The 57671-nt window shown below is 57.4% G+C and carries 51 protein-coding genes and 2 tRNA genes (2 of these 53 only partly in view); 38 read left to right on the top strand and 15 right to left on the bottom strand.

All coding sequences use genetic code 11. The features are described 5' to 3' along the window. Positions 1–759: the 3' portion of a phosphoglycerate dehydrogenase gene (gene serA / locus QMG40_RS03725; protein WP_283528026.1), read on the top strand. 837 nt of this gene lie to the left of the window's left edge; the window shows 759 of its 1596 coding nt (coding positions 838–1596); its start codon lies beyond the left edge, outside the window; its stop codon occupies positions 757–759. 137 nt (positions 760–896) lie between these two features. Next, entirely contained in the window at positions 897–2471 is a 1575-nt protein-coding gene (metG, locus tag QMG40_RS03720) for a methionine--tRNA ligase (protein WP_283528024.1), read from the top strand. A 94-nt stretch (positions 2472–2565) separates the two neighbouring features. On the opposite strand, the gene QMG40_RS03715 is transcribed toward metG, so the two are convergent. The 4 genes from QMG40_RS03715 to QMG40_RS03700 form a co-directional block, all read right to left on the bottom strand. Next, entirely contained in the window at positions 2566–3570 is a 1005-nt protein-coding gene (locus QMG40_RS03715) for a type IV toxin-antitoxin system AbiEi family antitoxin domain-containing protein (protein WP_283528022.1), read from the bottom strand. A gap of 175 nt (positions 3571–3745) precedes the next feature. Beyond that, positions 3746–6259, bottom strand: a complete 2514-nt coding sequence (locus QMG40_RS03710; protein WP_283528020.1) for an ABC transporter permease — start codon at positions 6257–6259, stop codon at positions 3746–3748. A 3-nt stretch (positions 6260–6262) separates the two neighbouring features. Continuing rightward, positions 6263–7015: an ABC transporter ATP-binding protein gene (locus tag QMG40_RS03705; protein WP_283528018.1), complete on the bottom strand. Its 753-nt coding sequence runs from the start codon at positions 7013–7015 to the stop codon at positions 6263–6265. Positions 7016–7161: 146 nt separating this feature from the next. Further along, positions 7162–7854, bottom strand: a complete 693-nt coding sequence (locus QMG40_RS03700; RefSeq protein ID WP_283528016.1) for a FadR/GntR family transcriptional regulator — start codon at positions 7852–7854, stop codon at positions 7162–7164. A 230-nt stretch (positions 7855–8084) separates the two neighbouring features. Here QMG40_RS03700 and QMG40_RS03695 point away from each other — a divergent pair, with 230 nt between their 5' ends. The 4 genes from QMG40_RS03695 (at position 8085) to QMG40_RS03680 (ending at position 12472) form a co-directional block, all read left to right on the top strand. Further along, the gene (locus QMG40_RS03695; RefSeq protein WP_283528014.1) at positions 8085–9299 is read left to right on the top strand and encodes an aminotransferase class V-fold PLP-dependent enzyme; all 1215 of its coding nucleotides are present in this window, start codon (positions 8085–8087) and stop codon (positions 9297–9299) included. Positions 9300–9365: 66 nt separating this feature from the next. After that, on the top strand, positions 9366–10661 hold the full coding sequence (locus QMG40_RS03690; RefSeq protein ID WP_283528012.1) for an ABC transporter substrate-binding protein: 1296 nt from the start codon (positions 9366–9368) through the stop codon (positions 10659–10661). A gap of 6 nt (positions 10662–10667) precedes the next feature. Beyond that, positions 10668–11639 (top strand): carbohydrate ABC transporter permease, encoded by a 972-nt coding sequence (locus QMG40_RS03685; RefSeq protein ID WP_283528010.1) that lies wholly within the window; start codon positions 10668–10670, stop codon positions 11637–11639. Further along, a complete protein-coding gene (locus QMG40_RS03680; protein ID WP_283528008.1) occupies positions 11636–12472 on the top strand; it encodes a carbohydrate ABC transporter permease in 837 nt (278 codons plus the stop codon). The genes QMG40_RS03685 and QMG40_RS03680 overlap by 4 nt, the downstream gene beginning before the upstream one ends. A 134-nt stretch (positions 12473–12606) precedes the next feature. On the opposite strand, the gene QMG40_RS03675 is transcribed toward QMG40_RS03680, so the two are convergent. The 3 genes from QMG40_RS03675 to QMG40_RS03665 form a co-directional block, all read right to left on the bottom strand. Further along, positions 12607–13314: a response regulator gene (locus QMG40_RS03675; RefSeq protein ID WP_283528006.1), complete on the bottom strand. Its 708-nt coding sequence runs from the start codon at positions 13312–13314 to the stop codon at positions 12607–12609. Between the two features lie 4 nt (positions 13315–13318). After that, positions 13319–14518 carry a sensor histidine kinase gene (locus tag QMG40_RS03670; protein ID WP_283528626.1) on the bottom strand — a complete coding sequence of 400 codons (1200 nt, stop codon included), beginning with the start codon at positions 14516–14518 and terminating at the stop codon, positions 13319–13321. Between the two features lie 83 nt (positions 14519–14601). Continuing rightward, entirely contained in the window at positions 14602–16134 is a 1533-nt protein-coding gene (locus QMG40_RS03665) for an SDR family oxidoreductase (RefSeq protein ID WP_283528004.1), read from the bottom strand. A gap of 72 nt (positions 16135–16206) precedes the next feature. Here QMG40_RS03665 and QMG40_RS03660 point away from each other — a divergent pair, with 72 nt between their 5' ends. The 10 genes from QMG40_RS03660 (at position 16207) to QMG40_RS03615 (ending at position 25881) form a co-directional block, all read left to right on the top strand. Then, the gene (locus tag QMG40_RS03660) at positions 16207–16737 is read left to right on the top strand and encodes a MarR family winged helix-turn-helix transcriptional regulator (RefSeq protein ID WP_283528002.1); all 531 of its coding nucleotides are present in this window, start codon (positions 16207–16209) and stop codon (positions 16735–16737) included. Positions 16738–16781: 44 nt separating this feature from the next. Then, positions 16782–17894, top strand: coding sequence for a polyprenyl synthetase family protein (locus QMG40_RS03655; RefSeq protein WP_283528000.1), 1113 nt, complete (start codon positions 16782–16784; stop codon positions 17892–17894). 2 nt (positions 17895–17896) lie between these two features. Then, positions 17897–18802 (top strand): phytoene/squalene synthase family protein, encoded by a 906-nt coding sequence (locus tag QMG40_RS03650; RefSeq protein WP_343317709.1) that lies wholly within the window; start codon positions 17897–17899, stop codon positions 18800–18802. Then, on the top strand, positions 18799–20430 hold the full coding sequence (gene crtI, locus QMG40_RS03645; RefSeq protein ID WP_283527998.1) for a phytoene desaturase family protein: 1632 nt from the start codon (positions 18799–18801) through the stop codon (positions 20428–20430). The genes QMG40_RS03650 and crtI overlap by 4 nt, the downstream gene beginning before the upstream one ends. Beyond that, entirely contained in the window at positions 20427–20798 is a 372-nt protein-coding gene (locus QMG40_RS03640) for a lycopene cyclase domain-containing protein (RefSeq protein WP_283527995.1), read from the top strand. Before crtI ends, QMG40_RS03640 begins: the two co-directional genes overlap by 4 nt. Continuing rightward, positions 20795–21103 carry a lycopene cyclase domain-containing protein gene (locus QMG40_RS03635; protein ID WP_283527993.1) on the top strand — a complete coding sequence of 103 codons (309 nt, stop codon included), beginning with the start codon at positions 20795–20797 and terminating at the stop codon, positions 21101–21103. The genes QMG40_RS03640 and QMG40_RS03635 overlap by 4 nt, the downstream gene beginning before the upstream one ends. Further along, positions 21100–21951, top strand: a complete 852-nt coding sequence (locus QMG40_RS03630) for a prenyltransferase (protein WP_283527991.1) — start codon at positions 21100–21102, stop codon at positions 21949–21951. Before QMG40_RS03635 ends, QMG40_RS03630 begins: the two co-directional genes overlap by 4 nt. 83 nt (positions 21952–22034) lie before the next feature. Continuing rightward, the gene (locus tag QMG40_RS03625; RefSeq protein ID WP_283527989.1) at positions 22035–23432 is read left to right on the top strand and encodes a cryptochrome/photolyase family protein; all 1398 of its coding nucleotides are present in this window, start codon (positions 22035–22037) and stop codon (positions 23430–23432) included. A gap of 56 nt (positions 23433–23488) precedes the next feature. Continuing rightward, a complete protein-coding gene (locus QMG40_RS03620; protein ID WP_283527987.1) occupies positions 23489–24571 on the top strand; it encodes a 3-isopropylmalate dehydrogenase in 1083 nt (360 codons plus the stop codon). Between the two features lie 197 nt (positions 24572–24768). Next, a complete protein-coding gene (locus QMG40_RS03615) occupies positions 24769–25881 on the top strand; it encodes a branched-chain amino acid aminotransferase (protein WP_283527985.1) in 1113 nt (370 codons plus the stop codon). A gap of 138 nt (positions 25882–26019) precedes the next feature. Here QMG40_RS03615 and QMG40_RS03610 read toward each other — a convergent pair whose 3' ends face one another. Beyond that, positions 26020–27129 carry a mechanosensitive ion channel family protein gene (locus tag QMG40_RS03610; protein WP_283527983.1) on the bottom strand — a complete coding sequence of 370 codons (1110 nt, stop codon included), beginning with the start codon at positions 27127–27129 and terminating at the stop codon, positions 26020–26022. A gap of 184 nt (positions 27130–27313) precedes the next feature. Here QMG40_RS03610 and QMG40_RS03605 point away from each other — a divergent pair, with 184 nt between their 5' ends. The 5 genes from QMG40_RS03605 (at position 27314) to QMG40_RS03585 (ending at position 31416) form a co-directional block, all read left to right on the top strand. Then, on the top strand, positions 27314–28147 hold the full coding sequence (locus tag QMG40_RS03605; RefSeq protein WP_283527981.1) for a formate/nitrite transporter family protein: 834 nt from the start codon (positions 27314–27316) through the stop codon (positions 28145–28147). Between the two features lie 38 nt (positions 28148–28185). Next, positions 28186–28962, top strand: coding sequence for a fumarylacetoacetate hydrolase family protein (locus QMG40_RS03600; protein WP_283527979.1), 777 nt, complete (start codon positions 28186–28188; stop codon positions 28960–28962). 90 nt (positions 28963–29052) lie between these two features. Continuing rightward, complete coding sequence (locus QMG40_RS03595; RefSeq protein ID WP_283527977.1) at positions 29053–29277, top strand: hypothetical protein; 225 nt, start codon at positions 29053–29055, stop codon at positions 29275–29277. A 67-nt stretch (positions 29278–29344) separates the two neighbouring features. Then, positions 29345–30682, top strand: a complete 1338-nt coding sequence (locus tag QMG40_RS03590) for a sensor histidine kinase (RefSeq protein WP_283527975.1) — start codon at positions 29345–29347, stop codon at positions 30680–30682. Further along, the gene (locus tag QMG40_RS03585) at positions 30679–31416 is read left to right on the top strand and encodes a response regulator (RefSeq protein ID WP_283527973.1); all 738 of its coding nucleotides are present in this window, start codon (positions 30679–30681) and stop codon (positions 31414–31416) included. Before QMG40_RS03590 ends, QMG40_RS03585 begins: the two co-directional genes overlap by 4 nt. A gap of 116 nt (positions 31417–31532) precedes the next feature. On the opposite strand, the gene QMG40_RS03580 is transcribed toward QMG40_RS03585, so the two are convergent. Next, complete coding sequence (locus QMG40_RS03580; RefSeq protein WP_283527971.1) at positions 31533–33518, bottom strand: hypothetical protein; 1986 nt, start codon at positions 33516–33518, stop codon at positions 31533–31535. 300 nt (positions 33519–33818) lie between these two features. Between QMG40_RS03580 and gltX the strand changes: the two genes are divergently transcribed. The 6 genes from gltX (at position 33819) to QMG40_RS03550 (ending at position 40427) form a co-directional block, all read left to right on the top strand. Then, on the top strand, positions 33819–35327 hold the full coding sequence (gene gltX / locus QMG40_RS03575) for a glutamate--tRNA ligase (protein ID WP_283527969.1): 1509 nt from the start codon (positions 33819–33821) through the stop codon (positions 35325–35327). 5 nt (positions 35328–35332) lie between these two features. After that, positions 35333–36121, top strand: coding sequence for an HAD family hydrolase (locus QMG40_RS03570; protein ID WP_349361597.1), 789 nt, complete (start codon positions 35333–35335; stop codon positions 36119–36121). Positions 36122–36249: 128 nt separating this feature from the next. Further along, positions 36250–36321, top strand: a tRNA-Gln gene (locus QMG40_RS03565). Between the two features lie 89 nt (positions 36322–36410). Then, positions 36411–36483 (top strand) — tRNA-Glu (locus QMG40_RS03560). Positions 36484–36948: 465 nt separating this feature from the next. Further along, complete coding sequence (locus QMG40_RS03555; RefSeq protein ID WP_459252944.1) at positions 36949–38817, top strand: dynamin family protein; 1869 nt, start codon at positions 36949–36951, stop codon at positions 38815–38817. Continuing rightward, entirely contained in the window at positions 38814–40427 is a 1614-nt protein-coding gene (locus tag QMG40_RS03550) for a GTPase (protein WP_283527964.1), read from the top strand. The genes QMG40_RS03555 and QMG40_RS03550 overlap by 4 nt, the downstream gene beginning before the upstream one ends. 119 nt (positions 40428–40546) lie before the next feature. Here QMG40_RS03550 and QMG40_RS03545 read toward each other — a convergent pair whose 3' ends face one another. Next, positions 40547–41083, bottom strand: a complete 537-nt coding sequence (locus tag QMG40_RS03545; RefSeq protein ID WP_283527962.1) for a DUF1697 domain-containing protein — start codon at positions 41081–41083, stop codon at positions 40547–40549. Positions 41084–41116: 33 nt separating this feature from the next. After that, complete coding sequence (locus tag QMG40_RS03540; protein WP_283527960.1) at positions 41117–41836, bottom strand: IclR family transcriptional regulator; 720 nt, start codon at positions 41834–41836, stop codon at positions 41117–41119. 250 nt (positions 41837–42086) lie between these two features. On the opposite strand from QMG40_RS03540, the gene leuC reads away from it, so the two are divergent. Both leuC and leuD read left to right on the top strand, forming a co-directional pair. After that, positions 42087–43520, top strand: a complete 1434-nt coding sequence (leuC, locus tag QMG40_RS03535) for a 3-isopropylmalate dehydratase large subunit (protein ID WP_283528620.1) — start codon at positions 42087–42089, stop codon at positions 43518–43520. Between the two features lie 12 nt (positions 43521–43532). Further along, complete coding sequence (gene leuD / locus QMG40_RS03530) at positions 43533–44132, top strand: 3-isopropylmalate dehydratase small subunit (RefSeq protein ID WP_283527958.1); 600 nt, start codon at positions 43533–43535, stop codon at positions 44130–44132. Between the two features lie 144 nt (positions 44133–44276). Here the strand turns inward: leuD and QMG40_RS03525 are convergent, their stop codons facing one another. After that, on the bottom strand, positions 44277–45266 hold the full coding sequence (locus tag QMG40_RS03525; protein ID WP_283527956.1) for a hypothetical protein: 990 nt from the start codon (positions 45264–45266) through the stop codon (positions 44277–44279). Positions 45267–45578: 312 nt separating this feature from the next. On the opposite strand from QMG40_RS03525, the gene murA reads away from it, so the two are divergent. From murA to QMG40_RS03505, 4 genes are all read left to right on the top strand, one after another. After that, positions 45579–46925, top strand: coding sequence for a UDP-N-acetylglucosamine 1-carboxyvinyltransferase (gene murA, locus QMG40_RS03520; protein ID WP_283527954.1), 1347 nt, complete (start codon positions 45579–45581; stop codon positions 46923–46925). 69 nt (positions 46926–46994) lie between these two features. Further along, entirely contained in the window at positions 46995–47810 is an 816-nt protein-coding gene (locus QMG40_RS03515; protein WP_283528618.1) for a lysophospholipid acyltransferase family protein, read from the top strand. Further along, entirely contained in the window at positions 47807–48844 is a 1038-nt protein-coding gene (locus QMG40_RS03510; protein ID WP_283527952.1) for an NAD(P)H-dependent glycerol-3-phosphate dehydrogenase, read from the top strand. Before QMG40_RS03515 ends, QMG40_RS03510 begins: the two co-directional genes overlap by 4 nt. Positions 48845–48847: 3 nt before the next feature. Continuing rightward, entirely contained in the window at positions 48848–49984 is a 1137-nt protein-coding gene (locus QMG40_RS03505) for a D-alanine--D-alanine ligase family protein (RefSeq protein ID WP_283527950.1), read from the top strand. Between the two features lie 53 nt (positions 49985–50037). Here QMG40_RS03505 and QMG40_RS03500 read toward each other — a convergent pair whose 3' ends face one another. Together QMG40_RS03500 and QMG40_RS03495 are read right to left on the bottom strand one after the other, a co-directional pair. Further along, positions 50038–50355, bottom strand: coding sequence for a hypothetical protein (locus tag QMG40_RS03500; protein WP_283527948.1), 318 nt, complete (start codon positions 50353–50355; stop codon positions 50038–50040). A 286-nt stretch (positions 50356–50641) separates the two neighbouring features. After that, the gene (locus QMG40_RS03495) at positions 50642–51115 is read right to left on the bottom strand and encodes a DoxX family protein (protein WP_459252943.1); all 474 of its coding nucleotides are present in this window, start codon (positions 51113–51115) and stop codon (positions 50642–50644) included. Between the two features lie 187 nt (positions 51116–51302). On the opposite strand from QMG40_RS03495, the gene QMG40_RS03490 reads away from it, so the two are divergent. Then, the gene (locus QMG40_RS03490) at positions 51303–52457 is read left to right on the top strand and encodes a class I SAM-dependent methyltransferase (protein WP_283527946.1); all 1155 of its coding nucleotides are present in this window, start codon (positions 51303–51305) and stop codon (positions 52455–52457) included. Positions 52458–52464: 7 nt separating this feature from the next. On the opposite strand, the gene QMG40_RS03485 is transcribed toward QMG40_RS03490, so the two are convergent. Then, the gene (locus QMG40_RS03485; RefSeq protein WP_283527943.1) at positions 52465–52920 is read right to left on the bottom strand and encodes a DUF3515 domain-containing protein; all 456 of its coding nucleotides are present in this window, start codon (positions 52918–52920) and stop codon (positions 52465–52467) included. Between the two features lie 158 nt (positions 52921–53078). On the opposite strand from QMG40_RS03485, the gene QMG40_RS03480 reads away from it, so the two are divergent. From QMG40_RS03480 to QMG40_RS03465, 4 genes are all read left to right on the top strand, one after another. Next, complete coding sequence (locus tag QMG40_RS03480) at positions 53079–54107, top strand: LCP family protein (RefSeq protein WP_283527941.1); 1029 nt, start codon at positions 53079–53081, stop codon at positions 54105–54107. 230 nt (positions 54108–54337) lie between these two features. Continuing rightward, the gene (locus QMG40_RS03475; RefSeq protein ID WP_283527939.1) at positions 54338–55051 is read left to right on the top strand and encodes a hypothetical protein; all 714 of its coding nucleotides are present in this window, start codon (positions 54338–54340) and stop codon (positions 55049–55051) included. After that, positions 54996–56297: a glycosyltransferase family 4 protein gene (locus QMG40_RS03470; protein ID WP_349361596.1), complete on the top strand. Its 1302-nt coding sequence runs from the start codon at positions 54996–54998 to the stop codon at positions 56295–56297. The genes QMG40_RS03475 and QMG40_RS03470 overlap by 56 nt, the downstream gene beginning before the upstream one ends. After that, positions 56294–57671: the 5' portion of a glycosyltransferase family 4 protein gene (locus QMG40_RS03465; RefSeq protein WP_283527935.1), read on the top strand. It continues 377 nt past the right edge of the window; 1378 of the gene's 1755 nt are visible here — the first part of the coding sequence; its start codon is at positions 56294–56296; its stop codon lies off the right edge, out of view. Before QMG40_RS03470 ends, QMG40_RS03465 begins: the two co-directional genes overlap by 4 nt.

The following is a 57671-nucleotide window of genomic DNA, read 5'->3' as shown; positions in this document are numbered from 1 at the left end:
CCCCACCTCGGAGCCTCCACGGATGAAGCACAGGAAAAGGCTGGCGTCTCCGTTGCCAAATCAGTACGTCTGGCCCTTGCCGGCGAGCTGGTTCCTGACGCCGTGAACGTGGCCGGTGGCGTCATTGCCCCCGACGTTCGCCCCGGTATCCCGCTGATTGAGAAGCTGGGCCGGATCTTCACTGCACTGTGCCACGCTTCTGTCACCGCCATTGATGTTGAAGTTGCCGGTGAAATTGCCGCCCACGATGTCAAAGCCCTTGAACTCTCTGCACTTAAGGGTGTCTTCAAGGATGTTGTTTCCGAGCAGGTCTCCTACGTCAACGCACCGGTTTTGGCCGAGCAGCGCGGCATCAAGACCAACCTGATCACCACCTTGGAGTCTGCTGATTACCGCAACGTGCTGACCATCCGCGGGGCGCTCTCGGATGATTCGCAGATTTCCGTTTCAGGTACTTTGACTGGCCCGAAGCAGATTCAGAAGATCGTTTCGGTCAATGGCTATGAACTTGAAATCCCGATGAGCGATCACCTCTTGGTGATCGCTTACGCGGACCGTCCCGGCGTTGTTGGCGCGTTGGGTCGCCTGCTGGGGGAGAACCAGGTCAACATTGCCGGCATGCAGGTTGCCCGCCACACAGAAGGAGGGCAGGCGCTGGCCCTGATCACGGTTGACAGCTCCGTGCCGCAGTCACTGTTGGAAGCCATCAAGGTTGAGATCGGTGCCACCATGGCCCGCGAAGTGGACCTGGAAGACTAATCTCCACACCTCTTCCTAGGTACAACAACGGCGCGGTCCCCACTTTGGTGGGGACCGCGCCGTCGTTCACTTTCCAAGCGTGGACATGCGGTGTTCCAGGAATCTACGTTTAAGGATTTTCACGGTAAATTCATAGGGTGAGAACTACTGACTCGGCCAAGACGCCTTACTACCTGACAACCGCCATCACGTACCCCAACGGCGTTCCGCACATTGGGCACGCGTACGAATACATTGCTACCGACGCCATGGCCCGGTTCAAGCGCCTTGACGGTTTTGATGTCATGTTCCTGACTGGCACAGATGAGCACGGTATGAAGATTGCCCAGACGGCTGAAAAAGAGGGCCTCACGCCCAAAGAACTCGTTGACCGCAACGTCACAATTTTCAAGGAAACCCATGCGGCCCTTGGCATTAGCTATGACCGTTTTATTCGCACCACCGACGCCGATCATTACTCCGCCTCTCAGGCCATCTGGCAGAAGATGGAAGAGGCCGGGGATATTTACTTAGGCAAGTACGAGGGCTGGTACTCGGTTCGTGACGAGGCCTACTACGGCGAAGATGAGACGGAACTGCGTGAGGACGGAAACCGCTACTCCAAGGTCACCGATACTGTACTGACCTGGACCGAAGAGGAAAGCTACTTTTTCCGACTCTCCAATTACCAAGACAAACTGCTGGCACTCTACGACTCTGTACCCGAATTTGGTGCCCCCCGAACGCGCTTCAACGAGGTCATCAGCTTCGTCAAGGGAGGGCTCGAAGACCTCTCGGTTAGCCGGACCACATTCGACTGGGGAGTGCCGGTTCCTGGCAACGACAAACACGTCATGTATGTCTGGGTTGATGCGCTGACCAACTACTTAACAGGTGTGGGCTACCCTGATGTGGACTCAGAGGCTTTCAAAAAGTACTGGCCGGCAGATGTTCACGTCATCGGCAAGGATATCTCCCGGTTCCATGCCGTGTACTGGCCGGCATTTTTGATGTCCGCCGGACTTGAATTGCCCAAGCGCGTAATGATCCACGGTTTCCTGCACAACAATGGCGTGAAGATGTCCAAATCGCTGGGTAACGTGGTGGCTCCTGCCGACTGGGTTGCCCAATACGGGTTGGACCAGGTGCGCTTCTTCTTGCTGCGTGAAGTTCACTTCGGGGCCGACGGCTCCTACAACCATGACGCTGTGGTGGGTCGTATGAACGCTGACCTGGCTAATAACCTGGGCAACCTAGCCCAACGTTCACTGTCCATGGTGGCGAAGAACTGCTCAGGTACCGTGCCTGCCCCTGGTGCATTCACCTCTGCCGACGAGGAGATTTTGGCTGCTGTACATGGGCTGCTTGAGCACTCACGCAACGCTTATGAGGTGCAGGATTTCCATGGCTCGTTGGAGAAGATCTGGCTTGTTTTGGGCGACACCAACGCTTACTTCGCCGAGCAGGCCCCATGGGTGCTGCGCAAGACTGATGTGGCGCGGATGGAAACAGTTTTGTACGTGACATTGGAGATCCTGCGCATTGTTTCGATCCTCATCCAGCCCGTGATGCCTGACGCGGCCGGTAAGCTGCTGACAATTTTGGGCCAGGGCACCGAAGCAGAGGATACGCTTCGCCAGTTCACGGCCATTTCCACTCCCTTGGTGGCCGGAACCGTGCTGCCCGCTCCGACGCCGATCTTCCCACGGTATGAGGAGCCGGCCGAGGCGTAGTCTCCCTTATTACCTAAAAGCCGCCGGTTGCGGATAAAGCCACCCCGCGCGCGGTGGCTTTATCCGCAACCGGCGGCTTTTGTGGTGGGCGGCGCTATTTTTGACGCAGTCCCGCTTCGCGTAAAAGGTAGATGAACCGTTCCCTGTTCATCATTTCCTTCCAATCCCAGCGCACGAAACCATTTCCTTGGGCACGGATCTGGTTCTCACGTTGCTTTTCCTTCAACACGCGTTGTTGAATGCTGAGCCCACCTCCCCAATCACCGCGCAGGTACTTGCCCTTGCCATCAAATTCACCCACTATTTTCTGCTCCTCGAACCAGAAGTCCACAAACGCGTTGCTGCCATCACGTAGTGTGAAATGTTTTTGCAGTACGGGCGCGGGGAATCCCCATTGGTGCATTTTTGCACGGCTGATCGACTCGCCGGCCGATCCTGAGAGGGAGGAGCTGAAGTTGATGATGGCAAGGGCTCGTCGCTGCGCGGCCTTGGTGGGTAGGAGCTCTGCTGAGTTCACAAGGTCCGCAAGCTGTAATGGCGGACCTTGTGGGTCTGTGCTCTGCCATGTTGGCTCGGTGAAGTCCGACTCCGAACCTGCGGGAGTGAAGTGATTGAGCATGTAGTTGCGGTTTGGGATGCGCAAACTTGAGTCGCAGATGGCCACCGCGGAGGGAAAATCAAGTGACAGAATCAGTTGCATGACGGTTGTAATTTTGTCTGTTAGTAAGAACGGGCCACAGCGCAGCATCCCTTCAGTCATCGAACCGCGGTGACGGACCACCCCGTTCTTGGACCGGCCGCTGGTCATAACATCCGTCATGACGTGCAGCTTCTGGGGTGTTCGCACTAGCCAAAGACCCCATAGGAGCCCAGCGGTGGCATGCGTAAAAACGGGCTGTCGCAGTGTTTGTTGTTGGTAAGCGAGCGTCTTCATGCCGTATTTTTGTGGCAGATTGAGTTCAGTCCACTCGGTAGATTTCATATAGATGCCACGCCGTAGGCGTGTCAGCTCACCTTTATTGGTAAGCGTGACAAGTGCGCGGCGGTCTTGTCCCACCTTTTCAAGATCGGCCGGACGGATCAGGCGTGGCAAGTTCATACATCCGAGCGTTCCACCCGGAGAGCGAGAGTGAAAGAGGCACGGTTGCAATTGTGGATAACTCCCGGCTGTGCACAACCTCGACCCATTGGGTAAAGCCGCCGGTTGCGGATAAAGCCACCCGGCGCCGAGTGGCTTTATCCGCAACCGGCGGCTTTAGCGCTGCAGGGGCCGCTCAGTCCATGGCCATTCCCTCAACAGGTGAGACCTTCGCAGCGCGGTGAGCCGGCACTACTGAGGCCAGGAGACCGGCAACGCCAGCTACGAGCACCACCATCAAGATTTGACCCCAAGGGATCATGACTGAGACGTCGGCAAAGTTGCCTAGGGCCGATTGCGCGCCAGCCCAACCGTAGATGACGCCCATGAATGAGCCTATGATCGCGGCAACTCCGGCAATCAGGACTGCTTCCAGCGCCAACATGCCTCGCAGCTGACCTCGTGTGAGACCCAGGGCCCGCAGTAAGGAATTTTCCCGGGTCCGTTCCAACACGGACAATGACAGCGTGTTCGCCACGCCGATCAGCGCAATGAACACGGCCACGGCCAGCAGCCCTGTAACCACAAGCAGCAACATATCGATGATCTGGTTGAACATGGCCTTCTCCAGAACGGCACCGCTGACCTGGTAATCGTCAATATGCAACGCACTGGCCAGAGATGTGCGCAGATCCGTTAGGGCGTTAGCATCTAGTGACTCGTCAACGGAAATCCATAGGGGAGCAATTTCTTGGCTGTGCAGCGGGTCGCCGGCATCCAGCGCAGGGAAGCTCGCCAAGGAAACCAGAGCATTTGAGCCATCGGTTGTGGCTGGGGTTGCGCTCAGAGTGGTTGTTTGAGTTCCGGCGGCCAGACTGACCGAGGTGCTTTGGAAACTCTTGGGCAGTACTGCTGATGTAGGGCCGGGACGGTTGGCGGGATTCGCCAGTAAAGCCAGCGCATCGGACTCTGATATTGCGTAGGCAGGCAGCTGCGTATCCCCGACCACTATGGAACCAACCAGCTCCAGTTTGGCAATATGCTTGACGCCAGGGAGTGCCGCTGCTGCTGCGATATCGGCCGGCGAAATCGCGGTTGCCCCGGGATAGCTTTGGGCGGTGATATCGACCGGATAACTACCGTCAAGCTCGGTATCAAAGGCATGTCTGGCTGTTGCTGCGCCAGTCATCATCATGGTTACAAGAGTCACTCCAATGAGGAGGGCTGAGGCCGTTGCCGTGGTCCTACGCGGATTCCGCACCGCGTTGGCGGCGGCCATTCGCCCCGGGACCCCGGCGGGACGAGCCAGTATCCCAGCTAGTGAGACCAGCTTGGGCACAATGAGAGTGGCCATCATCAGGATGCCTATGAAGGAGGCAGCTCCGGAGGGCAACGCCAAGAGTAGGTTTGCGCTCAGGCCGCCAACAACCAGCCCCACGCCGCCGAGCAGCGTGAGCACAATCCCGATTATTAGACGTGCGCGGCCGCCAGCATTCTGCAGTGAGGCGTCATCAACGGGCCGCAACGCAGCCAGAGGTGCCACAGCTGTTGCAGCTCGGGCGGGAACTAGAGCGGACAGTACCGTGAGCGAGGTTCCCACCACAAGCCCGGCAATGATGGCCGACGGCGGCACCGCCAAAGTGGCGAAGGTGAAGTCAGGGTTGTTGGCCAGCAGCGTCAAGATCAAGGCCATGATGCCCGCCGCTGTAAGAACACCCAGTATCGAGGCCACGAAGCCCACAATGAGTGCTTCAACTATGACGGAGTTGCGAATCTGTTTCCGGCTGGCTCCAACACAGCGCAACAGTGCCAACTCCCGAGTCCTCTGAGCAACCAGCACGGAGAACGTATTGGAGACCACCAATGCCGAAACTAGCAAGGCAACGGCGGCGAATGCCAACAAGATGATGGTCAGTTGGTCCTGACCCCCTGTGAACATGGCCACCATTTCAGTGGTGTTTTCATCCGCTGTCAGGATTGTTGTTGCAGGACGGTCCAGACTGGTGGAGAGCGCCGATTTGGCCTCATCCACGGTGACACCGGGTTTTAGCTTCATAGCGATGCTGTCAAAGTTAGCGTCGCCGGGCGCAATGGTGCGCACTGCGGCCAGTGTGCCTACAAATTGCGCTGAGCCCTGCAACATGGGGTTTGTGGAGGAGGCCATGATGCCGGTGATGCTTGCCTGCAGACTGGTTGCAGCAGCGCCACCGGTGGCATCTGCGGAGGCAGTATTGCTGCCGGATACGGCCTCACCTTTCACAGTGACTTTGCTACCTATCGTGAGGGAATTGCGCTTGGCGGTTTGCGCATCCACCACCACCTCGTTCTTACTGGAGGGCCATGCTCCCGAAAGTAACGCGAGAGGCTCCAAGGCTGGGTTGTCCGGCATATTCCGGAAGGACGCGCCAAGGGAAGCGTTGCCTAGATCAGACTGGGCATACACCGAAATCAGGGGGTAGGACTGAGCCACCAGTGAAGATGAGGCAACCATTTCAGCCGAACTCGCCGTCAACAGTTGCTCGTTTGTGGGGGAGATGAGCAAATCGGCTGATGCGTACTCTTGGCCGATGCTGGCCTTCAAGGATGCCTTTGTGGAGGCATTGACCATCAGTGTTGCCGAAAGAAATGCGACCGCTAGGAGCACGGCCAAAGTAATGGCGATAAACCGCCGCGAATGAGTTTTAAGTTGGCTCAGGGAAACGTGCAACACGACTTATGCCCCCAAGGAAGCCAGCGAAGCCAGCACCGACTCGGCGGTGGGATTCTCCAACTGGCCCACCAGTTCGCCGTCGTTCATCAGAACCACGCGGTCAGCATAGGAGGCTGCCACCGGATCGTGGGTGACCATAATAATGCTCTGACCCATCTCCCGGGATGAGCGGCGCAACATGCCCAGGACTTCGGCGCCGGAGCGCGAATCTAGGTTTCCCGTGGGCTCATCGCCGAAAATGACATCGGGGCGGGTGAGTAGAGCTCGGGCAACGGCAACCCGTTGTTGCTGGCCTCCGGAAAGCTCGTGCGGCTTGTGTTTGAGCCTGTCGGTTAAACCCAGCGTAGTGGTGATGAAGGTGAACCATTCCTTGTCCACTGTGCTGCCTGCCAGGGCCACCGGTAAAGTGATGTTGGCTTCTGCGGTCAGGGTCGGGACTAGATTGAAGGCTTGGAAGACGAAGCCAATCCGGTCCCGGCGCAGTTGTGTTAAAGCCTTGTCGTTCAGTGCGGTTAGCTCGGTGTCGCCTAGATGGATGGTGCCTGAAGAGACTGAGTCCAGGCCAGCCAAACAGTGCATCAGTGTTGATTTTCCGGAGCCTGAGGGGCCCATGATCGCGGTGAATTGGCCGGCGGGGAAATCCAGATCCACGTTCTTCAGCGCGGTCACCTCTGTCTCGCCTTTGCCGTAGCTTTTACGCAATCCGCGGGCCTGAACCGCTAGCGTACGTTGTTTTTGCTCTGTTGTGATGGTCATGGCTTCAGCCTATTTTTTTTACTGGCTTGGCGGATCGGAGCAAGGGTGGATATGAGGGTAATGTCCGACGCCGGAACGTCCTACCAGGTGTGGAGTGCAGTCCCGGAGGGGCCAGTTTGGGTCCATAAAATGGGCCGGAGCCGGACCTAGCGGTCAAGGTCGGGCGCGGGTCTGAGTTTCTTAAGCCAGAACTCCGTCTGCGCAATGTGCCCGGCGGTCGCTGTGGCTGCGGAGGAAGGGTCCCGGTTTCTGATCGCTTCAACAATGTCCCGATGGCCCTTGTTGCTGGCCTCGCGCACGTTCGCTCCTTCAACGCTGTCAAAAACATTGAAATGCCGGCCTCGGGACCGAAAAAGACCCATCAATGAGGTCAGAGTTGAATTGCCGCCAGCGGCACAAATTGCTTCGTGGAAGCGGGCATCTAAGTCGGAGATGTCAGCGGAGTTCTCGGTGGCCTCCATTTTGGCCACCAGATCATCCAATTCTGCCATGAGCTCAGGTGTTGCCCGGGCCGCTGCCCCGGCGGCAGCATGTGATTCCAAGGAGCGGCGTATTTCGAAAAGTTCAAGAACGCTGTCAAAGGGGAAAAGGTCCACTAGCAACGCGAAGCCCTTGAGGATCTGTGCCGGTTCAAGGGAGGAAACATAGGTTCCAGAGCCGTGTCTAGCTTCCATAACGCCCAAGGCAGACATGGCGCGGATTGCCTCGCGTAGGGAACTACGCGAAACACCAAGTTGTGCGGCCAGTTCGCCTTCGGGCGGGCATTTCTGGCCAGGCAGCAGCTCACCGGATGCGATCTTGGCCCGCAACCCTTGCATGGCCGTCTCCACTGCGCTCATCGGAAGTCCCTTTCGGTAACTGTTGTCATGGTCCTTCGAAATCTACAGACTCATCATATGTGTTGCAAAAGTCCTCATATGTCTTTTATGTATTCGCTAGCAAAAACAGGCCGTCTGCAGTCAGTTTGTAAAAGTCATCGGACAATTTTACTAACTCATCTCTTGTCTTGATCCAAAATGTGAGGTAGCTTACTGATGAATCGTTACCAGCCGCCAACAGAAAGTACTCCGTGGCTTCTTCTTGCAGCACAGCACCATCCGCGCTTCTGACTCCGGAGGGGCAGCCCGCCCTGACTGATTGGTCGCTGAGCGCTGACAAACTTCATCTCAACCATGGTTCGTTCGGCGCCGTGCCCCGTGCCGCTCAGGAACACCAGCTGGCCTTGAAGGCTCGCATGGAGGCCAACCCCTGCACCTGGTTCATGGGCCAGTCCGTAGCCTTGGCCACCACCCGCCAAGAAATTGCTGACTTCCTTGGCGTGGCTGCCAATGACTTGGCTTTGGTCCCTAATGCCAGTGCCGGCGTCAGTGTTGTTTACAATTCTATGACCTTCGCCGCCGGCGCCCAGATTGTGACCACAAATCATGCCTATGGTGCCGTTCTAGAAGGTGCGCGCCGGGTCGCCCGCGAATGTAACGGTGAGGTGCGTGTCGCCGTCGTGCCGCTAGAGGCCGATGCGGCCAAGAGCGCTGAACTGATCATGGCGCAGGTGACCGAGCGCACGGCCCTGATCGTGATCGATCAAACCACCTCGGCTACAGCGCGTGCTCTTCCGGTGCTGGAGATCGCCCGGGCCGCCAAGAAATTGGGCATCCCGTTGTTGGTGGACGGGGCACACTCACCCGGGGCTGAAGCTGAGCCCGTGCCGGATTTCGAGGGCGTTTGGGTAGGCAATTTGCACAAATTTGCGTGCGCTCCTCGGGGAACGGCAGCGGTGGTGGCTCGCGGACCCTTGCGTGAACTATTACACCCGCTGATCGATTCCTGGGGGTTCCCGCACGCATTTCCAGAGAACTTTGATCATGTGGGCACTCAGGATGTCAGCCCGTGGATGGCGGCCAAGACCGCTTTTGACACCATTGAAACCCGCTATGGGTGGGATGCCGTCCGGAGTTACTCCTGCGCCTTGGCAGATTACGGCCAGTCCATTATCCAAGATGCCCTCACCGCCAAGACGGGGCAGGATGCAGCGGTCGACGTCGGAATGCAGGTTAATCAGTTGCGGCTGGTCAGGCTTCCCCAAGGGTTGGCAACGACGCACGAGGATTCCCACGCCGTACGTGCCTGGATCTCCGAGGTTCTGAACATTGAAACCGCTATCACCACTTTTGGCGGGGCCGGCTTCCTGCGGCTTTCGACCCATGTCTACAACACGGCCAGGGATTATGAATACTTCGCCGAACGAGCGGTCCCTGAACTTTTCCGACTGGCACATCTGCGTTAGCCACGCAGAACCGCTCCCTGTAGCTCTCCGCAAAACACACCGCCGCCACACTATGAAAGGCCTCCCATGAAAAAGAAAATCACTACCGTCACCGCCTTGGGCGTTGCCGCAGTTCTTGCCCTATCCGGCTGTGGCGGAGGTAATTCCTCTGCAGAGGGCACGGTCACCCTAAAAATGGTTGAGAGCCTGACTAATCCCACCCGAACGGACACTTTAAAATCACTCTTGGCAGGATTTGAAAAAGCTAATCCTGGTATCAAGGTGGACCTCATCTCACCACCAACGGACTCGGCAGATCAAAAAATCCAGCAAATGCTGCAGTCTGGTAAAGGCATTGACGTGGTTGAAGCCCGAGACATCACGGTTGGCTCCTTCGGCGCGAATAAGTGGTTGTATGACATGAGCGCGGATCTGAAGGACTGGGACGGCTGGACGAACCTCACAGATAACGCAGTTAACTATTCCAAACAAGACGGCAAGACCTACTACATTCCCTATGGTTTCTACGGGCTCTCGCTGTTCTACCGCACGGACTTGGTGAAGGAGGCAGGGTTCTCCGGACCACCGGCGAGCTGGCAGGACCTCCTGAAACAGTCAGAAAAGCTGAACGAACCCGACGCCAATAAGTTCGGCTACGCCTTCCGCGGAGGACCCAATGCCAACTCCAACGCCGTCGCCGTAATCGAGGCCTACACAGCAGATCAGATTGATCTAGAGAATGCTTTCAAACTCACCAACGGAAAAACCATCTTCTCCGCTCCCGAGGCACAGCAGGCCATGGATGACTACTTGGAGATTTTCAAGAAAGGATCTCCGCCGTCGTCCGTGGCATGGGGCTACCCGGAAATGGTTCAAGGCTTCAGTAACGGTTCCACAGCATTTCTGCTCCAGGACCCTGAAGTAATCGCCACCATCAAGGAGTCAAAATCCATCAAGGATGACCAGTGGAATGTTGCACCATTGCTTGTTGGCCCCACTGGTAAAGCCATCCAACCGGTAGCAACGGCAGGCTGGGGTATCGCTGAGTCCAGCACCGCCAAGCCAGAAGCCATCAAACTCATCAAGTACCTCTCGCAGGGCGAGCCGGCCACGCAGTTTAGCAAGGACAACTCACTGGTCCCGATTCTGAAATCTGCTGCCGAGGATCCGTTTTACAGCACAGGCCCCTGGGCCGCATACGTCACCATGACCGAGAACCCGGAGACTTACATTTCGGCCGTACAGCCCCGTGGCGTGGCTTGGTGGACCGAATGGATTAAGAAGTCCGACGGCGAACTGCAGCGCGTTCTCACCGGCAAGATGACCACTACGGAACTCTTGGCCAGCTGGGACAGCTACTGGACCGAAAAGATGGCGGGCTAGTCACCTGTGGCACTGAAAGCTAAGCAGGAGGGGGTGCGCGGGCAGAGCCTTGCCGGCGCACCACCAGCACCGAAGACTGTCTACTCCCGGAAGAAACGGTTCAACTCCAGGACCGCACTGACGCTACTGGCCTTCATGGCTCCCGCAGCAATCTTTGTTGGCATCTTTACCTACTATCCAATGATCTCGGGCAGCCAGATGGCGTTCCGTCATTGGAACCTTAACGATCTTTCCGACACCTCATGGGTTGGTTGGGGCAACTTCGTTACCCTTTTCGAGAATCCAGAATTTGGCACTATTGTTCGCAACACTGTTGTCTGGGTGGTTGGTTCGTTGGTGCCCCAGGTGGTTATCGGGTTTGCGCTGGCATTGTTCCTCAAACGGCGTTTCAGATTTCGCAGCGCATACCAAGCGCTCATCTTCTTCCCATGGGCCGTGTCCGGATTCCTGATCGGTATGCTCTTCCGCTGGATGTTCAACGCCGAGTTCGGCGTTGTCAATGATCTTTTGATGAAGACGGGGCTGACGGACTCGCCCATCCCGTGGCTGGCCGAACCCAGCTTCGCCATGACCGCCATCATTGTGGCCAATATTTGGTACGGCGTGACGTTCTTCGCCATTATGATTCTGGCCGCGCTGCAGTCAGTCTCCGAAGACATGTATGAAGCGGCGGCGATTGACGGTGCCGGGAAAATCCGGACCTTCTTGAGCATTACTCTGCCAGCCATTTCAGTCACGCTGGGGCTTACCATTCTCTTGCGCATTATCTGGATCTTTAACTTCCCGGATGTCATCTGGGCTATGACCGGCGGCGGACCGGCTGACCAAACCCACATCATCACCACCTACATGATCAAAATTACTCAAGAGGGTGATTACGGTCAGGCCTCGGCACTGGGCTTGATAGTGGTCTTTACCTTGATGTTGTTTGCCGCGTTCTACCTGATGGCCGTGCGTCCCCGAAAGGCAAACCGATGATCAATAAACAAACCGCTTTGGGGCGCACCACCAAGATCATCTTTTTGGGCCTCGCGTTGATTGTGACGATCTTTCCGTTGTACTGGATTGTTGTCACGTCACTGAAGGCTCCCGGAACAATCTACTCATTGCCCCTAGACTACTGGCCCAAGGAATTGTCCTTGGAGAACTACGTTGGATTGTTCACGAAGTCCGATTTTGGCCGGTACATGATCAACAGCTTGTTGGTGGCCACAGTTGCCGCCACGGTGGCGACCCTGATCTCCCTGCTCTCGGCATATGTGCTGGCACGTTTTCAATTTTCGGGACGCGGCGCGGTCTTGGGAGCCTTTCTGCTGACCCAGATGATCCCGGGATTTATCGCACTAGGCCCGTTGTACATGATGATGACAAACTTCAATTTGGTTGATTCTAAAACCGGACTGATTCTTGTCTACATCGCTATCTGTATTCCGTTCTGCACCATCATGCTCCGTGGCTTCTTTGAAAACGTGCCGGATGCGTTGGAGGAGGCTGCCATGATTGACGGCTGCTCACGACTTGGTGCGCTCTTCCGTGTCTTGGTGCCCGTTATGATGCCGGGCATTGCTGCCAGCTTCATCTTCAACTTCGTCAACTGCTGGAATGAACTATTCCTGTCGGTGACGTTGATGAATAGCGATGAAAACAAGACCATTCCGACGGCGCTTGCCGGTTTTATCTCCAGCTTCAACATTGACTGGGGTTCCATGTCAGCTGCCGCCGTACTGACGGTTGTCCCAACCTTGGTTATCTTTGCCTTCGCCAGCAAGTTCATTGTGCAGGGACTGACAGCAGGTGCAGTGAAGGGCTAACCCTAAAAAAACGGCGAATAGGGTGTCTCGACCACGAATCAAAGGGGTAGTTATCTCCAATCTCGGCGAGGGGGAGGTGTTGTTATCTCCAATCTCGGCGGGGGTGAGGGGTAGTTATCTCCAATCTCGGCGGGTTAGCGCGGGGAGACGATCCCAGTCTCATAGGCAATGACCACCACTTGCACACGGTCCCGGGCGTTCAGTTTGGCCAAGATATGGCCCACATGGGTCTTGACAGTGGCCTCTGAGACAAAGAGTTGAGTAGCGATCTCCGGGTTGGAAAGCCCGTTGGCAATCAACACAAACACCTCATGCTCACGCCCGGTGAGGCTGGCCACGGCTGCTGCGTTGGCGTCATTGGCAAGACTGGGTGCTGAGAGCATGGGTGCCACATGATCTAGGAGTCGCCGTGTGGTGGAGGGGGCAATCACCGCGTCGCCGGCAAAAACTGTTCTGATGGCTCCGAGCAGCTCTTCCGGAGGGGCATCTTTCAGAAGGAATCCACTAGCCCCGGCCTGAATGGCTGCCAACGCATATTCATCCAGATCGAAAGTTGTCAGTACCACAATTTTCAGATCGGCCAGCCATGATCCCTCCGGGGCAGCATTGATCCGTTGCATCAATTTTCGTGTAGTTTCCAACCCGTCCATTCCGGGCATGCGCACATCCATGAGGACCACATCCGTGGCTGTCACGGCGAGTCTCTGCAATGCCTCGATACCGTTGCCGGCCTGCACCACCACGCTAAGATCGGCCTGAGAATTAATGAGCATGCCTAAACCTGAGCGGACCAATTGCTGATCATCCACTAAGGCAACGCGAATGGGGGAGTTAGGTGTCATGAGGTTAGTTCTCCGAATAGGGAATGAATGCTGTGATGTTGAATCCTCCACCGGGGAGCGGGCCCGCGCTAAGTTTTCCGTCGTAAAGCTTGACCCGTTCAGCCATACCGCGCAAACCGTTTCCGCCGGCGCCGGCAGGGGTTGGGCTGGAGGCTCCGCGGCCGTCGTCGTTCACACTAACTTCCAACCCGCGGGCATTCCACCCAAGATTGACGGTGGCTTGAACGTTGGGGCCTGCATGCTTCATGACGTTAGTTAGTGCTTCTTGAACGGCGCGGTACGCGGTGAGTTCGGCCCCGGCAGGCAGCGGGCGTCTTGAATCGCCAGTGACACTGTAACCCACGGGTAGTCCGGCTGCGCGGATACCCAAAAGAAGCTCGTCAAGGTCCATCAGGCCTGGCAGCGGGCGGGTTGAGGCCTCGGCGTCACCCCGCAACACGCCCAAAAGCCGGCGCATTTCTTGCAGAGATGAACGGCCCGTGGCGGCGATTGTGGCCAGCGTTTCAGGGGCAATCTCAGGATTGGCCACTGCTGCGTATCGGGCGCCGTCGGCCTGGGTGATGATGACGGAAAGAGAATGCGCCACAATATCGTGCATTTCGCGGGCAATGTGCGCACGTTCATCGCTGGCTGCCAGTTCGCGTTCATGCTGCGCTTCGATTTCCAGCCGGTTGGCACGGTCGGAGAGGGCTTGCTCGCGCAAGCGTTTGGTGCGGGTTAAATCCCCTGCTGTCCAGCTAAATAGGACTAATACCCAGACCGAAATGATGGTGACAATCCCTGATGGCAGATCTGCCAACGAGGTTGTCCCAAAGTTGTAAAAATAGCGGGTGACCAACAGGACGGCACCCACTAAAGCCAGGCCGAGTCCGCCTAGGCTGGCCCACCGGGGTCCGAACGCCGCAAGGGCGTAAACAACAAGAGGCACAGCAATATTGGCCGGTGCCGGAGGAACATGCAAGGCCCACTGCAGTAGCGCAACCCCCGCAATAAGGCTCCCAGCCAAGACAGTCCGTGTGCGCCGCCACGCTAAAGGAACCACCAAGGCTGCGGCGAAGATGCTACTGACTAAAGTGTTAGAAAGGGCGCCAGGATAGCCCACGTCCGTCATGCTGAAGGGAAAAACCATCAGCAACAGGACAGCCATGAGAATAAAATCCACGGCAAACCGGTGCCGGCGGAACCAATCGTAGATGGAATGCATGATCACACCTCCAACTCTAGGTGGCGCGGGGGCACGCGGCATCCTGCCAGGGGTGGAGAGATGGAGTACCGGCTATATGAACCTCAGCGGCGGCCAGCAGTTGCCGTGATTCGGCTCGCCATGTTCTTGAAGATGATGCCGTGGAAAGGAAGCACTGCCAGCCAGTACAAACGCCCCCACAGCCCGCGGGGGAAAAAGACCGCTCGCTGGCGGAAAATACTCCCGCCAGAGTCGGGATCGGGTTTCCCCTGGGAACCGGAGCCTGAGTCACTGCCCGGGGCGCCGCCGTCGTCCGCTAACGGGGTGACCTCAAATTCAAGCCAGGCCCGGCCCGGGACAATCATCTCTGCACGCAGCCGCAGCAGACGGCCGCGATCCAGGGTTTCTACCCGCCACCAGTCCACTGTGTCATTGAGCTGGAGATGGGTGGGGCTGCGCCGTCCTCGGGTTAGACCAACCCCGCCCGCAAGCTTGTCCATCCAGCCTCGCACCGACCAGGCCAAAGGAAGTGAGTAGTAACCGTTCTCTCCGCCGATCCCTTCCACCACCGCCCACACTTGGCTGGCAGGAACATCAGTTGTTTTGCTTCGCTCATCGGTGAAGACTGTTAAACCTGCCCAGTCGGGGTCACTGGGTAGCGGCTCTGCGGGCGCACTCAGTGCGTGCGCAGTGGCCCACGTAGTTTCTACCGTGTCAGCTTCCATTTTATTCAGCGCTAGTTCCACCGCGTGTTTATAGGTGGTGAGGCCGCCGTCAGGTTCGGGAATGTAATTGGCAATGTCATTTTCGCTGGACACGCAGTCGTGTTGCAGCGATTCAACGAGGGGAATCGCCAGACTGCGGGGGACTGGGGTTACCAGGTTGACCCACTGGGCTGCCAACCATGGGGTCAGCACTGGCAGTGGAATGACTACTGGAGGCCGGAAACCCGAAGCCTGGGCATAGCGACGCATCATGTCCGCGTAACGCAGGACTTCGGGCCCGCCAATATCGAAGGTCCTGTTGATCTCCGGTGGAAGCGTGGTGGCACCGACCAAGTAGTGTAGAGCATCCCTGATGGCAATAGGTTGAATCTTGTTCATAACCCATTTAGGGGCCGGCATCACAGGGAGAACATCTGTGAGGTGGCGGACCATCTCAAAACTTGCCGAGCCCGAACCAATGACAAGACCAGCCTGAAGAACCGCTGTGGGCGTGCCGGAGGCCATCAAGATATCGCCAACCTCTGTGCGGGAGGCCAGATGGCGGCTGAGTTTGCCTTTGGGGTGGAGGCCAGAAAGATAAACAAGGCGGTTTACCCCAGCCTCGCGGGCAGCCTTGCCCAAGTTCATGGCGCAGAGACGTTCTATCCGCTCAAAATCGGCAACCGCGTCCTTTGCTCCTGACATGGAATGGACCAGATAGTAGACAATCTCTGCGTTGGAGCACAGCTCGTCAGCCGTCTGTTCATCTTCCATGGAGCCTTCATGGACTTTCACCTGATCGTGCCAGGGGACGTCACGTAATTTGGTGCTGTTGCGGGTCAGCACGGTCACCTCATGTCCGGCGTCGAGGAGCAAAGGCACTAGCCGGCCACCAACATATCCGGTAGCTCCTGCAACAGCAATCCTGGCCATGTTCACTACCTCCGGCTCGACAAAACGACTTCGTTCCACCATTATGTAGTTAGATTTTCTTATAATCAAACTTTGGAGTCGGATATGGTCAATGGCCAAGGTATTTCACCTCGGGGCCAGATGCACCAGGCTTCGGTTTTGGTTCGCGAGATTCTCGTTCTGAACGAGGAAATGGAGTTCATCATGCGGCGTTCAATGGACGTCAATGAAACGGACTTTGCGGCCATGCAGCATCTGATGAAACGGATGTCGATGTCTCCGGGCGAGTTAGCCCAATTACTCCATCTGACCCCTGCGGCCACCACCACAGTGATCGATCGGTTGGTGAGCAAAGGCCATGTCCAGCGGACACCGCATCCCACCGACAGACGCCGCTCAGTGATCAGTCCAAGCCCGGAATCGGTCCGTGCAACCATGGAAAAACTCATGCCCATGATCTTGGCAGTGGATAGAAAAGCCCGCGGTTACGATGACGAGGGACAGCGGGTGCTAGTAGATTTCCTTAGCGGTGTGGTGGAATCGATTACCAGCCGCATTAGCGACCTCGAAGCCAAATTTCCAGACCTTACCCAGACCCAAGCACTAGCTAAAGGTGTGCAGTGATGCCAACAACCAATCAAGGTCCAGACACGTTACGAGGTGGAACCATGACGGATCGCAGGAGCAGCGTTTCCGCTGATAGACCGGCTTTGGGAGAGCCTATGATCAGTGCGGGGACGCCGGATTGGGGTTCTTTCAAGGTGCAGGTTCAGGCGTCATTACACGAGTATTTTGCCGGACACGAGGAGCGCGCACGCAACTACTCACCGGCGTTCAGCTCTCTTTGGAATCGGATGGCTCAGACCACCGATGGTGGTAAATGGATGCGTCCCAAGCTGGTTTATATGACATATTCGGCGTTTGGTGGCAGCAATCTGCGTGCCTGCGCAGACATGGCCGCGGCCTTTGAGATCCTGCACGCAGCATTGCTGGTGCACGACGACGTCATTGACAGAGACTTTATCCGCCGAGGCACGGCCACCATTGGCGCAAATTACCGGGATATGGCGGCCTCTCTTGGCCATGATGATGCTGACGCTGATCATGCCGGATTTTCCGCCGCCATTATTGCCGGAGATCTGTTGCTGACAGGATCACTTCGCTTGGCTACTTCGGCCGCACTGTCCCACCCGCACAGCATGCTGATCCTGGAAACCATGCACGAGGCAATTTTTGCCGCTGCCGCCGGTGAACTCGATGACTTGTTGTTCTCACTGGGAGGCTTGGATGCCCAACTGCCAGAAGTGCTGAACATGGAACGGCTAAAAACCGCTGTTTATTCTTTTGAAATGCCCCTGCGTGCCGGAGCGTTGTTGGCGGGCGAGTCGGTAGACACTGCCGATGCGTTGGCCTCGGTGGGCCGCGACATTGGCATTGCGTACCAAATCATTGACGATGTTCTGGGAACATTCGGCGAATCCGCCCAGACTGGCAAGTCGGTTGACTCTGACCTTCGCGAGGGTAAACGCACCATCTTGACCACCTTTGCCCAAGGCTCCCATGAGTTTGTAGCTGCTTTGGAGTCGTTCAAGGCAGGGCGGGCAAGCACGGATTCCATGCGTGAGGTCCTCCACCAACTAGGGGCGCAGGACTTTGCTGTGGGTCTGGCCGAATCCCTGGTTTCGGATGCTTTGGATAAGGCAGGGCAGCTGGAACTGCCAGAAGCGCTCTATTCCGAACTTTGCCGCATCTGCGATCACGTCCTGACAAGGAAAAACTAAGCATGGGAATGGATCCCTTAGGGCATTACTCAGATACCGCCACCCGCAGTGCAGGGGTGGTGATTGGCAGCTATTCAACCTCGTTTGGGCTGGCCTGCTGGATTTTGGGGCGTAAAGAGCGCCGCCACATCGAGAATATCTACGCTTTGGTCCGGATTGCTGATGAAGTGGTCGACGGCGCTGCTGCCGCGGCCGGGCTCGATGCGCAAGAAGTGTGTTGGCAACTTGATAATTTGGAACAGGAAACCGAAAAGGCTTTGGAGTGTGGCTACAGCACCAACATGGTGGTTCATGCTTTTGCCTTGACGGCGCGGCAGGTGGGCATTGATGCCCAGTTGACGAAACCCTTTTTTGCTTCGATGCGAACGGATGTGCTTGAAACAGTGCATTCCGCGGAAACTTTAGCGGAATACATTTATGGTTCTGCAGAAGTGGTGGGTCTTATGTGCCTGCAGGTTTTCCAAACCATGAAAGGCTCCGTGCCCGGTCATGAACAGGAGCTGATCCATTCCGCTCGTAGTTTGGGTGCCGCATTTCAAAAAGTGAATTTTTTGCGTGATTTAGGTGCTGACAGTGGTGACTTGGGCCGTTTTTATTTTCCCGGGTTGGACCCGTCTGTTTTCAACGATGCGCATAAACGCGAACTGCTGCAGGACATCCGGGACGACCTTGCTGCAGCCAGGGCAGGCATGGTGTTTCTTGCACCTCCGGCGCAACGCGCTGTGCGCTTGGCGCATGATTTGTTTCTAGCGCTTGTAGATCGGATCGGAAAAGTACCGGCCGCCAATCTGGTGAAACGTCGAGTCCGCGTGCCTGACTGGCAAAAAGTCTGTATAGCTTTGCGAGTATTCACCAGCACTACCCGGATCAACCCCCGCAAACTTTTGCCACAGGAGGCACACCTATGAACCAAACATGCGTCGTCATTGGTGGAGGCATCTCAGGGTTAGCCACGGCTGGGCTCTTGGCAAGGGACGGGCACGCTGTCACGATTCTGGAAAAAGGGGATCAGCTTGGCGGCCGTGCGGGCAGGTGGGAAAGTGAAGGATTCAGTTTTGACACCGGGCCTAGCTGGTACCTCATGCCGGAAGTCATTGACCACTGGTTCGCCATGATGGGCACTAGCGCGGCTGCCGAGCTGGAGCTAGTCAGGCTGGATCCGGCCTACAAATTATGGAACTCCCCAAATTTGATTGCCGCGGCCAACATCGGCAGTGACGGGAAAGCGCAGCCCGGCACGGACTCAACCGAAGTACGGACAGGACGTGGACTGGCCACGGCCCTTTTCGAGTCCCAAGATCCCGGTTCCGGTGAAGAGCTGGAACGCTACCTAGACTCCGCCGAGCTGGCCTACAACTTGGCCAAAAGGCACTTTCTTTATGATCCATTTAGTACTCTTCGCGGCTTCCTCAGCCCCCAGGTTATTCGCCATGCGCCCAGGCTTGCCAAGCTTCTGACGCAGAAGTTGCACGGCTTTGTGGCGGCACGCTTTACACATCCACTGCAACAAAAAGTGCTGGGTTATCCTGCCGTTTTTCTGGGCACCAGCCCCTACAAGGCGCCCTCTATTTATCACCTGATGAGCCATCTGGATTTACAGGATGGGGTGTTGTACCCGCAAGGCGGATTCGCTGCCGTTGTTGATGCGATGGAGCGTGTGGCCCGTGCGGCAGGGGTAGATATCATCACCGGAGCCACAGCAACGCAGATTCTCACCAAAACGGCCGGGAAAAAAGCTCGCTGCGAGGGAGTTGCCTGGCAAGACAACGCCGGTGCTGGGCACAGATTGAGTGCCGACCTTGTTGTGGGGGCTGCGGATCTGCACCACGTAGAGACGGCGCTGCTTCCGGAGCCATTGCGCATGCGAAAAGAAAGCAAATGGGAGAAGACGGATCCGGGTATCAGCGCCGTCCTTGTCTGCCTAGGTGTCAGCGGCACCTTGGCAGAATTTGCCCATCACAACCTGCTCTTCACCGACGACTGGCAGGACAACTTTGCCCGCATCACTGATGGCCAGGCGCTTGCCAGCACCACGTCCCTGTACGTCAGTCGCCCCAGCGCCACAGATCCTACAGTGTCTCCAGCTGGCAGCGAGAACCTGTTTCTTTTGATTCCGGCCCCGGCGTTGACGAAGTGGGGGAAGGGCGGGCACGACGGCGCTGGCTCACCTGAGGTGGAAAAAGTTGCCGATGCGGCCATCGCCCAACTTGCCGCGTGGACTAACACCCCTGATCTGGCAGAACGCATTGTGGTCCGGCGCAGCTACGGCCCAGCGGATTTTGAAGATAACTTCAACGCATGGAAAGGAAGCGCATTAGGCCTGGCCCACACCCTGACTCAAAGTGCGTTCCTGCGCCCGGGCAACAGCAACGCCAAGGTGGCAGGGTTGTACTATGCAGGAAGCTCCGTTCGGCCTGGAATCGGTGTGCCCATGTGCATGATCAGCGCAGAAATAGTGCTTAAATTGGTCCGCGGTGACGCCACCGCAGGACCCTTGGATGCACAGCCCTTGGATGCACAGGTGGACGCTCCGTGATTTATCTCTCTATTCTGCTGGCCCTGTTAGGGTGCATGGCACTTATCGATGCCCGGTGGAAACTGTTCCTCTTTGACAAGCCACTTGCGGGCGCCGCAGTCCTTCTTCTGGGTACAGCTTTTTTCCTGGCCTGGGATGTGTGGGCCATTGCTGTTGGCATCTTCTTACACCGCGATTCCCCGCTGATGACGGGGATCATGATCGGGGAGCAACTGCCACTGGAAGAAGCATTTTTCCTGCTGTTCTTGTGCTATCAAACGATGATTCTCTTTACCGGAGCTCAGCGAGTGCTCTCGCGGGCAACTAAGCGTGGACGCCGGCGTGGAAACCACCAACCGGAACACCAACCAGGAGGTGGGCAGGGATGAATTTTCTTCAGCTCAATGCGATCTTCCTTTCGCTAGCTGCTCTGATCTTCGTAGCGGCCCTGTGGCGCAGCCCAAAGAAACGGACGGTGAGTACCGCTGTTCTTGTTTCTCTGCTCGTCATGGTGGGGCTGACGGTGGTCTTCGACAACCTGATGATTGCTTCGGGTCTCTTTGACTACGCTGGTGAGACGCTTAACGGTTTGCACATTGGTCTGGCTCCCATTGAAGACTTTGCGTACCCGCTTGGTGGGGTGCTGCTGCTACCAGGGCTTTGGTTGTTGCTGACAGGGAGGAAAAAATCATGAAGGATTTATTTGTGACTTCACGCCCTGTTTCTTGGGTCAATACGGCCTATCCCTTCGCAGCAGCCTACTTTTTGGTGACGGGACGGATCGACTGGGTATTTGTGGTGGGAACAATATTCTTCCTGATCCCTTACAACCTCTTGATGTACGGCATCAATGATGTTTTTGACTACGAATCGGATCTACTCAATGCCCGCAAAGGGGGAGTAGAAGGGGCGGTTTTGGACCGCCGCCACCACCGTTTTGTGCTCTGGGCCGCCGTCATTGCCACTGCACCATTTGTGCTGGTCCTGGCCACCCAAGGGGGTGTGGGTGCAAATATTGTTCTAACCGTATCCTTGTTCGCCGTAGTGGCTTATAGCGCGCCAGTTCTGCGTTTCAAGGAACGTCCGTTCCTGGATTCCATTACCTCAAGCACGCATTTTGTCTCTCCTGCCGTATACGGCTTGGCCTTGGTTAACGCTGAGTTTTCCCCCGCAGTTTGGGCCGTGTTATTGGCCTTCTTCCTGTGGGGCATGGCCAGCCATGCCTTTGGTGCTGTGCAGGATGTTGTACCGGACCGGGAGGCGAATATTGCCTCCATTGGTACCGTGCTTGGTGCCCGCTTCACCGCGTGGTTTTCCTTTATTGCCTACGCCATGGCGGGCGTGCTGATGCTATGGACCCCAGCACCCTTTGCTGCCGTGTTGGCCGTGCCGTACTTAATCAATGTTGGCCCCTATCTACGTGTCACCGATGCCACCTCCGCAAGCGCCAATGTTGCTTGGAAGAGATTCCTATGGCTGAACTACCTCACCGGATTCCTTGTCACGTTGACTTTGATCTGGCTGATTCTCCGAGGCAGCTAGTAATCGTTGCCCTGGAACCGCTCCGCTTCCAAGCGACCCAGCGACCCAGCGACCCAGCTACCCAAGTACCGAAAGGCCTACTCATGAATGTCTCTATCGTCTGGTTTCGGGATGACTTGCGCGTGGCCGACAACCCCGCTTTACTAGCTGCTACCGGGGAAGGTTCCGCTGTGGCGCTCTACGTCCTGGATCAGGAGTCCCCGGGTATCCGGGCACTGGGTGGGGCCGTGAAGTGGTGGCTACACTACGCACTTGTAGACCTTCGAGCTGAACTTGCCCAGCTGGGTATTGAGCTAATCCTGCGCCGTGGCCCCGGCGTTGGGGTTGTCACCGAGTTGGCCGCCGAGCTGGGAGCGGGAGCCCTCTACTGGAACCGACGCTATGGCGGCCCGGAACGAGAGGTCGATGCAGCGGTCAAGTCCTGGGCGGGAGACCAGGGCATCCACGCCGAAAGCTTCCAAGCCAACCTTTTGCATGAACCATGGAAAGTGCGCACCGGGGCAGGTAATCCATATCAGGTTTTCACACCTTTCTGGCGAACAGTCTCCACCGAGGACTTCAGGGCACCGCTTGGCCATCCCGACCCCGGATCAGGCTTTGGCGCTCTGCTGCCAGAAAGCGATGGGCTAGAAAGCTGGAACTTGCTACCCACCACCCCCGATTGGGCCGGCGGGCTGCGTGAAAACTGGCAGCCCACGGCGGCGGCCGGCCATGAACTGCTGGCTGATTTCCTCAATGAGCGGGTAGGGGATTACTCCGACGCGCGCGACAGGCCTGACCAACGCGGAACAAGCCGGCTTTCACCTTACTTGCGTTGGGGGCAGCTGAGCCCGTTCCAGATATGGGCTGGAGTGGCGCAGATCCGCCAGAGCGGTCCAACCTCCCATAGTTCCACGCCGGCTGGATCAACTGGTCCCGCCGTGTTTGCCTCCGAGCTGGGCTGGCGTGAATTTTGCTGGCATCAGTTGTATCACCACCCGGATTTGGCCACCACCAATCTGCGCCCACAGTTTGATCACTTCCCATGGCGGACTGCCGGTGGCGATGAACGTTCCGCCGAGCACCTGGCGGCGTGGCAGCAGGGTAAGACAGGAATCCCAATGGTGGATGCCGGTCAGCGGGAGTTGTGGCATACAGGGGTGATGCACAACAGAGTCCGGATGGTTGCGGCCAGTTTTCTGGTGAAGAACCTTGGCTTTGACTGGCGGGTGGGGGAGCAGTGGTTCTGGGATACTTTGGTTGATGCGGATGCTGCCTCCAATCCGGCAAACTGGCAATGGGTGGCAGGTTCTGGTGCGGATGCCTCGCCGTATTTTCGGATCTTTAACCCGTTGACTCAGGCTAAGAAATTCGATCCTGCGGCGAAATATGTCAGCCGGTGGGTGCCGGAGGTTTTATCCAGCGATTACCCGGAGCCTATTGTGGATCTGCAGGTCACCCGACGCGAAGCGCTGGAAAGCTACGCATCCATTAAGGCCTAATCTCATTATATGAGATGCTTTGACCATCATGTGGATGGTTTCGTTACCCTGAAACTATGAGCGCATCAACTGAAACTGCCGTGCTGGACCCTTCCGTGTTGGACATTGCTGTTATTGCAGGCGACGGTATTGGCCCCGAAGTGACCGCCGAGGCCGTGAAGGTCCTGAAAAAAGTGTGCGCCAGTGACGGCCTTGGCCTAAAGCTCACTGATTACTTGCTCGGAGCTGAGCACTGGTTGGCCACAGGTGAGACACTGCCGGATTCCACCATCGAAGCGCTCCGTGGCCATGATGCCATTCTTTTTGGTGCCGTGGGTGCAGCACCTGGGGATACCTCCATTCCCTCCGGGCTGATTGAACGCGAGATGCTCCTGAAGCTGCGATTTAGCCTGGATCATTACGTCAATCTGCGCCCCTCTTTCTTGTACGACGGCGTGGCCTCACCTTTGGCGAATCCGGGCACCATTGACTTTGTGGTGGTCCGCGAAGGAACCGAGGGCCCTTATGTTGGCAACGGCGGAGTGCTGCGTAGAGGCACCCCGCACGAGGTGGCCACGGAAGTCTCTGTGAACACCGCATTCGGTGTGGAACGTCTGGTCCGCGATGGTTTCCGCCGCGCCAATGAGCGTCCCCGCAAGAAGCTCACCTACGTGCACAAGCACAATGTGCTGGTTTACGCCGGGCACTTGTGGAAGCGCACAGTTGAAGCAGTGGCGGCGGAATTCCCTGAGGTCAGCGTTGACTACCTGCACGTGGATGCCGCCATGATCTTCCTGGTGACCGATCCCGCACGTTTTGATGTGATCGTCACCGACAACTTATTTGGGGACATCGTGACCGATCTGGCAGCGGCCGTCACAGGCGGAATTGGCTTGGCCGCCTCGGGAAATATCAACATGGACCGCACGGCTCCGTCCATGTTTGAACCCGTCCATGGTTCTGCCCCGGATATTGCCGGCCAGCAAAAAGCGGATCCAACGGCGGCCATCCTCTCAGCTGCGCTACTGCTGCACCACGTGGGTCACAGCAATGCAGCGCAAAAGATTGAGGCGGCAGTTGCAGCAGATATTGCCACCCGCGAAGCGGGCTCGCCCAGATTTACCAGCGCCATTGGTGACGCTATAGCGGCGGCCCTCTAACGGCGTCGTACTTCTGCCCCTTGCCACTGGCCAGCACATGAATCTAGTACGCGCGGTGGGTCACAGCACGCCGGGTAGGTACTACAGTTGAGGTAGTTTCACAGTGCGGGTCCGGGAGTGTCGGACCCGCCAAAAAAGTACCGAACTCCGCCTCAAGCAGGAACTACCGATGGCGGGCACAACCATGTGGAGGAAGCATGACCCAGATCGCCAATGAGCATTCCTTTTCTCAGCAGCGCAACGAAAGCCCTAAGAGCAGCGCGGAGCGTGAGGCCATTTTGGCCAACCCCGGCTTTGGCGATTACTTCACTGATCACACGGCAGTGGTTGATTATAAGGTTGATGCCAAGGGTGCCGGTGGCTGGAGCAATGCCCGAATTGAACCCTATGGTCCCATTGCCATGGATCCGGCTTCTGCAGTGTTGCACTACGGCCAGGAAATCTTCGAAGGTATGAAGGCCTACCGGCACGCCGACGGTTCCATTTGGACCTTCCGTCCCGAAGCCAATGCCGCCCGGTTGAACGCTTCAGCACGCCGAGTGGCGCTCCCGGAGCTGCCGGTGGAGACCTTCTTGGAGTCACTGCGCCAGCTGGTGAGAATTGATCAGGAATGGGTGCCCACCAACGATGGTGATGCCCTGTACCTGCGCCCGTTCATGATTGCCACCGAGGCGTTCTTAGGGGTTCGACCCGCGCGGGAGGTCTCTTACCGCGTTATTGCATCCCCGGCGGGCAACTACTTCGGTGGGGAACTGAAACCGATTTCAATCTGGCTTACCACTACCTTTGCCCGTGCCGGCGAAGGTGGCACAGGCGAGGCAAAGTGCGGTGGCAACTACGCCGCCTCACTTGCGGCGCAAATGGAGGCCGAGGCCAACGGTTGCAAGCAGGTCCTGTTCCTTGATCCGAACAATGACAACGCCGTGGAAGAACTTGGCGGCATGAACATCTTCTTCGTGTTCAAGGACGGCACACTTGTCACCCCCGAACTCAACGGCCACATTCTGCACGGGATTACCCGTTCATCCGTGATGCAGCTTGCCGCCGATCGAGGCATGCAGGTCCAAGAGCGCAAGATCACCATCGATGAATGGCGGTCCGGCGTGGCGGCAGGGGATATCACCGAGGTCTTTGCCTGCGGCACAGCTGCTGTTATCACTCCGATTGGCGAATTGAAGACGGCGGAGGGCCCCATCGCTTCCCCCGCAGTTGGCATAGGCGAGGTTACTGCAGCCATTCGCGAGCAACTGGTGGGCATTCAAACAGGCGTAGTTGAGGACTTGCACGGCTGGCTGACCCGTCTGGTCTAATCTTCTCTGCCGAGGGCTGGGCCTGATTGCTTCTGGACCAGCCAGTGAGCGAACAAAAAATAAGCGCGCTGCTCGTGGACTGCCAATGTGGAGTCCGTGAGCAGCGCGTTTATTATTTCTGCTTGGTTGGTACAGAGACTACTTCCTCGTCGTCGGTGAGTTTGGCACCGTAGCCTCATTTACCAGATCCGCAATGATGCCAGAGCCGGCCTTAGCTGCTGTGTCTACCTTCTCTGAGGCCTGTTCCCAGCGCTGACGCGGGATCGATACAGTTTGCAGGCGCTGGATATGAGAGAGCATGGATTCGCGGACCAAGCAGCGTAGATCCCACAGGTCATCGCTATCCTCGGCGCTGACCACCACACGGAGACGGACCAGTCCATTGACAGTATCTGTGACTTCCAGTTTGCCGGTGCGACCATCCCACAAGGGCGTGCCTTCAAGTGTTTCATGCAAGTGCGCCCGCAGCTGGCCCACCGGAGCCCGCCAATCGACGTCGAACTCCACGGTGCCCTTAATTTTGGGGCTGTTCCTTGTCCAATTTTCAAAGGGAGTGCTGGTGAAGTAAGTGGAGGGCAGAATCAGCATGCGTTCATCCCATACACGAACCACTACATAGGTCATGGTGATTTCCTCGACCAGGCCCCACAGCCCTTCGACCACCACCACGTCATCAATACGGAGGGCGTCGGTGAAGGCAAGCTGAACTCCGGCAAAAACGTTGGAGAGTGAGCTTTGGACGGCCAAGCCAGCAACTATGGAGATCAGCCCGGCGGAAGCCAGGATCCCTGTGCCCAGTGCTCTCACCTCGGGAATGGTCAGTAACAACCCGGCCACCGCCAAAGTGATGACCAGCGCGCTGAGGATGCGTCTGCCCAAACTGATCTGGGTGGTGAGCCTGCGCCGACGTCTACTGTCCTTGACCCGCCCTGTGAACTGGCGCAGAATCAACCGTTCTGCCACGGAAAATGCTGCCAAAGCCAACCAGCATAGAGCCACAATGAAGGCAACCATCAGGGCAAAGTCCACCGGATGAAACCACGGTTGATTGGCTACTGTGCTCGCCAAAGCTATGCGCACCCCTATACAAAGCAGGACCACCAAAACCGGAGCTTTGGCCGGTGCGGAGCGGCGTTTGAAGTCAGGAACCTTCCGGAACGCATGATTGGCAATCACTCGCAAGAGGAAAGTCAGCACTAGCGCAGCCACTATGGCGCCAAGAACGGCCAGAATGGGTTTTATCGTCACTTCGAGTTGATCCATTCCTCGATGGTCTCAGAGAACCCTGGGGGGTTGTCCAACTGGCCGCAGTGACAGAGGCTGCTCCGGCGAGTTCTTTTTGACTCGCGTGCCACTGGCGCGAATGCGGGCATACCATTCAGAGACAAGCAGTGACGCGCCACCACACGGTTGGCGCTAGGAGGAGGAACTGATGGGCGATGAGCAGCGCAGACGCGAACTTGGCGATAATGAAGCCCCCGTGGAGGAAGAACTGGAAACCTCCTTTGAGCGCATCGTTGAGGAAGGCGCTCAACGCCTCCACAGAACCTGGTCCTCGGTATTAGTTACTGGATTGTTTGGTGGAATTGAAGTAGGGCTGGGCGTGATGGCCTATCTGGCGGTGGAACACGCCACCGGAAATAAGCTCTTGGCTGGGCTGGCGTTTGGTATCGGGTTTATTGCACTGCTTTTGGCTAAGAGCGAATTGTTCACGGAGGGTTTTCTGGTTCCGCTGGCTGCTGTGGCTGCCAAAGAGGCGCGCATGGGACAGCTGCTGAAGCTGTGGGGCGGCACGCTGGTTGCCAACCTGGCAGGTGGCTGGATCATCATGTGGCTGGTGATGCAGGCGTTCCCGGAATGGCGGGCAACAGTGGTGGAATCGGCTTCTCAATACGCCTTGGCGCCGTTGTCTGTGCAGACTGCCGCGCTAGCCATACTCGGCGGCAGCACCATCACGCTGATGACACGGATGCAGCACGGTACAGACTCCATGCCAGCAAAAATTGTGGCCGCCATGGGTGCGGCTTTCCTGCTGGCCGGTCTTCCGCTTTTCCACTCGATACTTGACTCGCTCATCATTTTTGGAGCCATCCAGGCAGGAGCCCCTTTCGGCTATTTAGAGTGGCTGAGCTGGTTCTGGTACACGGTGCTGTTTAACATGGCCGGGGGAGTGTTGCTGGTGACGGCGCTACGACTGGTGCGAAGCAAAGAGCTGGTCAAAGAGAAGCGAAATGAGTCTGACGCTGATAGCCGTACCAATGGGTAACTGCCAGAAGTGAGAACTTTGACGCTAGAGTTGATCTCATGCGTATAGCCCGTTTTGTTGCAGATAATGATCCCATGTACGGCATTGTAGAAGGGGAAACCGGCAGTGAAATAGTCACTGTTATCAAAGGAGATCCCTTCTTCAACGGTGTGGAGCGAACCACCATCAAATACCCGCTGGATGATGTGCGTCTGGTGGCGCCCATCATTCCGCGAAGCAAGGTGATAGGTGTGGGCCGCAACTTCGCCGAACACGCTCGCGAGCTGGGCAATGAAGTCCCGGAAAACCCGCTGCTGTTCCTCAAGCCCAACACCAGCGTTGTAGGCCCCAACGAACCCATCGTCTTGCCCGAGTTTTCCGAGGAAATCTCTTACGAAGCTGAGCTGTGCGTCGTCATTGGCCGCATATGTAAGGATGTCCCGGAATCACGTGTTGACGAGGTCATCTTTGGCTACACCTGCGGTAACGACCTCACCGCCCGCGACGTCCAAAAAGGCGACGGCCAGTGGGCCCGGGCCAAGGGCTTTGACACCTCCGCGCCGCTGGGCCCGTGGATCGAAACCAACCTTGATCCTGACGAGCTCAGCATCAAAGGCTGGCTCAACGGCGACCTTCGCCAGGACGGCAACACCAATCAGATGGTTCGCAGCGTGCGCGAACTTGTCTCGATCGTCTCCCATGCGTTCACACTTCTGCCCGGCGACGTCATCATGACCGGCACCCCGGCAGGTGTGGATCTACTCACCGAAGGCGACCGCTTCGACGTTGAGATCGAAGGCATCGGCCGCCTCTCCAACCCGGTGGTGCGCCGCTGACGGTTTTTTGGCTGCGGCTTTGCTTAATGCACCGCGCCGGAGCCTGAGTTGAGGGGCCAGCGTGCCTTTGGGCGGGGCTTGGGTCAGGCGATGAACGAGGCAGCACGGCGGCGTCTTAAGAACCCGCCGCCCAAGCCTGTTGCTGGCTGGTTCTTTGCAGTAGCAGCAGTGTGCGGCGTGGTAGCCCGGGTCATCCATCTGAGCAATGGTCCACAACTGGTGGCCGAAATCCTCATTCTTATCGCCGTGGCTCTGGCCGCTGTCAGCTTGGTTTTGAAGCTGCGGAATTGGTTGAAGTCACGAGCGGGCAAATAGTAGGTACTTGGCAGCCGAGTACTTTAGTTGGATGCGCCAATAGGGAACGGGCTCATAGGCTAAGAATATGAAAATAAGAATGCTCCCGTCAGGGAGTGTGTGGCGCACCGTGCTGTTGGTCATCTCTGTGGCCGCTGTGGACATAGTGCTGTCAATAGTTTCGGTTGGGCTGGACTTGGACACCGGGCTAATTCCTGAGCCGGAGATTTCCGGGATGGAGTGGGCCCGGTTTGGAGTTGCCCTTCTTCTAGCCCCGGTTGGTGCGCTGGTGTTGATTGGCAGGCACCGTTTCCCCAAGACAACGGCTGTTGTGACGGCTTTGCTGGGCTCTCTTTCCTTTAGTGGTCTGGCGTTCGTTGTGGCACTATTTTTGTTGGCGAAGCGTCGATTCTCTTGGCCGGTTGCCGGGGTCATTGCTGTGAGCGTAGGTGCCGAAGCTGTTGTTGGGATCGAACCATTGGCGTGGCCCAACGCTCTATTCCTTGTTCTCCTGCTCGGTGCCATTGCCGTCTGGGGAGCCTACCGTGGCCAACGTGCTCGGTTGCTTCAGGCGCAGCTAGCCACACTGCAGGAGCGGGCCGAACGCTCCGAGGCGCAGCGCAGCGCTGACTCCGAACAAAGCAAGCTGGGTGAGCGTCACCGCATTGCCCGGGAAATGCACGATACTTTGGCGCACCGGATGTCCCTGGTGGCAGTCCAGGCAGCTGCCCTGCAGGTTGCTGCACCTGACACGCAGACGCTCCAAGCGGCCAAACTGATTCGCGAGACGGCCCATGCTGCATTGGGTGAACTCCGTGACGTGTTGGGGGTGCTGCATGAGGATGGCATTTCCGGCAGTTCTGTAATATCTGCGCAATGGCGCCAGCATGTTGCCGGTAGCGTGGCGGCGGACAGCTGCGGCCTTGTGGGAATATCACCCAGCGTTGTTTCTCATCCCACGGCCTTGGACCGCACGGCGCCCCCGGGCCTGGAAGAAATTGGTGGTTTGGTTAGCCAGTGGCGCCAAGCCGGCGTGGCCATTGACTACTCCACGAACCTGGAAACTTTTGGTGACATCCCCGATGCCGTGAGCAGGGCCGCGTACAGGGTTGTGCAGGAGGGGATCACCAATGTGGCCCGTCATGCCCCAGAGACAGAGGCTGTTGTTCGCGTGGAACTTCTAAGCGTGGAACTTCTAAGCGCACAGACGCCGACGATGGAAGCGCATCAGCTGCGGATAGTCGTTTCCAATGGGCACGGGATCAGCAACGAACCAGCCGTGGGGGCTGGGACGGGACTGATTGGTCTGGGCGAACGCATCAAAGTCTTGAACGGAACTCTTCAGCACGGGCCCAGTGATTCCGGATTTCAGTTGCAGGCCAGTATCCCGGTACAACTCCTTAGAAGGAACGGCGCTACTTCATGACCAGTTCACGAGCCCTTCCCGATCAGGCAGAGCACACCGGTTCCAACGCGGAGACTGCAGAGCTAAATCGGTTCAATACCGCCTCGCCCATCCGTGTCATTGTCGTTGACGATGAACAGCTGGTGCGGGCAGCGCTGGTAACAATGGTTAAAACCCGAACAGATATGAAGGTGGTGGGCGAGGCCGCCAGCGGACCGCAAGCGGTGCGGTGCGCGCAAACCCAACGTGCCGACGTCGTACTGATGGACGTGAGGATGCCAGGGGGCGACGGTATCGCCGCGACGCTGGAGCTGTGTGCTCTGCCAAACCCGCCTCGGGTGTTGGTACTGACAACTTTTGATCTTGACCAGCATGTCTTTGCTGCGTTGGAGGCTGGCGCGGCGGGTTTTTTGCTTAAGGACACAGATCCGGAGCGGCTTTTTCAGGCTATTCGTGCCGTAGCTGCGGGGGAAGGCATGTTGGCACCAACAGTGACAAGACGGTTGATTGAGCGGACCAGGGAGAGGGCTGCGGCGGCGAAATCAAATGCTGCTGTGGCGCGGTTGAAGCTGCTGACAGCGCGGGAGGCGGAGGTGCTGGACGCCGTTGCACAGGGTATGAGCAATGTTGGAATTGGGCAATTCCTTTTTCTCAGCGAGGGGACAGTAAAAACCCATATGTCGCGAATTCTGACCAAACTGGAGCTGGATAACAGGGTGCAGGCGGCCCTGCTGTTTCGCGATTCACGGAACTGAGCAGGGGATGGTGTCAATGGCGTGGAGGCCACCGCTCTTGTGTGCCGCCAGTACGTGACGGGCTGCAAAAGCGGTGGCCTCCGTCTCCGGAGCGTCTCTAAAGCGCCTGATCCTGTCTAGACCACGCGAGTTGCAGAGCGGCGCCGGAGCACAAGAACCAATGCGATTCCCACCAGGAGAGCCCCCAGAATTGCCAGGATGGGTGCCGGTGTGCCGATTGCCCCAGCCGGGGTGACGGCAGAAACGCCGGTGTACAGCTCGGATGTACCGTCAGCCACTTGGCTGTTACCTTCGGCCAAGGTTCCCGCGCCGTCGGCCATGAGAGTTGCCCCCTCAGAGAGGTCCGAAGAACCGGCAGCAATCTTGGAGTTTCCATCCGCCAGTGCCTTAGTGCCTACCGCCAGCTTTTGTGCTCCTTCGCTAAGCGTCTTGCTCCCGGCCAGCAGACCGGATCCAGCGAGCTCCGGAACTCCTGCAACACCTTCGTTGAGCGCCTGTGTGCCATTGGAGAGTTTCTGTGTACCCGACTCCAAATTCCTTGTTGCATACAGCAATCCCGGACGCTCGGGGTCTCCGGGCGTGCCGTTCATGCCAAAGACCAGTTGCTGAGTACCCGCAGAAAGTTTCTGTGTTCCTGCTGAGAGTGCCAAGCTGCCAGCGCTAAGTTTCGCGGTGCCGTCAATAAGCCCGGGGTTGTTGGCAGTGCCAGTCAAACCGGCAGCAATTTTTCCTGTCCCTTCGGAGAGTTTGCCCGTGCCGGCGGCGAGGGCACTGGATCCTCCTGCCAAGGAGTTCACTGCGCTGAGAAGACCAGGTTGGGCTGGATCGTTGGGAACGCCGTGAACTCCAACCATCAAATGCTGGGTTCCTGCATGCAATGCTGTGGTTCCCTCGGCTAGTTGCTGGGTACCCTTTGAAATTTCAGCTGCTCCATTCGAGAGTTGCTTTGAGCCAGCTACAAGTCCAGGCTGTGCAGGATCATCGGGGACGCCGTTAAGGCCAGCAGAGAGCTGAGCGGTGCCGCCGGCAAGCTGTTGAGTTCCGAGGGAGAGCTGCTGGGCGCCAGTGTTAAGTGCGGCGCTGCCTTGCGCGGCCTGGCCAGCCCCTGCCTCCAATGCCCGCAGTTTATCTAGCAACGCGCCAACAGGGACTGCCGGGTTGGCCTCCGAGTAGGCAAGCAGCGCCGTCATTCCTTCGCTTAATGCCGCAATACCGGCTCCGGGTGTAGTGCCATTGGATCGTTGGCCAGCCAGTTGTGCTGCACCAGCTGCCAAACCTTGGGCTCCGGCATTGGCCTGATGTGCTCCTGCGTTGGCTTGGGCTGCACCAGCCCCCAACGCCTCTGCGCCGGTTGCTGCCGCAGCCGCCCCTGCGCGCAATTGCTGAGCGCCAGTATTGAGAGTCGTTGCTCCGGTCGCGGCAGCGCCTGCACCTTTGTCCACTGCTCCAATACCAGGAGCGAGTGCCGTGGTGACCCCTGCAGCTAATGCAGCAGCGCCGGATTCCAACTGCTGGGAGCCGGCAAACAATTCTTCAGCGCCCGCGTTGGCTGCAAATACGCCCGGGGCCAGCTGGTTCTTGACGCCATCGGCGATGGTTGATGCTCCGGCATTGAGTTCGGTTCCGCCAGTTGCCAACTGGTTGGCGCCGTCGTGCACTGAAAAAACTCCGGGTGCTAGCTTATTGCGGACGTCGGCTGCAGTCTTTGCAGCTCCGGTGGATAAAGCCTGGGCGCCTTCGTTTGCGCTGAGCAAGCCAGGGGCCAACTTTTCCTCGATGCCTTGGCGCAATGCCGTTGCTCCGCTGGAAATTTTGCCGGCGCCTGTGTTGGCGGATGTGGCGCCTTCGGAAGCTGCTGCTGCACCTTTGGAGAGGGCTGCCGCGCCCACGTCGAGATCAGAGGCACCCTGCTTGAGCTTGTTGGCACCTTCCGAGGTGAGCTTGGTGCCATCGTTGAGCTGGGAAGCGCCGGTGGCTATTTTTGTTGTGGTGAGGGCGAAGAACATAATCAGTGCCAGCACCAGCAGGCCGAGAAGGGCATGGACAATGTAATGGTTTCTGGCTGACTTGGGTATCGGCGCGCCGGTACTGCTGCGGGACATGGGCTGTTCCTCACGAAAAGTTGAGCAATGTGATGTAGCTAACAACTTAAGCTACTGCCGAGTAACTTACCTGAGGGAGTGACACTTAAGTTCACCGTTATGAAATTGTGATTAAAAATGTATCCGGAATTGCTTGTGATGGTCCCAGATATGTGGTCTCGTTCCGCGCCCCTGCCGTTGAGGTTGGAGATAATGACACCTCTTCGCCCTTCGCGCAGGCCTCCGGGGTCTCGTGAAGGCCTCGCAGGTCACCGGTGAGTTCGACGGCGGCATTGACCATGAGGCTAAACTGGAGCCATCATGACTATTGCTGCCTTAATTCCCACTGTTACCGCCGAAACTCCCGTCAGGGTCCGGTTCTGCCCGTCACCCACGGGAACCCCCCACGTTGGCCTGATCCGCACGGCCCTCTTTAACTGGGCCTACGCCCGGCATACCGGCGGAAAGATGATCTTTCGCATCGAAGATACCGACGCCAAACGTGACAGCGAAGAGAGTTACCTCCAACTCCTTGATGGGCTCAAGTGGTTGGGTATCACCTGGGATGAGGGAGTTGAGGTTGGTGGGCCACACGAACCGTACCGTCAGTCGCAGCGCGGTGATATCTACACGGACGTCATTGCCAAGCTGGTGGCCGGCGGGCATGCATATGAGTCTTACTCCACACCTGAAGAAGTTGAATCTCGTCACAAGGCAGCTGGTCGGGACGTTAAGCTTGGATACGACAACTTTGACCGTGACCTCACACCCGAGCAGATTTCTGCTTTCAAGGAGGAGGGCCGGCAACCAGCGCTGCGCTTGCGCATGCCTGATACCGACATCACGTTCACAGACTTGGTCCGGGGCGAGATCACCTTTAAGGCAGGATCAGTCCCGGACTACGCAATTGTTCGCCCCAACGGTGCGCCCCTGTACACGCTGGTAAACCCTGTTGATGATGCCCTCATGGGTGTCACTCACGTGCTGCGCGGGGAGGATTTGCTCTCCTCAACACCCCGCCAGGTAGCCCTTTATGAGGCGCTATATGCGGTGGGTGTGGCGAAGTACATGCCCCTGTTCGGTCACCTGCCCTACGTGATGGGCGCCGGGAACAAGAAGCTTTCCAAGCGTGACCCAGAGGCGAGCCTGTTCCTGCACCGCGATCATGGTTTCATTCCAGAAGGTCTGCTGAACTACCTGTCCCTGCTGGGGTGGTCGCTCTCCGCCGATGAGGACATTTTCACCGTTGAGCAGCTGGTAGAAAACTTCGATATTCATGACGTCTTGGGCAATCCGGCGCGCTTTGATATCAAGAAGGCTGAAGCCATTAACGGCACGCACGTGCGCCTGCTCGATGGCATCGATTTCCGCAACCGGCTTGTGCCATATTTGCAGGCGGCAGGTCTGGTAGGCGAGACGCTCTCAGCTCGCGAAAACGAGATTCTGACCGAAGCTGCGCCGTTAGTCCAGGAGCGCATCACCTTACTCGGTGAGGCGCCTGAGATGATTGCCTTCCTTTTCAAAACCGACGACGGCGTCGACGTCGCCGACGATGCACTCAAGGGCATGCCGGAGAACCTAAGTGAGGTGCTGGATGCTGCGCTGGCCGCACTGGAACCCCTTGAGGATTGGAGCGCCGAAGGTATTCAGGCGTCCTTGAAGAGCGCACTTGTTGAGGGCCTGGGCATTAAGCCACGCTTCGCTTTTGGCCCCGTGCGCACCGCCCTATCGGGACGCAAGGTCTCCCCGCCGCTATTTGAGTCCATGGTCATCCTGGGTAAGGAATCCACCCTGACCCGTCTGCGGGCTTTCAGGAGCTCTCGGTCTTGATCCCTGTGGCGCCAATCGACAGTCTTGATCCCGCCCCGTTCCCGGGGCGGGTCAAGGGTGTTTTATTTGACATCGATGAGACATTAGTTGATTTGTACCGAGCCATGGCGGATGCCATGGTCTTCGCCTCGGAGCGGCTGCTGCCTGATTTCACGGCTGCTGATTGGGAGGATTTCGCTGCCCTGTACATGGCTGATCCGCTTGAGTACTATGACCGCTATGTTGCCGGGGAGTTCACCTTTGCTCAGCAGCGAGGTTTGCGAGCCAGGGTTGTGTTCGACAAGTTGGGGTTCCTGGAATTTAATGACGCCGTTGAGCAGCGTTGGATCTCCGATTTTGAGACAGCGCAACCACAATCAATCCAGGCTTTCGCCGACGTAGTACCGCTGTTGGATGCCCTGGACGCCGCCGGAATTCCATATGGCGCCGTCAGCAATAATGTCCATGATTACCAGCGAACCAAGCTGGATGTGGCCGGGCTGAGCCGCATAGAGGTACTTATTGGCATCGACACGGTCAATGTTTCCAAGCCAGATGCGGCCATTTTCCTTGAAGGCTGTAGACAGCTCGGTACAGTGCCGGAGGAGACTATGTATGTAGGCGATAATTTTATGGTCGACGGCGTTGGTGCAGCGAACGCGGGCATGCACAGTGTGTGGTTAAACAGGAGTGGCAAGGTGGCTCCCGACGTCTCCGAAGGTGACGCATCGGTGGCGGCCGGGCTGCGTGTTGTTACCGATCTGGATCAAGTGCATTCCTTGTTGGGACTGCACACTCACGCCGCACGAGTGTGATGTACCGCTCGGCCTAAAGCACCATTACCGTTTTGGAGTTCAGCAAACTCTCGGGTATAGTTTTATCCCGGCGCGAGGGCCGTAGAAACCTTGGGGAAACCCGCGGGTTTCAGCCTGCGTGCAGCCATTGGGATATGGTGTAATTGGCAACACATCGGTTTCTGGTACCGACATTCTAGGTTCGAGTCCTGGTATCCCAGCGCTTGTAAAAGCCGCCTTTCATTTGGCGAGTGAGGCAGACTTCAGGTAATATTCTTGAAGTTCGTTGAGCAAGAAATGAATGTATTAGGGCCCCATCGTATAGCGGCCTAGTACGCTGCCCTCTCACGGCGGTAACGCGGGTTCGAATCCCGCTGGGGTCACAAAACAAAGGCCGGGAAGCTGAAAGGCTTCCCGGCCTTTTGCTTTCCCATGACGCTCGCTCACTCCACGTCGTTTTTTCCGTGACGCTCGCTCACTCCGCGTCGTGTAAATCCTGACGCTCGCTCACTCCGCGTCGTTTAAATCATGGCACTCGCTCACTCCGCGTCGTGTAAATCCTGACGCTCGCTCACTCCGCGTCGTTTAAATCATGGCACTCGCTCACTCCACGTCGTTTTTAAACCGTGATCGATTTGCGCCATCCCAAGTCAAATAGGACCTGACAACAACTGAGCGAGCGTCCCGAAAAAGTCAACATAAACTGAGCGATCGTTGAAGAAAACACGACGTGGAGTGAGCGAGCATCGGATTGAGAGACGGACCACAAGGGGTGCCTGTTGCCCACGGATCTTCAAATAGCGTCTGCCAATACCCTGTACCTTGCCCGGAACTGGCATGATAAAGCTGTGAGCCCCTCCGATTTGAGTCACCCAAGCGAGAATAATGCGAGCAGCGCGAGTACGGCCGCTGCCTCGGCAGAGCAGTCCGCTGAGCAGGAAGCAGCTGTTGGGCTGCTTGAGCGTGTGCGGACCGAGCTGGCCAAGCTGGTCCTTCCACTGGAATTGCCAGGTGTAGAGCAAGCCCGCGCCACGGCGTCGTCCGCTCTGGGCCAGCTGGATGACTACATCCTGCCCAGATGGCGAAGCTTAGATGCTCCTCTGCTAGCGGTTGTAGGAGGTTCAACTGGGGCTGGGAAGTCAACGCTCGTGAATGCGCTGATGGGCCATCCTGTGACTCGGTCCGGCGCGATTCGGCCCACCACACGCCAACCTATACTGCTACACCACCCCGACGATGCCCCGTGGTTCACCTCCTCGCGGGTGCTACCGACACTCCATCGCGTCCAGGGCGGACGTGTAAAGGACAACACTCCTGCATCCCGTGCAGGTGTAGCCCCGGATGCTGGCGCTATGACTTCGCTGGTACTGGTCGCAGATCCGGCAGTTCCCGCCGGTGTCGCCATCCTTGATGCCCCTGATGTGGACTCCATCTCAGATGACAACCGCCAGCTGGCGGGGCAACTTCTGGCGGCTGCGGACCTCTGGCTGTTCGTTACAACCGCCAACAGGTACGCCGATGCTGTGCCTTGGAAGCTTCTTCTTGACGCGGCCTCGCGAGACATTACAGTGGCAGTCATCCTGGACAGGGTTCCGGCAGGTGCCGAACAGGAGATTGCTGCAGACCTGCAGGAAATGTTGATCCGAGAAGGCCTATCCGGAGCGGAACTGTTCGTTGTGCCGGAATCGAATCTGGATGAGATGGGCATGCTCCCATCCGATGCCGTGGCACCGATCACGAGCTGGCTTGACCAAATTGGCAGTGATGCTGCAGGCCGGGCCGAGATTGTGCGCCGCACGCTTAACGGCACGGTCCGCTCACTGAGTGACCGGCTGAACTCGTTGGGTTTGGCAGTGCAAGCCCAACAGGACGCCAGCAGGCAACTTGAAGCAGACGTTCACGCCGCTTTTGCTGACGCCTCCACCCGCATCAGCAAGGCAACCAGTGATGGCAGCCTACTCCGAGGGGAAGTACTCGCCCGCTGGCAGGATTTTGTGGGCACGGGTGAATTCTTCCGGGCCCTTGAAAACGGTATCGGTCGTGTACGTGACAGAATTGGTGCCTTCTTCAAGGGGCAACCGCCACCGGCCGTCAAAGTTGAGGTGGCTATTGAAACGGGCTTACAAGCTGTCATTGTTGACCAAGGCGCCCGAGCATGCGAAGACGCTGATCAACGTTGGCGGGCAGATCCGGCAGGTCGCCAGCTTCTGGCCATGGACGACCTCTCCGGCGTGAGCCCAGATTTTGCCACAGAAGTTGCCGCTGAAATCCGGACGTGGCAAGGCGAAGTCATGGCATTGATTCGGGCCGAGGGTGCTGCGAAGCGCTCCCAAGCCAGATGGTTGTCCTTTGGTGTCAACGGGCTGGGCGTCATTTTGATGATAGTAGTTTTCTCCTTTACCGGGGGACTGACGGGAGCCGAAGTGGGAATCGCGGGAGGGACCGCCGTCGTAGGTCAAAAACTCTTGGAAGCCATCTTTGGTGAAGATGCCGTACGGCGTTTGGCCAAAGAAGCCAAAGAATCGTTGGATATGCGTTGTGATGGTCTGCTTGAGCGACAGCAGCAGCGGTTCCTCAGCAGGCTAGGATCGGCGGAAGGCGCATCTGATCCACTGGTGAAGCACCTTGACGAGCTAGCTGCGCAGCTTAGCGACCTCGGTGCAAGGGACGGTCAGCGTGGTCGAAGAAGCCGCAGTGATGAAGGGAAGCGAGCATGAGTCGGCATCGTCTGACACGTGCTGAGTCAACGCTGGATCGACAGCTTGTAGGGCTGAATCAGGCCCGAGAATTGGGGGAGGGGCGCCTTGACGACGGTGCTTTGGCGCAGGTTTATGCTGTGCTTGAGCGCGCCACGTCCAGACGTTCGCTCAGCGCCGATCACACGGTTGTTGGTTTTTTTGGTGCTACCGGCAGCGGAAAATCCTCGTTGTTCAACGCGGTTGCCGCCACGGATGTTGCCAGGGTTGCTGTGCGCCGCCCCACCACCAGTGAACCGCTGGCAATGGTGTGGAGGGCGGAGGGCAGCGCGCCGCTGCTGGACTGGCTTGAGATCGCAGATCGCCGGGAAGGTGACATTGTTCCCGGATTGACGGACGACGGCGGCGGGTTGGTGTTACTTGACCTGCCAGATTTCGATTCGGTCCAGTTGAGTAACCGGAGTATTGTTGAGCGTCTTGCCGGGCAGGTAGATGTTTTGGTGTGGGTTGTTGACCCGCAAAAATACGCCGACGCCACCATCCACAACGACTTTATTAGACCGTTTTCCACTCACGCTTCGGTGACACTTGTGGTGCTGAACCAGGTGGACAGGCTAGCCATTGCCGAAGTGAAACCCGTGCTTGAATCCTTGGCCGCAATTTTGGACCGTGACGGGTTGGGCAAAGTGGTGGTGTCCGGGGTTTCGGCTGTGACAGGCGAGGGAGTGCTTGAACTTCGCCGTAAAATTTCCGCCGTGGTTAAAGCTAAAGCTGCTAAATCCGCTCGGTTGGCGGCCGATGTTGCTGTGGCCGCTCAGCAACTCTCCGACGCGTCCGGGGGAGGGGACGCTGCTGGGGTGCACCAGCAGGATAGAAAGGCGTTGGCTGCTGGGCTGGCCAACGCAGTGCACGTTGAAACGGTTGTCTCTGCCGTGCAATCCTCCTACCGGTTGGAAGCTACCAAGAAAACAGGCTGGCCGGTGACTCGCTGGTTGTCGCGATTGAGGAAGGATCCGCTGCGCAGGCTGAGCCTGAGGCGCGGCGGGGCCTCCGAGGTGAATAGGACCTCGATGCCGCCGCCTGGATCGGCTGAGCTGGCCCAAGTGGATTCCTCGGTCCGTGATTTTGGCGATGCAGCCAGTTCGGGCGCGCCGGGCCCGTGGCGGGCATCGATCAGGGCCGCTGCCCGCAGTAACCGGGCCGCGTTACCTGACGCACTGGATCAAGCAATGGCGGGCACGGATTTGAAAGCTAACACGCGAGCGTGGTGGTGGCCGGTATTTGGGCTCATCCAATGGTTTGCGCTCCTGGTTGCGGTGGGGGGACTGGTATGGCTGGGCACGCTTGCAGTGCTGGGATATTTCCAGCTTCCCGTCCCTGATGTACCACAGGTTGAGGGCTGGCCCCTGCCTACGCTGATGGTGCTCGCCGGTGTTGTGTTGGGGATTTTCCTTGCCCTGACAAGCAAGTTCCTGGCCCTTGCCGGGTCTAAAAGTCGTGGCGCTCAGGCTCGACGGCGGTTGCGTGCCAGCATCGCTGCAGTTTCAGATCAGCTGATTATTCTCCCAACCGAGGCAGAGATTGCCCAATACCGTGAGTTTCAAGAGGCGCTGAATCTCGCTCGTACCTGAGGTCCTTAACCGCACGTATCTGCCCGGCGGCGCCCCCACTACCCGCGGTTGAGGTTGGAGATGATCTCACCCCTTCGTTCCTCCGGGGTGAGATCATCTCCAACCTCAACCGTGTTGTGTTAACCCTCAGTCATCGCGTCTCGGCACTTCAGCAACGTGCGCAGGTTGCGGGTCGTTGTTGTACTTTTGTAGCGGGGCCTCGCCGACAGCTTGCTGAACGGGCTGTCCAAGGTGCCTCCCGTTGTTACCGGCCAAGCCAGAGCTTCGGGGCTAAGCCTGGCAAGTTCCACCCCGGGTAGCTCCATTCCGTGCCGGACGAGTTCATCCAACACTGCCGAATCGGAGGATAGTGTCAGGTAACAGTGGCGCTCTGGGCTATCAGCTGGCCAGGGGCACGCCTCGATGATGGATTCCAGTTGTGGCTTGTTTAGGACAACAACCCACGCGTCATAACCAAATTTCTCACGCAAGAGGGCCTCTATCCAGGACTTTATTTCCGGGACGGAGGCCTCTGCCGTGCAGACCACATTGCCGGAGGCCAGAAGAGTTTTAACCTTAGCCAAAGGCAGTGTAGCGAGGGCTGCGCGGAGCTCGGCCATCTTCACATTGATTCCACCGACGTTGACCCCACGGAGGAACACAGCGTATTGGCTCATGCGCAAACCATACCTGAGTTGGGAAATATGCTGCTAGTGGGTGCTCTTGCGCAATGCCTCGGTCAGGATACGAGAGGCATTGCAAACAATTTCTGCGTGCAGGCGACCGGGCTGGCGTGTGAGCCGCTCGATGGGGCCGGAAATGGAGACAGCCGCGATGACGCGACCTGAAGGGCCGCGCACGGGGGCTGAAACTGAGGCCACTCCGGGCTCGCGTTCACCAAGGCTCTGGCCCCACCCGCGACGGCGGACTCCGGCCAGAACCGTGGGAGTGAAGCGGGCATTTTGCAAGCCCTCGAGCAGACGCTCGTGGTCTTCCCATGCCAACAAGACTTGTGCGGCTGAACCAGCCTTCATTGTGAGCTGGGTGCCCACGGGGATGGTGTCGCGCAAACCGATGGGCCGTTCCGCGGATGCCACACAGACGCGGGAATCGCCCTGGCGGCGGAAAATTTGAGCGCTCTCCCCGGTGGAGTCGCGCAATTGCAGCAAAACAGGGCCGGCAGCTGCAATGAGCCGGTCTTCCCCAGCTGCCGAAGCTAGTTCAACTAGGCGGCTGCCCAGCACAAACCGCCCTTGCATGTCCCGGCTGACGAGCCTGTGATGTACCAAGGCTAGTGCCAGCCTGTGCACGGTGGGCCGGGCCAAACCGGTGGCCGCTACGAGCTGGGCCAAAGTTGTAGGTCCGGCTTCCAGTGCATCAAGCACAAGAGCCGCTTTGTCGATTACGCCAACGCCACTAGAATTGTCCATGTAATGATATTGACGTCTCAGCATGTGAGATGCAAATCGAAGAATTGGCTTCCCTCAGGATGAGACTGGAACAGTGGAAGCATACAAGTCAACGATTCTGCGTATGGTCACCTCAGATTCTACGTGAGGACCAGGCTTTCAAGCGCAGATTCAATAATGGAAGGGAGCTGCTGTGAGCGAGTCAACCACAGCCCATACAGTGGAGAACGCAGCAGTGGAAGTAGCAGCGGGAACCTCTGCCCCGCGCAAGATCGCGAAGACGCTGGCCGAGAAAGTTTGGCGTGATCACGTCGTTACTCATGGTGAAGGTGAGGGCAATGCCGCCCAGCCAGACCTTTTGTACATCGATCTTCACTTGATCCACGAAGTCACTTCCCCACAGGCATTCGAGGGTCTGCGCTTGGCTGGTCGTCCGCTTCGTCGCCCTGACCTGACCATAGCAACGGAAGATCACAACACTCCAACATTGGCGATCGATAAGCCGATTGCGGATCTGACCAGCCGCACCCAGATCATGACTTTGCGTAATAACTGCGCCGAATTTGGTGTTCGCCTGCACTCCCTTGGTGATGCAGAGCAAGGGATTGTGCACGTTGTGGGTCCTCAGCTGGGCCTGACTCAGCCGGGAATGACGGTTGTCTGTGGCGACTCCCACACCTCAACCCATGGCGCGGTTGGTGCTTTGGCGTTTGGTATCGGAACTTCTGAAGTCGAGCACGTCATGGCTACTCAGACACTGCCGCTGAAGCCGTTCAAGACCATGGCCATCAACGTTGAAGGGGCACTGCGCCCCGGTGTGACCTCCAAAGACATCATTCTGGCCATCATCGCAAAGATTGGAACCGGTGGTGGGCAGGGTTACGTTCTGGAATACCGTGGTTCAGCTATCCGGGCGCTATCCATGGATGCGCGCATGACCATTTGCAATATGTCCATCGAAGCTGGCGCCCGTGCAGGAATGATCGCCCCGGATGAGATCACTTTCGAGTACCTCAAGGGCCGTCCACACGCACCAGTCGGGGATGAGTGGGATGCGGCTGTTGAGTACTGGCGGTCACTGACCACCGAGGACGACGCCGAATTCGACGCCGAGGTGTTCCTGGACGCCAACACGTTGGATCCGTTCGTCACTTGGGGAACCAACCCGGGCCAAGGAGTGTCATTGAGCGATAGCGTGCCGTTCCCATCCGACTTTGGTGATGAGAACGCCAAGGCTGCCGCGGAGCGTGCGCTGACCTATATGGATTTGGAACCGGGTACACCCATGAAAGAGATCCGTGTTGACACGGTATTCCTAGGCTCTTGTACCAACTCCCGGATCGAAGATTTGCGAGCAGCCGCGGATATTATTCGCGGGCGCGAAAAGGATCCGAACATCCGCATGCTGGTGGTACCGGGCTCCGCCCGCGTGCGTCTGGAGGCAGAAGCTGAAGGGTTGGATAAGGTCTTCTTGGACTTTGGTGCCGAGTGGCGCTTTGCGGGTTGTTCCATGTGTTTGGGTATGAACCCGGACCAACTAGAACCGGGGGAGCGCTGCGCCTCAACCTCCAACCGCAACTTTGAAGGACGTCAGGGAAAGGGTGGGCGTACCCACCTTGTTTCTCCGGTGGTGGCAGCTGCCACCGCTATTCGCGGGACCCTCAGTGCCCCGTCTGATATAGATCAGCCAGCTTTCGTAGCGTAAGGAGCTAAGACAATGGAAAAGTTCTCCACTCACACCGGTATTGGTGTCCCGCTGCGCCAAAGCAATGTTGACACAGACCAGATCATCCCCGCTGTGTACCTCAAGCGGATCACCAGGACAGGGTTTGAGGATGCACTGTTTGCCAGCTGGCGCAAGAATCCGGAATTCATCCTGAACCAGGAACCGTTCAACCGTGGCTCCGTGTTAGTAGCTGGTGCCGACTTTGCTACAGGATCCTCACGTGAACATGCTGTCTGGGCACTGAAGGATTATGGTTTCAAAGCCGTGCTCTCATCCCGTTTCGCCGATATTTTCCGCGGCAACTCCGGCAAACAGGGACTTGTTGCTGCAGAACTGGCACAAGATGACATTGAATTAATCTGGAAGGTCCTGGAGCATGATCCGGGCACCGAGATCACAGTGGACCTGGTATCCAAAATGGTCACAGCTGGTTCGGTTGTAGCGCCGTTTCAGATTGATGACTACACCCGGTGGCGTTTGCTTGAAGGGCTTGATGACATTGGTCTGACCCTGCGTGACGAACCAGCCATCACCGCGTTTGAGGCTACTCGCCCTGCGATCAAACCAACCACGCTGCCAGCCAAGGTCTGATTGGTTCCATGAGTTTGACACTCTGCGTAAGCTCATGAGCTTTGTACTCACGAATTGCCGGTTTGCCCGTGGGGCGGGCCGGCAATGCGCGTTAAGGTCATAACTACGCCACGGGCTGCGCTGCGCGCAACCGCACAGCGGCAGCTAGGGGTGCGGCCCTGGTATGGCTCCAGTTAGGCATTGCGGCAGGCCCGCGCTGCGGAGCAGGGTGATCAGTTTCTGCGGGTTCTCCAAATCTGCCCATTCCCACCTGAGCACGTTGTAGCCCAATGCCCGGAGGCGGTTCTCACGGTTTTTCTCCTCAATGACAATCTGTGCCGGCGTTCTTCCCTTCAGGAATCTCTGGGCTGAATACTTTTCATGTCCATCAAACTCGCCCATGGTCTTAAATTCTTCCCAGAGGAAGTCAGGGTCTCCGATGGTGCCGCGAGCGTCGCTGAACCTCTTCTGAAGCACAGGTGGGTGGAAGCCGTGCTGGATCATGATGGCCCGGCTCCATGATTCTCCTGCCGAACCGGACCTGCTATCGGCGAAATTAAGCGCCCGACGAGTCTTTCGTTGTTGACTTCCGCTGATCAGCCGCGCCAATGATTCCTCCACCTCTACGTTGCGAATGCAGCGAGCGTATTCAACTGGCACAGCCGGGTACGCTTGTGGGTTCATAAGCCTGTCCATTGCGGCCAGACCCTGAGCAAATGTTCCAGAGGCGGCCAAATCACGGGCCGTTTCAACGAGCGACGTTGTCAGTAGGCCATCTATCCGCCACGGTTCGGGATCCCCGGGTACGGGATTATGCCTGCGCACTCCGTTCTCGTTTCGACCACCGGCGCAGGCGGTTGGTAAGACGCAATGGACATCGTGGGTTCTTTGCAGTGTTGGCAGACCCAGAATGCTTGCCGCCGATTCACGGCTGAACACGGGGGCGGATTGGGAAGAATCATTCACAGCCTGAATCAGGGTGCGGTAACGATGCCACGGTTTGAGGGACTTCCACACTTCTGCTGGTAAGTAGAAACCGCGCCGGACCCGAATGACTTCACCTCGTGTGCTTAGGCGAGAGAGACGGGTGGCGCCATGTTCGTCGTCGAACGGGTCAGATTTAGCGAGCCATGGTGGAGGCAGGAAATGTTCCATGGCTTGATTCTTGCCTCCCAGAAGGAGCTGAAGCAGCCGATTATTCCAAGATGTGCGTCAGGGGCTGCTGCGCTGCGGCTGTGGAGGAATCAACCGGACCCGGAGACCAGCACCAACGCAGCATTCCGGTGATAATGGCAGGTGTTCTGGATTCTCGCGGGCGGCACACCACCCGCGAAAATCCACACCACCCGCCGCTGACAGCAGCAAGCCCAAAAGTCGCCGTTTCAGCTTATGCATCCGAGAAACTATGCTTGTCAGTGACCATCGCGCTGTACGGCTGCCGGTGGTGGAACCGAGGATTGGATGAAGATGAGCAGGATTCTAACGGTCCGTGGTGGTGTTCCACTGAAGGGACGCGTCCAGGTGAGGGGTGCCAAAAACCTTGTCCCCAAGGCGATGGTGGCAGCTCTGTTGGGCAATTCACCCTCAATTTTGCGCAATGTCCCGGAAATTAAGGACGTCGAGGTCGTCACCTCGTTGCTGCAGCTCCATGGCGTCACCGTTGACAAAGACTCCGTCACAGGAGACCTGACAATGGATCCGGCCAACGCCAAGCAGGCCAACACTGCGGAGATCAACACGCACGCCGGTGATTCCCGCATCCCCATTCTGCTGTGCGGACCGCTGATTCACTCCATTGGGCATGCTTTCATCCCGGATCTGGGCGGCTGCAAGATCGGTGACCGGCCCATCGATTATCACTTGGAAGTGCTGCGCAAGTTTGGCGCTGTCGTGGATAAAACAACAGGTGGCATCTCCATCTCGGCACCCAATGGTCTGAAGGGCACAAAAATTAACCTGCCCTACCCCAGCGTGGGGGCAACGGAGCAGGTGCTACTCTCCGCAACACGTGCGGAGGGCATTACCGAACTCAGCGGTGCCGCCACCGAACCTGAAATAATTGACTTGATTGCCATCTTGCAAAAGATGGGTGCCATCATTTCGGTTCAGACGGATAGGACCATCCGTATTGAGGGCGTGGATGAGCTCACCGGCTACGACCATACGGCCCTGCCAGATCGCAACGAATCAGCCTCATGGGCCTCGGCGGCCCTGGTCACAGGCGGTGACATCTATGTCCAAGGTGCCAGCCAGCGAGACATGATGACGTTCGTAAACACTTTCCGCAAGATCGGCGGTGGCATGGACATCCATGACGACGGCATCCGTTTCTATCACAAGGGTGGTTCGCTGAAGCCGCTAGTTCTGGAAACTGACGTTCACCCGGGCTTCATGACCGATTGGCAGCAGCCACTGGTGGTGGCATTGACTCAGGCAGAGGGCGTTTCCATTGTGCACGAGACTGTGTATGAGAACCGTTTTGGTTTCACTGAGGCTTTGGTACGTATGGGGGCCGGCATCCAGCTCCACCGCGAGTGTTTAGGTAGCATCCCGTGCCGCTTTGGTCAGCGCAACTTTGTCCACTCGGCCGTGATCTCAGGGCCAACGCCGTTAAAGGGCGTGGACATTGATATTCCGGATCTGCGTGGCGGATTCAGCCACATGATCGCGGCACTGGCTGCGCAAGGGACATCAACCGTGACAGGTATTGATGTGATCAGCCGGGGTTACGAGCACTTTACGGCCAAGCTTGATGGTCTGGGCGCCGATTTCGACGTGCATGAAACATCCAAGAACGCAAGGAATGCAGGGTAGATAACTGTGAGCAATGATCTTCCGGAGCCGGGCAAGGCAACACATAAGCGTCCCTACAAACCCAAGAGCATGACGCACCGTACGCGCTTTAATTTTGCGATCATCGCCGGGATTGCCCGTAGCCTGATGAACGTTGCAATCGGGAAACAATGGTATGGCCTGGACCGCCTGCCGTTGGATGAGGGTTTCATTGTGGTACCCAACCATTACTCCGAAATTGATCCCATCGTGGTGGGGCACTTGCTGTACAACCAAAATATTATGCCGCACTTTTTGGCTAAAGATGGATTGTTCAATAATCCGGTGCTTGGTGCTGCTCTGCGCGGTGCGCAGCAGATTCCGGTGGAGCGTGCCGGTGCCGGTGCAGGTAAGTCGCTGGTGGCCGCTAAGAAAGCGCTCGATTCCGGCAACGCCGTCGTTATTTATCCTGAAGGCACGCTGACCCGCGATCCTGATCTCTGGCCTATGAAAGGCCGGACAGGTGCGGCACGGCTTGCCCTGGCGACGGGGGTCAAGGTGATCCCCATAGTTCATTGGGGTGCCCAGGAAGTGTTCCCGCGTTATGCCAAGAGTTTCAAGATTTTCCCTCGCAAGAAGGTGAAGGTTGTAGTTGGCAATCCTGTGGATCTAAGCGCCTTCGCCGGGCGGAGCGCGGACAAGGCCACACTCGAGGCGATGACTGCGACCATTATGAAGGACATCACCTTGATGGTTCAGGACCTTCGTGGTGAGCAGGCGCCGGAGGAGCTTTGGGATCCGGCAGCCCACCAGCAGTCGGCCCACGGACGGTTTGTGGAGCGAGGTTCCGACTCGAGCCACAAGCCCGTCAATAGAGAGAACATTAACAACGACGCCGGAACAACAGAAAGTGGGGACCTCCAGTGAGTTATGTGGATGGCAAGGCGCCACTCAAGACAGCAGTTTTGGGTGCCGGCAGCTGGGGAACTACTTTCGCAAAAATTCTTGGGGATGCAGCCGCGGGCACGGATCGAAAGATCGTGCTCTGGGGCCGTCGTCAAGAAGTTGTTGACCAAATAAATAACCAGCACCGCAACCCGCGCTACCTCTCAACCACCGAGCTGCCCAGCAACATCAGTGCCTCGGTCAATGTTGAAGATGTCCTCAAGGACGCCGAGCTCGTGGTCCTGGCAGTGCCCGCACAAAGCTTACGTGAGCAGCTGCGGGGGTGGGCCGGGTACATTTCCAAGGACGCCGTCGTCGTGAGTTTAATGAAGGGACTGGAGCTGGGTACCGATCAGCGCATGTCCCAAGTCATCGAAGCCGAACTTGGGCTGAGCCCTGACCGCGTGGTGGTGATTTCAGGTCCAAACCTGGCCATGGAAATTGCTCGCCAGGAACCAACAGCGTCGGTTGTTGCGTGTGTGGATGAGGACACAGCAAAATGGGTTGCCACCGTGTGCAAACCGCGGTATTTCCGCCCCTACACCATTAACGATGTGGTGGGTGTTGAGATCGGTGGAATCGTGAAGAACGTGATCGCGCTGTGCGTGGGTATTTGCGAGGGCCAAAAGGTGGGCGATAACACCAAGGCCTCCGTCATCACTCGCGGACTGGCCGAGACCACGCGGCTGGCTTTGGCGTTGGGTGGAAAGGCTGAGACCATGGCGGGGCTGGCGGGACTGGGGGATCTGGTAGCCACCTGTTCCTCGTCCTTGAGCCGAAACCACACGGCCGGTCGCATGCTGGGGGAGGGCCTCACCCTCGATGAGGTCAATAACCGCATGACCCAGACCGCTGAGGGTATCAAGTCCGGGCGTGCCGTTTCGGATCTTGCGGCGAAGATGGGCGTGGACATGCCCATCACTAACGCCGTTGTGGGTGTGCTTGAGGGTAGGCTCACTGTCGATGATCTGGGCCCGCTGCTGCTAGCCCGCCAACTCAAATCCGAAGGCGATTAACGCGTGAGTACCGATTCCCCCGCCATCACTGCGCCTATCCGTGTTGCCATTCTTTTTGGCGGGCGTTCCAGTGAGCATGCTGTCAGCTGTGTAACGGCTGCCGGTGTGCTGGGCGCCATTGACAGGACTAAGTACGACGTCGTTCCTATCGGTATCGCTAAAAGCGGACAGTGGGTTTTGGCTGGCGAGGACATCGAAGGGTGGTCCCTTGCCGAGGGTGACTCCCCGGAGGTTGCATCGGGGGTTCAGACAGTCTCGCTGGCGCACCTAGGCGGCGGTCACCAGCTGGTGGTTTCGGAGGCGGCTAAGTTGCCAGAGGAACTTGGTTCCGTGGATGTGGTGTTCCCGCTGTTGCACGGACCCTGGGGAGAAGACGGCACTATTCAGGGGCTATTGGAGTTGAGCGATACCCGCTATGTTGGGGCGGGGGTGCTGGCCTCGGCCATCGGCATGGACAAGCACTTCATGAAGGTGGTTTTTGCCGCTGCTGGCCTGAGCGTTGGGCCATACGTTGCCGTCACAGACCGTCAGTGGACTGTGGACCCGGCGAAAGTTCGCGAACGCGTGGCAGCACTGGGCTTTCCCGTGTTTGTAAAGCCGGCCCGTGCTGGTTCGTCAATGGGTATCTCTAAAGTCGATTCTCTAGATAGCCTTGATGCGGCGATTGAGGCAGCCCGTGAGCACGATCTTAAGTTGGTGATTGAGGCCGGGATTGTGGGCCGCGAGATTGAATGCGCCGTCCTGGAAGGCCGCGGGAACAATGCACCACGGGTATCCTTGCCGGGTGAAATCGCCATGGTGGACGGTGCCCACCACGAGTTCTACGACTTTGCCGCCAAGTACGTCCAGGGCAACGCAGTCAACCTGAGCTGTCCGGCGGAGATGCCTGAGGCGGATATTGCCCGGGTCCGGGAACAGGCTGCGCAAGCGTTCGATGCGGTAGGTGCAGAAGGCCTTTCCAGGGTGGACTTCTTTTATACGGCTGATGGTGAATTGATTATCAATGAGATCAACACCATGCCCGGCTTCACCCCGAGCTCCATGTACCCGCAAATGTGGGAGGCTTCGGGGCTGAGCTATCCGGAACTGATCGACGAGCTGCTCCAGTTGGCTCTGCAGCGCAAGGTGGGCCTCCGCTAGCCCTGCCCACGCTCGCTCACTTAACGTTGCTTTTTTGCCGACGCTCGCTCACTTTACTGCTTGTCCACCGCCACGTAGATGCTTCCAGCACTTGTTGGTGTTGGGGGAACGCTGATCGTCAGGGATTTCGATGGTACCGAGTCAATGACGTGAGCTACCGAATCGCAGGCCACGGATAGTGTGTCCGGGCCCACCTGCAGAGTTGAGCTGGAACCTCCGTTGCAAGCGATGATGACTCGCACAATTTCAGGGGCTCCGGTGAGCAGAGGGGTATTGTTAACACCCGCCTTCCTGGTGTTGCCAACCGCTGCCAGGCTGTGATTATTGGGTGAGCCGAGAATTTTCTGGACGGCCTCTTTGAGCTCTGCCATGCCAGCGGGTTCTGCCGTGGCATTTTTGGTTGATTCGCTAGAATCGGGACTTGTGCTGGAACCGCTACTAGTTCCGGTGCAACCGGCTAACAATAGACCGGATATTACTGTGATGGCAAGAAGCTTCTTACGGCTAACATTATTTTTAATAATAGCTCCAGAATGATTCGTTGGTACTCGTTGTATTTCTTAACTGATCTTTCAACCTAGCAGTGAAAAAGCAGCAACTAACAGTCGGTTTCGGTCTTGGCCCAACCCACCAGCGAGGTCCTGCCACCGCCAACGTTCAGCGCTTCCTGGGCCGGTCTCGCCAAGCTCCGGTGCCAAAGAGAGCCGCGGCAACAAGGAGGGGCTGGAAGAATAACCGGACTAGTCGTTTGGTGTCGGTGTCCAGCCCAAATCCGTTCCTTGCGTCCAACCACTGGGCAATATTGCCGGGAAATACAGAGATGAAGAACAGCGCCACTACCCATCCCACCGGAACGCGGCGCCGTGCCAACAGTACGAGAGTGGCGCCAAGGGTGATTTCAACAATTCCCGAGGCAACAACCACAAAGTCGGGGTCTACCGGCAGAAACTCCGGCACCTGCGCTTGAAATTCTGTCCGGGCCACCGTGAGGTGGCTGATTCCGGCGAATAGAAGCAGCGCCCCCAAAATCATGCGAACCGCTGTGCGTGGTTTAGACGTGGAAGGTTTTGGTTCGATCAGCCGGGCAAGGAACCCTTTGGACTGCGCATTGACCTGAGGCAGAGCGTTCATGGGTGTAACCTTTCGAGGGAATTGTGCCGAAGACTCTAGTCTTTCAAAGAATCCTCCCGCGCAGTACTCTCTCCACACCGCAGCCCAAGCCAGGGCCAAAGAATCTACCCAGCTCACGGGCTAAACTGAAGACTGAACATTTCTGCGGCTGCATTAGCCGGCATTCCCTCAAGGAGCCCCTTCGCCCATGACCACTGAGCCATTGCAGCCAGCCCCTACTTTGAGCTGGACGCAGGGGGAGGAAGATCATTCGGCGCGCTGGTTTTCTGCCAGCGGAGCCAACCCTCCCAAAACTGTGCAGGTGGTGGATGACTCCCTCACCGCCGACGACGCTTACCGCCTTGCTGCCCAGGGCACAGCTATGTTGTGGCGGGGCGATTATCACAATGCCCGCCAGCTACTCTCGGCCATTGCCAGACGCCTGCCCGTTTTTTCAAGGCACGACGGCGAAGATGTCGCCAAAGCTTTCTACCGCTACCGACAAGGGCGGACACAGCGCGCACGTATGCTTGGGCTTTTACTTGTCCCGTTGGAGGCTGGCACACATATAACAGCACCTACCGTTGCGCTTCGCCGTGCACCCGACGTAGCCGCTGCATGGCTTGCTGCGGCTGGGCCGGTGGAATCACACACTGTGGCGCCGCTGCAAGATGTGCTTGGGGCCGTGGGTGCTTTTGAATGGCGCCGGAACGGTTTGTTTGTGCAGGAACTAGATGCCCTCATCCACCCGCACTACGGGACATTTGCGCCAATTCGCAGTGAATACTTGGCGCTGGTGACGCAAGCTGTTCTGCCATCCACCGAGCTGGCCTTTGATATCGGCACAGGAACTGGCGTCTTGGCGGCTATCTTGGCCCAACGAGGAGTCAAACGTGTGGTTGGGACCGACAGTGAACCACGGGCCATCGCCTGCGCGCAGGAGAATCTGGAGAATCTGGGACTCAGCAGCTCTGTTGACTTGCAACTGACAGACATGTTCCCAGGAGGTCGGTCACCGCTGGTTGTGTGTAATCCACCCTGGTTGCCGGGGACGGCTAACACGTTGCTGGATAACGCGGTTTATGATCCTAAATCGCGCATGCTCAGAGCATTCCTGGCCGGATTGACGCGGCACCTTGAGCCCGGGGGAGAGGGATGGCTGATCATCTCCGACCTGGCCGAGCATTTGGGGCTGCGCTCAAGAGAGGACTTGATGACCTGGATTGAAAATGCTGGGCTTGAAGTGATTGACCGTATGGACACGTCTGCCAGGCATCCCCGCTCCATGGATACCAGCGACCCGTTCTATGCTGCACGCAGCAAAGAAGTCACATCTCTTTGGAAACTGGGAGCGAAAGCTTAGCGCGCTCTCACAGGCATGCACCGTTGGCCGGGATCTTGGAAACGGCTGCAGATATTTCTGACAAAACCGTATCTGATGGGACAGTGTTATCTTCAAACACTAGCTCTGTGGCCGGTGTACGGCCATAAGTGGTGATGGTCCACGTTGTTTCCTTTTCTTTGAGTACCCAGTCCACGCCGTTGACGGCGACACATTTATCAGTGGTGGGGCTGGGTACGGCAACGCCGCATCGCAGGACTACAAGCGAGGGATCTCCCCACGCAGCAGTGGATTGGCTGGTGGTGGTACGACGCTTGGAGCCAGCCAGGGAGTCCGGTAGAGCCACCATCATCGATGCGCAGGCGGGATTGTTGGCATCCTCGGCCTCAGTAATTGTCACCGAGGGTGAGCAGGCGGTAAGAGCTAAGAGGGCTACAGCAGCAAAAGGCACGGCGGTCCGCCATGAGCGAGAAATCAGAGGCATGCCTGAAGCTTATCTGCTCAAGCGCTGAAGGTCTCTTCCACTAAGAGTGCGTGTATGACGATCAATCACGAGTGAACTTTGTCATAAAAAGCAGGAAAAATCGTACAGGTAAACGTTTCTTCCGCAAGCGCCCAGAATCACATGGCAGGATAACGTCCATGATTCCTGAAACCGATTCGGCCCAGCCCTCAGGCACCCGGCGACGAAGCAAAACCAGACGCAATGTCCTGTTTGCGTTCCTCGGGCTCTTCCTGGTTGCCGCAATTATCGGTACTGTCTTCGTCGCGAACCTTGCGCGCAGCTTTGACAGCAAGACGGAACATATCGCTAACGCGTTCCCTGACGAGGCTTCGCGTCCTGCCAAGTCAGCCTCGGATGCCATGAACATCTTGATGCTGGGAAGTGACAGTCGCGGCGACTCTTTGGACATGGCTGGAGCAGGGGAAGCCTCAGACCAACGCTCGGACACCATGATGTGGGTGCATATCCCAGCGGACCGGAAGAACATTGTCATGATGTCGATCATGCGGGATACCTGGGTGGACATTCCCGGCGTTGGAGAGGCAAAGATCAACGCGGCCATGGCCTATGGAGGGGTTCCGTTGGTGGTCCAAACACTCGAAGGTCTCTTTAAACAGCGCCTTGATCATGTGGCGATTGTAAATTTTGACGGCTTCAAAGCCATCACCGATTCACTGGGTGGAGTGCAAGTGGATGTGCCACTGTCATTCACCACAGCTGATGATAAGTTCACGTTTGAAGCCGGTCCCCAGGTGATTGACGGTGATCAGGCTCTTGCCTTTGTGCGTGAGCGCTACGCTTTCACCGATGGTGATTACCAGCGGGTGCGCAACCAGCAGCTGTTCCTTAAGGCAGTCATGAACACGGCGCTGACCCCGGCCAATCTGACAAATCCCGTAAAAATCAATGAACTTGTCAACAAGGTGGCCCCATCTTTGACAGTTGATTCTGAACTGAACTCGGGTGCCATGGGCGCCTTGGCATTGAGTCTGCGCGACGTGCGCGGATCAGATGTGAAAGCTTTCACACTGCCAACCCTTGGTACCGGCACAAGCGCTGACGGGCAGTCTATTGTTTTGCCGGACGATGCCGCCATCGCGGCTATCTCAGAAGCGCTTTCCAACGATTCACTCGTTGCCTATATGCGGGGTTCGGGGCTGGGATAGGCGCCGGAGGGCCAAGGAGTCCGGGCAAAAAAGTGGGCATTCCGCGCGGCTCAACTTTTTAGTGAGCACTACAAATGGGCTGATTGAGTCACGATCTGACATTTTTTATGGGATGATCGAGTCTGGGAATCCAACAACCATGCCCTGATGGTGCCGGTTCTTTCCGGAATCAGTTGAGCTAACCAGGGCAAAATAATGTGCCAAATTGCTGATGGGGAAGTGAGACTAGTTTGAGACTACTTGTTGCGCGTTCAGGTCCAGTGCGCATCTGCCTAGTGGTCATGCTCCTCATTCCCGTACTGCTGCTCCAGTCATACGCTGCGAGGGCAAACCCGGGTGACGTGTTGACCGACCCGGGTGGTAAACAAACGACAGAGCCGTTTGAGGGCGACACACCTCCGCCGAAGATTCCAAATACTCCGCCTCTTGATCCTCCAGGTAATCCTCCGGTGGTTGTGCCCCCGCCGGTGGTTGCGCCCGAGCCGGATATCCCGGTCCAGCCTGCTCCAGTTGAGCCGGCTCCTCCCGCGCCTGTGGATGTGATCATTCCTGAGCCTCCGGTGTATGAACAGCCAGAGGAGCCAGTAATTGAACCGGTGGTACCGGAAATAGAAGCCGTTGAGCCGGAACCCACCAGTCCGGAAACTACCGCTGTCGCGCCCGCCGTGGCCCCAACCACGTCGTCCGCTGCCTCGACGCCCAAATCTTCCCTGCTACCAGAGAACGCCACCCCCACTGCTGCTGCCAAAACCATGTCTTCGAATACTCCCTTACCGTCAAACTCTCTGCTTTTGCAGGTGCTAGTAATTGCTGTACTTCTAGGTATTGGTCTGTGGTACATCCGGTTCATGCGGCGAGGTGGCTCACATCTTGAAGTCACTGCCAGAAATGGCCGCGTCATCCCCGCACCAAACGGTGGACCACATGCAGAGACTGGGAAGTAAACTGCCCTTGACAATCGGTAACAGGACTCGTGGCTATAAACGAATAATGCTTCTGACACACTCCTATTGGCCTGAACATAGTCCGCCTCAGCGTCGCTGGACGTCGTTAATCCGGGAATTCGGTTCAGCGGGCTGGGATGTTGACGTCGTGGCACCTTCGGCCCACTTTCCACAAGGGAGGCGAACACTGCCGAAGAGTATTGCTGGCAGGGTGTTTCGTTGCCAGAAGGGACCCCTGAATGAGGTAATTCTACGGATACCTTATTTGCCACACAGCGGGAACTTTCATGCTGCGAGATTGGTAGATCAGTTGTTTTCTGCAGCTATGTCCATCCCTGCCGGAATTTTTTGGTGCAAGTCGGACGCCATCATCGTGACTGCTCCAAGTCTGCCTATTCTGCTGGCAGGTTACGTTGTGGCGAAAGCGCGCACCGTTCCGCTTATCGTTGAAATGCGTGATGCCTGGCCGGATTTGGCCAGAGACGCTCGGATCGTTAAGGGCAATGTAAAGAGTCTCATTGAGCGGGTGGTGGAGGGCATACAGTTCCGAGCCGATCTAGTGGTTGCGGTGACCGAGGGCTTCGCCGAGACCCTCAGGGAACGTGGCGTGAAGAACGTAGTGACTGTCAGCAATGGACTAGATGTGGCGTCGATGCCAAGCTTTGCTGCACCCGGGCTGGACAAAAAAATCTTTGAGGCCTTGTATCTGGGCAATCATGGTCAAAGCCAACGCCTGGACGCCGTGATCAGGGCTAGTGCATTAGTGGGACCGGACATGCATCTACATATGGTGGGACATGGCACTAAACGCCCGGAGCTGATGAAGCTGGCCCGCGAGCTCAATGCCCCCGTTACGTTCCATGATTCTCTTCATGGGCAGGAGGTTCTTGACCGCTACGAATCCGCAGACACGTGCATTGTTTCTCTGCGTGATGATTGGAAGTCCTTCGAGGCAACCGTTCCGTCTAAGACCTATGAGGTGCTTGCAGTAGGTCGGCATGTAACAGCCATAGTGCGCGGTGAAGCTGCCCGCATCATACGTGAAGCCGATGCTGGCGACGTTGTTGCGTGGAAGGCAGAAGCTGTGGCTGAACTCTGGCGTGGACTTGCAGCAGACCGCAGCCGTCTGGATGCGGGAACTTCCGGACGCGATTGGGTGAGCGAAAACGCAGACTATCCCGTCCTGGCCCGAAAATACATGGACCACATCACTGCCATGATAGATCGTGCCCGGAGTCCCCAATGAACTTGTGGCGCAACCTCTCACTGGCGCTTTCTACGGCAACTGCTCATCTTAGCGATGACCCCGTTTTACTGTCGTTGCAGATTTCCCGCCGGCTTCCGGCGGGTTTGGTTTCTTCGGTAGCCAAATTCCTTACCAGGTCATTCCCACGGTCAACGTCGACGCTGGTACTTCTGGCCAGTTGCATTGCCGGAGATAAGTCGGGCGTGGACAGCAGACTGCGTCACGCGGCAGAAAGCGGCATTTCTGGAACTCGAGCACGCCGCGCCGTCGACGTCGCTCTGGCATCCGGGAGCCCGGAATGGGCGGATCAGATCCTTCCGCTGGCATCAGGGAGTAAGCTCCTGCCAGCAACCGTGGCGCGGCGTAAATGGTACGACGGCGACATGCAGGGAGCTATCGACGCTCTCGCGGGTGAGCCGGGGGTCATGAGGAAGCAGCTTGCGCGGCTGGTTGGAGAGCAACGTACCTTCAGCGGTTGGACGCCGGAACTTCCTCCCACAGCCATGATGGCAGTCAAAGGTAGGGTCCTGCATCTGTTGACCAACTCTCTGCCCCATACGAGCAGTGGCTATGCCCAACGCAGCCACTCCATCTTGTTGGCCCAGCAGGACGCCGGCCGGGAAGTTTTGGCAGTCACCAGACTTGGCTACCCTGTGCAAGTTGGTAAGCTTCTTGCTGCAGACGAAGACGTGATCGACGGCGTGCGGTACGCCAGGCTTATTCCTGTGAAGCTTGCGCATACGCCGGATGCTCGGTTACAGCAGGAAGCTGAGGAACTTTTGAAGGTGGCACTGGAGTTCAAGCCCGAAATTCTGCACACCACTTCTCATTTCCTAAATGGATTGGTAGTGAGCGCTGTGGCCAAAGCTCTGGGGATACCTTGGGTGTATGAGGTGCGGGGACAACTTGCGGACACATGGGCCTCCACACGCAGCGAACAGGCTAAGACTAGTGAGCGTTATGTGTTATTCCGCGGAGCCGAATCACGCGTTATGCAAGATGCTGACGCTGTTGTGACCTTGGGAACTGTTATGCTCAATGGCATCGTTTCCCAAGGAATTCCTGTCGAAAAAATCATTTTGGCTCCGAATGCTGTGGGCGGTGACTTTTTGCTTGACCCGGTCACACCCGAGATAGCACGCGGTATGCTCGGATTGGACCCTACCCTGAACTACATTGGTACTGTCAGCTCTTTGGTGGACTACGAGGGCCTTGACCACCTGATTGACGCTTTCTCAATTCTGGAACCCACCTTCCCAAAGTTGCGGTTGTTGCTCGTAGGCGGGGGCACGGCGGTGCCCGCACTGCAAACCCAAGCGGCAGCCCTGCAGTTATCTGAAAAGATTATTTTCGCGGGGCGAGTTCCCCGAGAAC

Origin of the sequence: Arthrobacter antibioticus (assembly GCF_030063205.1) — a bacterium.
Classification (GTDB): domain Bacteria; phylum Actinomycetota; class Actinomycetes; order Actinomycetales; family Micrococcaceae; genus Specibacter.
This window is presented reverse-complemented; position numbering and strand designations above follow the sequence as displayed.

Excerpts from the sequence above, each read along its gene's own strand:
- QMG40_RS03715 (WP_283528022.1), bottom strand. The coding sequence starts at position 3,570 with ATGAACTTGCCACGCCTGATCCGTCCGGCCGATCTTGAAAAGGTGGGA.
- QMG40_RS03705 (WP_283528018.1), bottom strand. The coding sequence starts at position 7,015 with ATGACCATCACAACAGAGCAAAAACAACGTACGCTAGCGGTTCAGGCC.
- QMG40_RS03700 (WP_283528016.1), bottom strand. The coding sequence starts at position 7,854 with ATGAGCGCAGTGGAGACGGCCATGCAAGGGTTGCGGGCCAAGATCGCA.
- QMG40_RS03690 (WP_283528012.1), top strand. The coding sequence starts at position 9,366 with ATGAAAAAGAAAATCACTACCGTCACCGCCTTGGGCGTTGCCGCAGTT.
- QMG40_RS03680 (WP_283528008.1), top strand. The coding sequence starts at position 11,636 with ATGATCAATAAACAAACCGCTTTGGGGCGCACCACCAAGATCATCTTT.
- QMG40_RS03675 (WP_283528006.1), bottom strand. The coding sequence starts at position 13,314 with ATGACACCTAACTCCCCCATTCGCGTTGCCTTAGTGGATGATCAGCAA.
- QMG40_RS03670 (WP_283528626.1), bottom strand. The coding sequence starts at position 14,518 with ATGCATTCCATCTACGATTGGTTCCGCCGGCACCGGTTTGCCGTGGAT.
- QMG40_RS03665 (WP_283528004.1), bottom strand. The coding sequence starts at position 16,134 with ATGGCCAGGATTGCTGTTGCAGGAGCTACCGGATATGTTGGTGGCCGG.
- QMG40_RS03655 (WP_283528000.1), top strand. The coding sequence starts at position 16,782 with ATGACGGATCGCAGGAGCAGCGTTTCCGCTGATAGACCGGCTTTGGGA.
- QMG40_RS03650 (WP_343317709.1), top strand. The coding sequence starts at position 17,897 with ATGGGAATGGATCCCTTAGGGCATTACTCAGATACCGCCACCCGCAGT.
- crtI (WP_283527998.1), top strand. The coding sequence starts at position 18,799 with ATGAACCAAACATGCGTCGTCATTGGTGGAGGCATCTCAGGGTTAGCC.
- QMG40_RS03635 (WP_283527993.1), top strand. The coding sequence starts at position 20,795 with ATGAATTTTCTTCAGCTCAATGCGATCTTCCTTTCGCTAGCTGCTCTG.
- QMG40_RS03630 (WP_283527991.1), top strand. The coding sequence starts at position 21,100 with ATGAAGGATTTATTTGTGACTTCACGCCCTGTTTCTTGGGTCAATACG.
- QMG40_RS03625 (WP_283527989.1), top strand. The coding sequence starts at position 22,035 with ATGAATGTCTCTATCGTCTGGTTTCGGGATGACTTGCGCGTGGCCGAC.
- QMG40_RS03620 (WP_283527987.1), top strand. The coding sequence starts at position 23,489 with ATGAGCGCATCAACTGAAACTGCCGTGCTGGACCCTTCCGTGTTGGAC.
- QMG40_RS03615 (WP_283527985.1), top strand. The coding sequence starts at position 24,769 with ATGACCCAGATCGCCAATGAGCATTCCTTTTCTCAGCAGCGCAACGAA.
- QMG40_RS03605 (WP_283527981.1), top strand. The coding sequence starts at position 27,314 with ATGGGCGATGAGCAGCGCAGACGCGAACTTGGCGATAATGAAGCCCCC.
- QMG40_RS03600 (WP_283527979.1), top strand. The coding sequence starts at position 28,186 with ATGCGTATAGCCCGTTTTGTTGCAGATAATGATCCCATGTACGGCATT.
- QMG40_RS03595 (WP_283527977.1), top strand. The coding sequence starts at position 29,053 with ATGAACGAGGCAGCACGGCGGCGTCTTAAGAACCCGCCGCCCAAGCCT.
- QMG40_RS03590 (WP_283527975.1), top strand. The coding sequence starts at position 29,345 with ATGAAAATAAGAATGCTCCCGTCAGGGAGTGTGTGGCGCACCGTGCTG.
- QMG40_RS03585 (WP_283527973.1), top strand. The coding sequence starts at position 30,679 with ATGACCAGTTCACGAGCCCTTCCCGATCAGGCAGAGCACACCGGTTCC.
- QMG40_RS03580 (WP_283527971.1), bottom strand. The coding sequence starts at position 33,518 with ATGTCCCGCAGCAGTACCGGCGCGCCGATACCCAAGTCAGCCAGAAAC.
- gltX (WP_283527969.1), top strand. The coding sequence starts at position 33,819 with ATGACTATTGCTGCCTTAATTCCCACTGTTACCGCCGAAACTCCCGTC.
- QMG40_RS03550 (WP_283527964.1), top strand. The coding sequence starts at position 38,814 with ATGAGTCGGCATCGTCTGACACGTGCTGAGTCAACGCTGGATCGACAG.
- QMG40_RS03545 (WP_283527962.1), bottom strand. The coding sequence starts at position 41,083 with ATGAGCCAATACGCTGTGTTCCTCCGTGGGGTCAACGTCGGTGGAATC.
- QMG40_RS03540 (WP_283527960.1), bottom strand. The coding sequence starts at position 41,836 with ATGGACAATTCTAGTGGCGTTGGCGTAATCGACAAAGCGGCTCTTGTG.
- leuD (WP_283527958.1), top strand. The coding sequence starts at position 43,533 with ATGGAAAAGTTCTCCACTCACACCGGTATTGGTGTCCCGCTGCGCCAA.
- QMG40_RS03525 (WP_283527956.1), bottom strand. The coding sequence starts at position 45,266 with ATGGAACATTTCCTGCCTCCACCATGGCTCGCTAAATCTGACCCGTTC.
- murA (WP_283527954.1), top strand. The coding sequence starts at position 45,579 with ATGAGCAGGATTCTAACGGTCCGTGGTGGTGTTCCACTGAAGGGACGC.
- QMG40_RS03515 (WP_283528618.1), top strand. The coding sequence starts at position 46,995 with ATGACGCACCGTACGCGCTTTAATTTTGCGATCATCGCCGGGATTGCC.
- QMG40_RS03500 (WP_283527948.1), bottom strand. The coding sequence starts at position 50,355 with ATGGCAGAGCTCAAAGAGGCCGTCCAGAAAATTCTCGGCTCACCCAAT.
- QMG40_RS03495 (WP_459252943.1), bottom strand. The coding sequence starts at position 51,115 with ATGAACGCTCTGCCTCAGGTCAATGCGCAGTCCAAAGGGTTCCTTGCC.
- QMG40_RS03490 (WP_283527946.1), top strand. The coding sequence starts at position 51,303 with ATGACCACTGAGCCATTGCAGCCAGCCCCTACTTTGAGCTGGACGCAG.
- QMG40_RS03485 (WP_283527943.1), bottom strand. The coding sequence starts at position 52,920 with ATGCCTCTGATTTCTCGCTCATGGCGGACCGCCGTGCCTTTTGCTGCT.
- QMG40_RS03480 (WP_283527941.1), top strand. The coding sequence starts at position 53,079 with ATGATTCCTGAAACCGATTCGGCCCAGCCCTCAGGCACCCGGCGACGA.
- QMG40_RS03470 (WP_349361596.1), top strand. The coding sequence starts at position 54,996 with ATGGCCGCGTCATCCCCGCACCAAACGGTGGACCACATGCAGAGACTG.